Below are 57,671 nucleotides of genomic sequence, written 5' to 3'. Positions count from 1 at the left end.
CTTTACCAACCCAAATGATCGATCCATCCGTGAATTTGTCGGGTCAACCAACGTTGGCCACTGTCGTTTGGTGGTTGCACCGCTAGGTTGACTTGACGGAAATCTAAACGGACCTGTTTGCGAGCGGCGACTGCGCGCTGTTGCACCGTGCTCTGTGCCCAGCGATTATCAAATGGTGTGTAAAAATCCAAAAGCGGGTATTGCGATTGCCCAAACCAACCAATGATCTCTTGATTCTGGGCGACGTCTGGCACATACGGTGAGAGCAACACCAAAGCCTCGGGTTGGGGGAGCTCTCCGTCGGCGAATAACTTCATGGTACTGGCAGCGCTCAGCCCTTCGGCGACAATCATGGTTCTGCCTTTTAACCCCGCGGTTAACGCCAATGCCGCTTTGATTCGAGTCACCAGCTCCAACCGGTAGCTCAACCAGAATTTACTGTCTTGGGTATCAGGCCAACTGGGCGGCTCAATCAGCAAGGTATTCCAACCAAGGCTCGCCAGCGAACGGCGCAAATACATCATCTGGTAAGGCGACACCACTTGTTTGCCTGCCTCGGGGATTAACACCGCATTGCCAACCGTTCGCACTTCTTCGGAGTATCGAAGCAGCGCAGGCACCGGCGACTGGCCGCTGATTTGCAGCCACTTGATATCGCGCCGAGCTTCGATTGGCCAGTGCTCTGGCGCTTCGGGCTCAGTGGCTGCAAAGAGTGATGCGGCGAATAGCAGTAGCAATAATGAGCAGCAGCGCGTCATAACAGGGTGGAGCCAAAAAGGACTAGTGGAGAAACTCTAACGCCAGATTCGCAGGGCTGTCAAAACTCATCCGCTGCCCTGTGACTGGGTGGTCAAGTTGAAGGTGGCTGGCATGAAGCTGCAACCGAGGAGCTGCCTGTATTTGCCGCTCAGTCCCGTATAGTTGATCACCAAGAATGGTGTGGCCTAAATGCAGCATATGCACGCGCAACTGATGGGAGCGACCGGTGATCGGATGCAAGCTCACTAACGTCCGATTGGCGCGGCGTTCAGCCACTTGCCATAAGGTTTGGGCCGGCTTGCCCTGAGTCGTATCGATCATTTGTTTGGGCCGATTAGGCCAATCGCAAATGAGTGGCTGATCGATTAAACCGCCATCGCTGGCAATTGTGCCATCGACCCATGCAGAATAGGTTTTGCGTGGTCGCCGCTGTTGAAACTGGCGCGCTAAATGGCTCATCGCAGGGCGGTTTAGCGCCATCACCATAATGCCTGACGTGGCCATGTCGAGCCGGTGGATGACAATAGCCGTGGGCAGCGCCCGCTGGACCCGAAGCATCAAACTATCTTTATGCTCCGGCAAACGCCCCGGCACCGAGAGCAAGCCGCTGGGTTTATCTAACACCACCAGATCGTGGTCAAGATAGAGTACCTTGAGATAAGGCTCAGTCGGTGGTTGATAAATAAAATCAGACATATAGCGATGGCAGGTAGTGACTTTGCTGGCAATAATGCGAGCGCCCATTGTAGGGCAACTCGCATTCATTTTGCAGTCGCACGTTAAGCGTGATGGACGACAATCAGCTGAATGGATTCAAGTCTCACCTGAGCCTGCTCCAGCGCCTGCTGAGCGAGCACTGATTGCGATTGCAGGTGATCAATTTCATCATCGCGGACGTTGGGGTTAACCGCTTTTAGGGCTGATAGTCGATCAAGCTCCGCTCTAAAATAGTCGTCGGCCAGTTGATTGGCTTGCACCATAGCTTGCTCGGCTCGTTGCTGGGCCAATGATTCAGCAGTACGCAGCAATGGCGGTAATTGCTGGCGTAGGGCTGCCACCAATTTGGTCGCAGTGTGTTTGCCGATTGGACTGAGTTGCGGCGAGAGTTGATCGAAGTCGACTTTATCCGACAAGTCAGTGGCACGTTTGTCCAGCAACAGTCGAATTGGCTCGGCCGGTAAAAAGCGAGCGAGCTGCAAATGTCCCGGCGCCGGCGCGTGCAGGGTAAACACCACTTGCAGCATGTAGCTGCCTTCTGGCAGGGCTTTGTTTTTGAGCACCGCGACGTTAGTCGAGCCGGTTGTGGTCCCCAAAATGGCGTCGACTGCGCCTGCGACCATCGGGTGATCCCAACTTAAAAATTGCACATCCTCCCGACTCAATGCTGTTTTGCGATCAAACGTGACCGTGGCGCCTTCTTCGGAGAGCGTTGGTAAGTCGCCGCCCAACATGCCTTCACTTGGCATCAGGGCAATACATTGCTCGCCTTTTTCGTCTTGGTTGACGCCATAAACATCCCACAGCCGCAGCATAAATTGAGTCAGCGCAATGTCATCGTCTTGTTCGGCAATGGCATTAACCAATTGCTCGGCGCTGCCTTGACCACGAGAACTGATCTCCAGTAGCCGATCGCGACCGGATTCAAGCATGGCGATCAGCTCATCACGCCGTTGGCGGGTGTGGTTGAGTAATTGTTGCCAATGTTCGGCGTCTGTTTGCAAGCGCAGCCCCTCAAGGAGTGGTTGCTCAAACTCATCGTACAGTTGCTTGCCGATACTCAAGGTTGACTCAATGGCGTTGAGACCTTGGTGCAACCATTGCAGCAGGCGTAATTGTGCGGTTTCTGCAAACACCGGCAAATGAATTTGAATGTCGTGCTGCTGACCAATTCGATCCAAGCGTCCAATGCGTTGCTCCAGCAAATCTGGGTTCAACGGCAAATCAAACAGCACTAAATGATGGGCAAACTGGAAGTTACGGCCCTCAGAGCCAATTTCTGAACACAGCAATATTTGCGCGCCTTGCTCGTCGTCGGCAAAGTGGGCCGCAGCGCGATCGCGCTCGACAATGCTCATGTCTTCGTGGAATACGGCAACCTGCATGCCGGTTTTATTGCGCAGCGCTTCGGCTAGCTGCAACACGGTGCGTTTGAGCGAGCAAATCAGCAGTACTTTGGCTGGTTTAACGTCGGCCAAGGTGTCAATCAGCCAATCAAGGCGTGGATCAATGTTTAACCACGCATCGCTGTCGCCTTCGAGCTCGCAATAACTTTGCTCAGGTGACAAGGCTTGCAGTAATTGCTCTTGTGGATCAGATTTTCGGCTTAGTTTTAATGCCGTTTGGTAGGCACTCGGTAAGGCCAACTCCGAGATGTTTAAACAGCGTTTTGGGAAACCTTTAATTGCTGCTCGAGTATTACGGAACAGCACTCGGCTGGTGCCATGGCGATCAAGCAATTGCTGGAGTAATTCGCCGCGCGCTTGGTCGCGCAACTCCTCGGCAAGATTGCCGTCTTGTACGCATTTGAGCTGTGGTTCGATGTCGTTTTCGCTGATCAATTCGTTGAGCAATTGCAGTTGCGCTTCACTTAACTTTTGCTTGTCTAGTAAGGCATTGGCAGCATCGGCAACCTGTTGGTAACTTTGCTCTTCGGCAACAAATGATTGGTAATCATGGAAGCGATTTGGATCGAGCAGTCGCAAGCGGGCGAAGTGGCCCTCGTGGCCTAATTGGTCCGGCGTTGCGGTGAGCAACAACAAACCCGGTGTTTCTTCGGCAAGTTCGGCGACCTGTTGATAGGAGCGGCTTGGCTGGCCGTTGTCCCAGCTCAAGTGATGGGCCTCATCGACGATCAGTAAGTCCCAGCCGGCTTCAACGGCGGCCTCATGGTATTTTTTGTTGTTGAGCAAGCTTTGGGCACAAAGCACCACTTGTTCGGTCTCGAAAGGGTTCAGACCGTCAAGCATGGCTTCGGCAACCCGCTCTTTGTCGAACAGCGCTGCGGCAATATTGAAGCGGCGCAGCAACTCAACCAACCATTGGTGTAACAATGGTTCTGGCACCAAAATTAACACTCGTTGGGCGCGCTCAGTGAGCAATTGCTGATGCAAAATCAAACCGGCTTCAATGGTTTTGCCCAGCCCCACTTCATCGGCGAGCAACAACCGAGGTGCGTAGCGCTGGCCAGCTTCTTTGGCAATGTGCAGCTGATGCGGAATAAGGCCGATGCGAGCACCATTTAGGCCTCGTAGTTCTGAGCTTTGTAAACGCGCGCGCTGCTGTAAGCATTGGTAGCGCAGATTAAAATGCTCAAGGCGATCAACCTGACCGGCAAACAAGCGATCTTGCGGCTTGTTGACGATAATCGCCGGATGGATTTCTGTTTCTAGCAGGCCGGTTTTTTCGCCGGTTTCTGTATGGGTGCCAAAGTAAACCAGCACGCCATTCTTCTCTTCGATGCTGGTCACTTGCATTTGCCAGTCGTCCAAGTGACGAATTGCATCACCTTCGGCAAATGTTAAGCGAGTAATCGGCGCATCTTTTTTGTTGTACACGCGGCGATCACCCGTCGCTGGGAATGAGAGCGTTACTGTTCTGGCATCGAGGTCGCTAAGTAGACCAATACCAAGTTCAGATTCATTATCACTAAGCCAGCGTTGGCCAATAGCATGGGGCATAAATTCAGCCTGTAGGGTATTTTGAAAGGCGCGCATAGTAATGGATTTCGCGCCGACAATCACCCGAAAAATGTGGCAAAAATTGAGTGCCTTTTGACGTCAGTCAGGTCACTATTTTTATCTGGGGCTGTGGCGTTTTGTTGCCGACGTCGGCTTGTTCATAATTCTGACAACCAAGTGCAACAGACTCCAACAAATCACTTTCAATCTTGGATTACAGAGTTTAGTCTAGAACTTAGCAGGTAACCTCTGCATTGGTTCGTTACCAATCACGTTGCCGCTTATGGGCTGTTGAACTGAGCAAACAGCACAGCGCAGCAGCCTCTGAGACCATCCAATTGGCCAACAGTGGGAGTTGCCTATGGGTCAGGAAGACAAGAAAGTCTACATTCTCGATACCAACGTATTACTGCACGAACCCCTCGCTATCTATTCTTTCCAAGAGCACGATGTCATCATCCCGATGACGGTTTTAGAAGAACTTGACCACATCAAAGATCGTCGCAAAGACGTCAGCCGTGATGCGCGTATTGCCATTCGCGCCATTGATGATGCCTTGCGAGATGCCACCCCAGAAGAAATTGCTGAAGGAGTGCGGTTGGAAAAGCCGGGTGATGAGAACCTGTCCGGCCATTTGTCGATATACCCCGATCATGCCCTACCTGAAAAAAGCGGCTTCTTGCCAGCCGTAGAGAATGACAACCGAATTATCAACACCGCTCTATATCTGCAAAACGAGAAAGCGCCATTGATGGTGGTGTTGGTCACTAAAGACATCAACATGCGCTTGAAGGCCAAAGGCGCCGGCATGCAGCATGTGGAGGACTACCGAACTGACCAGTTGATTTCCGATGTTAGCTTGATGTCAAAAGGTTTCCGCCAACTCGACCATGGCTTTTGGGATGAAGTCGGCGAGTGTGAAAGCTTCCAAGAAGGTCGGGATACCTTTCATGTGGTTGATGAGTCTGTGTTACCTGATGCCTTTCCCAATGAATACATCATTGACACCAGCGAGCAGTTTGCTGCTCGGGTCGTGACCAAAGGCGATGGCAAAGTCACCCTGCATGACTTGGGCCGTGAGCGTATTATGGGGCGTCAAGCTTGGGGCGTGCAGCCGAAAAATGTCTATCAAGCGATGGCACTGGATGCGCTACTCGATCCAAGCTTGGATTTGGTGGTGCTAACTGGCCCCGCTGGCTGTGGTAAAACCCTATTGGCGTTGGCTGCAGCTCTAGAGTTGGTGGTTGAAAAAGGCATTTATTCGAAGGTGATTGTCACTCGAAATACGCCTGAAATTGCTGAATCAATTGGTTTCTTGCCGGGTACCGAAGAAGAAAAAATGGCGCCTTGGCTGGCTGCGGTGACCGATACTTTGGAAGTGCTGCATCGCCATGATGAATCGCCGGATGGCTCGATGGAGTACATCATGGATAAAGCCAATATCCAGTTTAAGTCGGTCAACTTTATGCGTGGTCGCAGCATTCAAAATGCATTGGTGTTGTTGGATGAGTGTCAGAACTTAACCGCCTCGCAGCTCAAGACCATCATTACTCGCTGTGGCGAGGGAACCAAAATTGTTTGCTCAGGTAACTTGGCGCAGATTGATAGCAACTACTTAACGCCGGTGACGTCCGGTTTGACCTATATTGCGGAGCGTTTTAAGAACTTTGAGGGCTCTGCCCACGTTTATCTCAATGGCGTGGTTCGTAGCCGCTTGGCTTCGTTTGCCGAAGAGCAACTTTAGTTCACTTCAGTGACTCATCTGGGCCTGTTCTGTTATGGAACAGGCATCAGCCGAAAAGCTTTTGCTTTGATTTCACGTTCTGATTGCGGGCTTGCTTTACCGACCGGAAAAATCCCAGGCCCGGCGACTTCCATCGGCAACCATCGGCTGCCATCACCATAAAACCAGTCACCTTGAACATCATAATTAAACTGCGCAGCCAATAGGGCATGCTCTTTAAGGTAAACCAAGGCTATTTTGCGTCGCGGATAAACGCCTCGAATAAGAGCGATTGCCAGAGCCGCCTTGGAGTCGCAGTCGCCCATGTTTTCGTTAATCACAGACGGTGGCGGTAGGTAGCCACCCGACAGGCGTTCTAAGTCGTTATAGGGAATTGCTTGCACGAAGCTGATGATCCGCTCGAGAGCGATGTGAGGCGGCAGTTGATGGACTTGTTTATAAAACGCGGTGATGAGCGGAGCGAGCGGCTGCAAACTGGCGCTGGCATAAAACAAGTGATTGGGAATGACGCCATGCTGGCCATAGCCGTCTTGCAGTTTTGCCAAGTTACGGTCATCAAGGTATTGCGCTTCTGCATCAGCAATCACTTGATTCAGCTGGGCTCTGGCCGCGGCGACATCGTCGTTATCACGTCCGGTTAAACGAACTGCATAGCTGTACCCGGAGTTACTCAGGCGCATATTCACTCCGGCGGGTAGGTCGGCCTCGGCACGACGAATGGCTTGTTCGAGGTAGGCGGACAAATGTCGCGGTTTAAACTGATAATGAACACGGCTGGAGTTCATCATTTGTTCGGTGTCGAGCGATGCTTTGACGTACTGTTGATTGCCTCGCGCATCTTTCCACACATAGCTGTATAGAGTCTGGTCGCCTTGCGGGATTTTATTGAACTCGATTTGCGGTGGCTCTTGGGGGGCGGCTTGGCACAGAGCGCTGAACGCTCCGACGAGTAGGAATAGGGAGAGCATCAATCGAAGGTTTATCTGATGTACTGACACGCGCATTCCTCCGACTCGTTGGGTTATTAAGCAGGTTAAGTCATTATCGGCAAACTATTCAGAATATTTATTAAAAAGCCGAAGTAGGGTGGGTTTTGTGAGCGTGATTTCGGTTGCAGAGGTCGCTATTTACCTCAAAGAAGTGACGCTCAAGTCCATCCATGGAGCGCTCCACAAAAAGCATCCATGCTTTTTGAGGCACTACTTTGAGGTAAACAACAACCTCTATTCGGTTGAACAATTGCGCTAGGCATTACAGAGGGAGTCGTTGCTTCTGGCGAGGACCTTCTGCAGCAGGGATGCTGCAGTAGAGCCATCATGGATGATTTCACGGCGTGTCCGAGCTAGAAGCAACGACTTCCTCTACTCAGAAAACCAATCATTTCAATGAACACATGATCAAAAAAAACCGGGCAGCGCCCGGTTTGTTAACGTTGTGCTTGTTCAGCAGGCTAGCGGCGCCAAGCTGGGATCTTAGCTTCGTATTCGCTGATGGCATCTTCAAATTGCAAGGTCCAGCCAATGCTGTCCAAGCCTTTGAGTAAGCACTCGCGATGGAAGTCGTTGAGATCAAAATCGTAAGTGCTGCCATCTGGCGCTGTGACAACCTTGGCTTCCAAATCGACCGTCATTTGTGCGCCCGGCTCAGCTAGCAGTTGCTTCATGATAACGTCAATGACTTGGTCACTCAGCTTCACTGGCAGCATGCCGTTGTTGATGGCGTTGCCATAGAAAATATCGGCAAAGCTTGGTGCCAGAATCACCTTATAGCCCATTTCTTTTAAGGCCCAAGGCGCGTGTTCACGTGATGAGCCACAGCCGAAGTTTTCCCGAGTGACCAGAATATTGGCGCTGGCATAGGTTGGCTGGTTAAGAATGAAGTCAGGGTTTATCTGAGTGCCAGCCTCATCGAGATAACGCCAGTCGTGGAAGCAGTGCTCACCAAAGCCGGTACGTTCAACTTTAGTCAGAAATTGCTTAGGAATGATCTGATCGGTATCGACGTTGGAGCGATCCAAAGGTGCTGCAACGCTGGTCAATGTTTGAATTCCAGCCATGGTTTTAAATCTCCCTTACGTCTGCGAAGTGGCCCGCAATTGCTGCTGCGGCAGCCATTGATGGGCTGACTAAATGGGTCCGACCGCCGCGGCCCTGACGACCTTCAAAGTTGCGGTTTGAGGTGGATGCACAACGTTGGCCTTCACCTAATTTGTCGTCGTTCATCGCCAAACACATAGAGCAGCCCGGCAGACGCCATTCAAAGCCAGCATCGGTCAGGATTTTATCCAAACCTTCCTCTTCGGCTTGTTTTTTCACTAAGCCAGAACCTGGAACGACAATGGCTTCAACGCCGTCGGCTACTTTCTTGCCTTTCGCCACTTCGGCAACAGCGCGAATATCTTCGATACGACCATTGGTACAAGAGCCAACGAATACAACATCAACTTTCAGATCAGACAGTTTCTGGCCAGCTTCGATGCCCATGTAGGCGCGAGCTTTAGCACAGGAGTCGGCTTCAACGGCGTCGGCAAAATCTTCTGGCGTTGGAATCACATCATTGACGCCAATCACCTGACCTGGGTTAGTACCCCAAGTGACCATAGGAGCGATGTCTTCAGCATTCAGTTCAACCACGGCGTCGAACTGTGCATCGTCATCCGACTTCAGGGTTGACCAGTACTCAACGGCTTCATCCCATGCTTCACCTTTGGGCGCGTATGGACGACCTTGGATGTAATCAATGGTGGTTTGATCTGGCGCGATCATGCCCACTTTGGCACCGATTTCGATGCTCATGTTACACAGCGTCATGCGGCCTTCCATGGTTAGCGCTTCAATCGCTGAGCCACAGAATTCGATGGCATAACCAGTACCGCCAGCTGAGCCTGTCACACCGGCAATCGCCAGAATTACATCTTTGGCGCTTAAGCGCGGGTCAAGAGTGCCGTTGACCTGTACCTTCATCGTTTTGAAGCGAGGTTGCTTCAAAGTCTGAGTGGCCATCACGTGCTCAACTTCAGAAGTACCAATACCAAATGAGATGGCACCAAAGGCTCCGTGAGTGGCTGTGTGAGAGTCACCGCAAACAATAGTGGTGCCCGGCAGGGTTAAGCCTTGCTCTGGGCCCATGACATGAACGATGCCCTGATTGATATGGCCAATGCCATACAGCTCGACGCCAAATTCTTCACAGTTAGCGCGCAGAGTCAGCATCTGAGTTTCAGATTGCGGGCCACATGCATCAATTGCCAACGATCGGGTTGATACGTTGTGATCCATGGTCGCCACGGTTTTGCTTGGCTGACGCAGTTTACGACCAGCAGCGCGCAGGCCAGAAAAGGCCTGTGGTGAGGTCACTTCGTGCGCCAATTGGCGATCGATATAAATGAGCGGGGTTTCGCCTGCGACTTCACGCACCACGTGGGCGTTGAAGACTTTCTCGTATAAGGTCTGGCCCATGAATTAAGACTCCTGAACTAATTTGGCGATGTAATCGCCCATCTCGGCTGTGGATTTGGCGTCTGCTTTTTTCTCTGCAGGTAGCAGTTCGCCGGTCAGGTAGCCATCGGCAAGCGCTTTGCTCACCGCCGCTTCAATGGCGTCGGCAGCCGCATCTTGGTTCAAGCTAAAACGCAGCATCAGTGCTGCGGATAAGATTTGTGCCACCGGGTTAGCAATGCCCTGGCCGGCAATATCTGGCGCTGAACCGCCTGCCGGTTCGTACATGCCAAAGCCGTCTTCATTCAAGCTAGCTGATGGCAACAAGCCCATAGAGCCGGTGATCATGGCACATTCATCCGACAGAATATCGCCCATCAGATTTGAGCAAAGCAGCACGTCAAACTGGCTTGGGTCTTTGACTAATTGCATGGTGGCGTTGTCGATGTAGATGTGTTCAAGCTCAACGTCTGGATAGTCTTTAGCAACGTCAATCACCACTTCGCGCCACAAGATGCTGGTGGCCAACACGTTGGCTTTATCGACAGAGGTGACTTTTTTGCTGCGCTTTTGCGCGGCTTGGAAAGCGATATGAGCAATGCGCTTAATCTCGCGGCGCGAGTAGCGCATAGTGTCGAAGCCATACTCCTCGTCACCGTCGCCTTCGCGGCCTTTTGGCTTGCCGAAGTAGATACCGCCAGTCAGTTCGCGTACCACCAGAATATCGAAACCACGCTCAGAGATATCAGCGCGCAATGGCGACAATGGCTCCAAACCTGTGTGGATTTTGCCGGGGCGGAAGTTACAGAACAGATCAAAGTGGCCACGCAAAGGCAGCAGTGAGCCGCGCTCTGGTTGCAGATCAGGTGGTAGGCCTTCCCATTTTGGCCCGCCGACGGAGCCAAACAAAATGGCGTCAGACTTCTGGCAAGCCGCCATGGTTGAGTCTGGTAGCGGCACACCATGGTTGTCGATGGCTGCGCCACCGACATCATGGGCATCGTAATTCAAAGTAAAGCCGAACTTTTGTTGCGCGACATCCAGCACTTTCAGTGCTTCTGCCATGACTTCCGGTCCGATTCCATCGCCCGCGAGGACGGCAATGTTGTACTGGCTCATACGGTTTCTTTCTCTTCCTTTAACTTCAATTTTTGTTCGGCGACGGCATCTGCGCGCTGCACGTGATTCATTACATGGATTAACGCCAGCGCTGATGATTCAACGATGTCCGTTGCAAGGCCCATGCCGTGGAAGCGGCGGCCGTTGTAGATAGCGACGATGTCAACTTGGCCCAAAGCGTCTTTGCCTTTGCCTTTCGAGCTGATGTGGTAATCGACGACTTCGATATCCAAGTTGGTGATGCGATTGATGGCTTGATAAACCGCGTCAACCGGACCGTTACCAGTGGCTGCTTCAATACGCATTTCGCCACCACAGTTTAACTTGACGCTGGCGGTGGACATGACCGAAGAGCCTGACTGCACGCTCAAATAGTCCAGACAGTAGAACTCGTCTTCTTCATGCATTCTGTTGAAGAACAACAAGGCTTCTAAGTCGTAGTCGAATACTTGGCCTTTCTTATCAGCCAATTCCAAGAAGCTGGCATACAGCTCATCCAAGTTGTAGTCGGCTTCGTTGTAGCCCATGGTCTCCATGCGATGCTTAATCACGTGGCGGCCCGAGCGTGATGTCAGGTTCAGCACATTTTGGCTTAAACCAATGCTCTCTGGGGTAATGATCTCATAAGTGTTTTTCGACTTCAGGACGCCATCTTGGTGAATTCCTGAAGAATGTGAGAAGGCGTTGGAGCCGACAATGGCCTTGTTTGGCTGGACCGGCATGTTGCACAAAGTGCTGACCAGCTGGCTGGTGCGGGCAATCTCTTTGTGGTTTATGTTAGTGCCAACACCCAACAAATCTTGGCGAGTGCTGATGATCATCGCCACTTCTTCCAAAGAACAGTTACCTGCACGCTCGCCAATCCCATTGACGGTACATTCAATCTGACGAGCACCCATTTGTACTGCGCTGATGGAGTTGGCTACTGACAAGCCTAAGTCATCGTGGCAGTGCACCGAGATAATTGCTTTGTCGATGTTGGGCACTCGATTGAACAAGGTTTGGATAATGCCACCGAACTGGCTTGGAATAGTGTAACCGACGGTGTCGGGAATATTGATGGTGGTTGCGCCCGCGGCAATCGCGGCTTCGACCATACGACATAAGTTGTCGATTGGCGTGCGACCGGCATCCTCACACGAGAACTCCACGTTGTCGGTGTAATTGCGGGCGCGCTTCACCGCATTGACGCCCATCGCCAAGACATCATCAAAACTACGGCGCAGCTTACTTTGAACGTGAATGTCGGAAGTGGAGATGAAGGTGTGAATACGGAAGTTATCTGAGACTTTTAACGCTTCGCCAGCGGCATCAATATCTTTGTCGACGGCACGGGCCAAGCCACACACGGTCGAGTTCTTGATATTGCGTGCAATGGTTTGCACCGACTCAAAATCACCTGGTGATGAAACTGGGAAGCCAACTTCCATCACGTCCACACCCAGTCGTTCGAGAGCCAGCGCAATCTGTAATTTTTCTTTTACTGTCAGACTTGCAGACAAGGCCTGCTCGCCATCGCGCAATGTGGTATCGAAGATAATGACCTGGTCACTCATGACGTGATCTCCCAGTTGGTGACGCTCGCCGTACCTGCGGCGTCGTTATAAAAAGCTATTGAGCCAAAAACGAAAAAACCCGCGCTTAGTGCGCGGGTTTTATGTGTGTTTGTTGAGGTTTACTCTGACACGACCTACCCGCGCTTCTCAGTTAAGAGAGCGAGAAGAAGTAGTAGAGTCAGACGAGAAAATACCATTCGTTTGTAATCCTCTTGCTGGACCGACGTATTTCAGTCCGCTGAATGGGGACACTATGGCGAACCACAGGGTATGTGTCAAGAGACATTTCCAATGGTCCGACATTGTTTTTCTGGCGGCGCTTGACAATGACTGGAGTTACTCAAGGTTACAGTGCCGCATACGACCGTTATACTTGCATTTGTGTTGGTCGATAAAAGCTGAATCGCAATGGATTTTCCTCTGTATTTGGGGCTGGGCTGTGTCGCTGGATTTCTTGCTGGGCTATTTGGGATCGGTGGGGGATTGATCATTGTGCCGGTGCTGATGTGGGCGTTTAGCCACCAAGGCATCGATATTAGTGTGGCGATGCACATGGCTTTGGCCACTTCTCTTGCCACCATTGTGGTGACTAGCCTTAATTCAGCCTATGCCCATCACAAGCAGCACCACGTTCATTGGCCAACCGTTCGCGCGTTGGTGTTGTTCTTGATGCTTGGCTCAGTGATTGGGGTGACAGTGGCCTACCAATTATCCGGCCAGTTACTGAGTAACATTTTCATGGGCTTCTTAGTGCTCATGTCGGTGTATATGTGGTTTAGCAAGGAGCCCAAGCAAGAAAAGTTTCGGGTCGCTAATTGGCGCTGGAAGTTGGCTTGCAGTGTGATGGGTTTTTTGTCGGCGATCTTAGGCATTGGCGGCGCCTTATTTATGGTGCCGTTTTTGAAGTCTAAACGTATGGCGATTCGCTATGCCATTGGCACCGCAGCATTTTGTGCGGCACCATTGGCGTTAACTGGCGCGACCAGCTACATGCTCGCTGGACATCAGGTCGAGCAATTGCCCGAAGCGACCATTGGTTATGTTCATATTTGGGCGTTTCTTGGCATTGTGCTGACGAGTTCAGTGTTTAGCCGCATTGGCGCCACTTTGGTGGCGAAATTGCCGCCGCAAACCATGCGACGGGCATTCTCGGTGTTCTTGTGGCTACTTGCTGGCAACCTGATTTGGAAGCTCTACGGCTAATGAGTAGGCTTAATACAACAAGCTGTAGAGTTTGCGCCGATAGCTAGCGGCGCTGGCGTCGCCGGCAGGTTGCGCTGCCAACAAATCCATAAAGCCCTTTTTCAGAGCACCATCAAGCGCGTTTAAATCCTTTTTCAGGACATTAAATAGAAGCTCCAAGCCTTCTTCCGCTCGACCCACTTCGTTCAGTTGAGCCGCCAGCTGTAGCTTGAGTTCGTGGTTATCGGGCTGCTGCTCGACCTGTTCAAACAAGGTGCGGATTTCCGGAGAGTCGGCTGCTTGCTGCTTGATCTCTAGCGCAGAGCACAATGCTTGGTAATCACTGTTTTGATCAGCCAAGCCAATGCTGTTGAGCAAGTCAGAGGCTAAGTCGAGACGCCCTGCCTGAATACTTGCATCGGCAAGCGCCAATTTGATTTCGGCAATTTCAGGTGCCAGCTCATGCGCTCTGGCAAGCAGTGGTAAGGCTTCGTTGAATTGACCCATGCCAAGCAATTGGCGAGCCTGACCCAATAGGGTTTCGTGTTCCTTGGGCAGGAATTTTTCAATCATTTCACGCAGCGCCGCTTCGGGTTGTGGCCCGACTAAGCCATCAACGCCCTGACCATCTTTAAATACCGCAACGGTGGGCAACGCTTGAACCCCAAACTGCATGGCAATTTGTTGCTCTACCGCGCAGTTGATCCGGGCTAGGGTAAAATGATCGGCATATTCCAAGGCAATTTTGTGAAGACTGGCTGCGACTTCAACGCAAGGTTCATGGCCTTCAGCCCAGAATTCGATCACAACAGGCTGTTGCTGGGAGCCCTCTAAAATAACTTGTTGGAAGTTCTGGACGTTAATATCAACGATATTGGCAGCTTGCATGGAATCTATTCACTATGTGGGTAATGTGTCTCAGCTTGTAACATGTGGTTCCGTTGATGAATTTTCAAGAACTAACTGGTACGGATTGATACAACCAATGCTCTAAAGCCAATTTTTTTTCAAGATTGTGGTGTTTACGTTGTGTTAAGCCTCCCTTCACCCGAAAAATCGCGGTAGTATCTGGCAGGTTAGCTATGACGAGGATTAAATTGCTGCAATGGATGCGCAACCGCAATTGCTGAACAGAACCACCATCGAACACCTCAAACTGCAAGTCGGTGCCGATATGCTGCCGGTAGTGATCGCGACATTCGTCCGCGAAGGCGAGGCTGCCATTGAGCTACTCGAGCACATTCAGACCGAACAAATTCAACATTATTGCCATACCCTCAAGAGCAGTGCCGCTGCGATTGGTGCTGACGCTCTCGCACAGCAAGCCAGTATGCTGGATCAACAACTAAAAGACTGTCCCCACAGTGCCGTTGATTTGGCTCCCTTGCAGCGCCTTTATCGCAATACTCTTATTGTCCTCAGAAGTTTATTGAATTAATGGAATTGACTGTAATGCAACGGAATCGCATGCATATTAAGACCGCTCAAAGCGCCCTCTCAGTGGCTCATTTGGCAGTGACAGAAGTGGTGACCTTACTCGCTGACGAAGCAGCCGATTTTATCGTGATTGCCGGCTCGCCTGCAGAGCATTTTAATCGCTGCGCGGAGCTGCTGCAGCAGCACTACCCGGAAGCGACGATTGTTGGTTGCAGTAGTTTTGGTGGCGTACTGTCTGATCAAGGTCACTGTGTGGCTGAATCTGGTGCGAGCTTTGCCGCATGGCTGTTAAATGACCCCAACGGTAGCTACGGTGTGGCACTGCAAACTTTTACCAACAGCGATCCCGAACAAGTGGCGAAACAGGCATTGGATGATGCATTGAATGCCGCAAATCGTTGCGGAGAGCTACCTGCGCTAATTTGGATGCACTCGACGCCGGGACATGAAGAACAGATCTTAGCCGCGTTAGAGCAAGAGCTTGGCGGATCGGTGCCGGTAATCGGTGGCGCGGCGGCGCCCAACTTGGGCAATGGCGCATTTAGCGTGTTTGGCGCCAGCCAAAGCTCATCGGCAGGGCTGGCATTGGCAGTATTGTTCCCGTCGGGCCGAATTGGCTATTCGTTCCATTCTGGCTGCGCGATGGAAAAACCGCTTGGCACGGTGACCAAAGCCGAAGGCCGGCTCGTTCAGGAAATTGACGGGCGACCGGCCCTGCAAGTTTATCAACATGCCGTTGGCTTGCCGATTCAACAAGCCATCGAACAGCAGTGCTGGACTCAAATTCCCGTGGGTCGAGTGATTGGTGAGCATCAAAATATGCCCGTGTTCTCGCTGGCGTTGCCTGTTCAAGTGATTGATCAAAGCATTGAGTTCCTGGCAACGTTTAGCACGGGTGAACCGATTTACTTGATGCGAGGCACCGAGCAAAGTTTGCGCGGGCGCAGCAAACGAGTGCTGGCCAGCGCCAAGCAAATGACGCCAGAAGGGCGCTTGGGCGGCCAGGCCGCTGGTGCGTTGGTGGTTTATTGCGCCTGCTGTAAGCAGGTGGTGGCAAGTGATTTAGACGAGGTTCACCGTTCGATGGCTGGTGAGCTTGGCAGTGACACGCCATTTATCACTTTATTTACCTATGGCGAGCAGGGCCCTTTGCTTGAGTCTAAGAATATTCATGGCAACCTGATGATTGCAGCCTTGGTGTTTTACACCGCGGGAGATTAGCTATGTTTTCTGATATCGATAATGAGCGATTACAAGAAAAACTGTTGGATTTGCTGCGCAACAACGAGCAAGTGCAACAGCGCGAAATGGATGCGGCGGTGTTGCTCGATATCATTCAAATTATCGGCTCCGCTCAGAGTCGACTGGAAGTCATCGAAAGTTTAATTCAAGGGTTGCAAGTCATTGTCGGCCATCAGGAAACCGTCGTGCTTGAGCGAGCCAAGCATGGCGCTTCATTGTGGGTGCCGAGTTATGCTTCAAACAATTTGTTGGCCACTTCGGTGTGGCGAACTGGTGATCTGTTCGAACGGGTAGCGGGTGGCGAAGTGACCGCCTTGTTCCGCCCTTTACAAGTGGCAGAATTCTCAGAACAAGAACCGGCCATTACCAACCTTGCTGGCTCGGCATTATTGTTTGGCCTCGAAAGCCAAACGGGGAATTGCCTAGTGGTGCTGCTGCATCAGCAGGAAAAGGTCTTTAGTCCTCATCAACGCGAATCGATTCGACGCTTGAAACCCATGGTCGAACAACGGTTGCAGAATTTAGAATTTGATTTAAAGCTTCGCGATGTCGTTGCCAAACGAACGGCTGAGTTAAGGGAATCGCAAAAACGTCTGTCTTCTTTTGCTCGCTCATCATCAGATTGGTTTTGGGAGGTCGATGCGGCGTTTCGATTCTCATATACCTCCAAGTTACAGGGCGATGAATTACCTGACTTAGGCAAGAATTTGTTTGGCCGCACCATCATGGAAGTGCGTACTGAAGCGGAAAGTCAAAAGCTCAATAAATGGTTTGCTGTAACCCGCACGTTTCAGGAACGTCAGCCGATTAGTGATTTCGAATTTGAACTCGCTTTACCAAAACGCAGTCCTTTGTGGGTTCGAATCAACGGCGAAGCGTTCTTCTCGGAACAAGGTGTCTTTCTTGGGTATCGCGGTACCGCCAAAAATATTTCCTTGCGCAAATATCAAGACCGGCAACTCAGTCAGCAGATCCAGCAAGTGTCGAGCCGAGCGCAACGTATTGAAGTGGAGTCGACCCAAACGGCAACAGCTGAAACCAATAGTGCGCCTCATGTGTTGTTGGTTGACGATTGTGAGTCAAGCCAGATGATCACGCAGTTGATGTTGGTCAATCTCGGGTTTCAGACCAGTGTTGTTGAGAGCGGTATTCAAGCCTTGTCGTGTGAGCACCTCGATGATGTCGATTTAGTGTTGATGGACTTGGAAATGCCCGACATGAATGGCGAAGAAGTTAGCCGTCGGCTGCGGGAGCGCGGACTGGCGGTGCCTATTTTGGCATTAACCGGCTGCAGTTATGGCGATCGTGGTAGTCAGGTTGAACAAGCAGGAATGAACGGCTTCATTGAAAAACCGGTCCGCCTCAACGTATTGCAAGAGCAGCTCAGTCATTTCTTTCAGTCCCATGCCCGCCCCTGATGACCATGGTATTTCAGCACCAGTAGCGAATCATTGATGAAACATTGATCACAAGTGTAAATGACTTGTGACAAGATTCTTTTAACTTTGCTCCCCGAATGCAGTAAAGTCGATACATTGGGCTCATTCCAAGTCTGCTGTAGGGCGTGCCTGTGCCAGTAGTCGTTGTTTGAGTGGTTGAAGTCAGGAGATAGTGAAGTGAACGAGTATCTATCGGCAAACGAATCGCAACAGTCTCTCGTTGTTAACAAAATTCAAGGTGATGTCAGTGTTCAGCTGGCCAGTGGTGAAGAGGTCGCGCTTGTCGCAGGGCAGCCAATTCCCGCAGATGCAGTGTTACTGATTGCGAAAGGAGCATCGGTCGAAGTTCAATCGGCAGATGGCCAAGTAACATCCCTAGTTGGGCCCGTATTACAGCCGATCAATGCGATTGTTCCGCCCTCGACTGACTCTGACGCTTCGCTACAAACTGCCGATGACGGCCAACCTTCCGATTTATCCAATTTAATCGCCGAGCAAAACGATGGCCTTGATGATATTGAAGCCATTCAACAAGCACTGCTTGATGGTGCCGATCCGACTGCCGATTTACCAGCTGCTGCTGCCGGTGTGAATGCTGGTGGTGGTTTGAATGCTCCTGCCAATGTTGACCGTACTGCTCAAGAACAAGATGTAAACAGAGGTTTGGACACTTCGATTGACCCACCAGTAACGGTGCAAGCGTTGAGTTTCGATAATGGCTTAATCGTTGAAGACGAAGCACCAACGCTAACGATAACTGACGCCGATTTAACTTACGTTAACCAAGACGGAGCAGGTGGTGATGATGATGCAACTTTAGTTGTTGCAGGTTCGGTCACCGATATTGCAGTAGGCAGCACCGTGACACTACTGATCACTGATGCAACCGGCGCAACCTTATCGGCTGATGGCATTGTTGCGGCCGACGGTACGTTTTCGTTAGCAGTCAGTGGCATTGCGGACTTAGCCGAAGGTGAACTCACCGCAACAGTGACTGGACAAGGCGCCGATGGCACCCCTGCAAGTGATAGTGCCGCTGCGACCTACGATCTATTGCCTGTGGTGACAATTGAACCGGTCAGCGGCGATGACTCTACGCCGACGCTAAGTGGCACTAGTGCCAACACGAGTGGCGATTTAACCCTAGACATTAACGGCCAGATCTTCAGTGTCACGCCAAATGCCGATGGTAGCTGGCAATTTACTGTGCCAGATGATGCTGAATTGGCAGATGGTACCTATACCGCGACCATTTCAGGCGTTGATGGGCAAGGCAATACTGCAACCGATACAACTGGCTTCGAACTGATCCCGACCATTGATGCGCCGGTGGTGACTATTACCGAAGACATCAATGACGATGGCCAAATTGATAGCAGTGAATTGTCTGGCACCGTAGGCGTCCGTGTTGAATTACCGGGCAATGCTCTGGCGGGCGATGTACTGAACGTCACCGATCAAGATCCCATCGTTTTGACACAAGCGCAAATTGATGCAGGCATTGTTGAATTCGAATTTCCGGTGCCGGCAAATGGAGAAACCATTAGTGTCTCTGCATCGGTAACTGTCACTGAGCGCTCGGCCAATGACTCGGCCGAGGGTTCGGACTCTGCACAATTGGCATTGGATGATGGTGAGCCGCCAGTGGATACCACGCCACCAAGTGCGCCAACAGTGACCATCACTGAAGATACCAACAACGATGGCACGATTAGCAATGCCGAATTAAACGGTACTGTCGGTGTGACTGTTGCGCTACCGGGGGACGCTGTGGCCGGTGATACCTTAAACGTCACCGGGCAAACGCCAATCGTCTTAAGCCAAACTCAAATTGATGCGGGCTCGATTGATTTTGAATACGCTGCGCCTGCCGATGGCGAAACCATTGAAGTGGGGGCGACTATTACCGACCAAGCCGGTAACGAATCGGCCGAGGGCTCTGATTCTGCGCAAATGGCATTGGATGATGGTGAGCCGCCGGTGGATACCACGCCACCAAGCGCGCCAACGGTCACCATCACTGAAGACACCAATAACGATGGCACGATTAGCAATGCCGAATTAAACGGTACCGTCGGCGTGACTGTTGCGCTATCAGGTGATGCCGTTGCGGGTGACACCCTCAATGTCACCGGCCAAGATGCGATTGTTTTGAGCCAAGCTCAGATCGATGCTGGCTCGATTGATTTTGAATATGCCGCCCCAGCCGATGGCGAGACCATTGAAGTAGTCGCGACCGTCACCGACCAAGCGGGTAACGAATCAGCGGAGGGCAGTGATTCAGCGGTCATTGGCGATACCACTGCGACCGGTGCGCCAACCGTGACCATCACCGAAGACACCAACAATGACGGTACCATCAGCAATACCGAGCTCAATGGTACTGTCGGTGTCACCGTCGCGCTGCCAGGTGATGCGGTTGCGGGCGACACCCTGAATGTGACCGGTCAAGATCCAATTGTCTTAAGCCAAACCCAGATTGATGCGGGCTCCATTGACTTTGAATACGCCGCGCCAGCCGATGGCGAAACCATTGAAGTGGTTGCGACGGTTACCGATCAAGCGGGTAACGAATCAGCCGAAGGTAGTGATTCCGCGGTCATTGGTGATACCACTGCGACGGGCGCACCAACAGTTACCATCACTGAAGACACCAACAATGATGGTACCATCAGCAGCAGCGAACTCAACGGCACCGTCGGTGTCACCGTCGCGCTGCCGGGTGACGCGGTTGCGGGTGATACCCTCAATGTGACCGGTCAAGCTCCAATAGTCTTAAGCCAGACCCAGATTGATGCGGGCTCAATTGACTTTGAATACGCCGCGCCTGCCGATGGCGAGACCATTGAAGTGGTGGCAACTGTTACCGACCAAGCCGGTAACGAATCGGTCGAGGGCTCGGACTCTGCTGTGATTGGCGATACCACTGCGACCGGTGCGCCAACCGTGACCATCACTGAAGATACCAACAACGATGGCACCATCAGCAACGCCGAGTTAAACGGTACTGTGGGTGTGACGGTAGCATTGCCAAGTGATGCGGTTGCGGGTGACACCCTGAATGTGACCGGTCAAGATCCAATCGTCTTAAGCCAAACCCAAATTGATGCGGGCTCGATTGATTTTGAATACGCCGCGCCTGCCGATGGCGAAACCATTGAAGTGGTCGCGACTATTACCGATCAAGCCGGTAACAAATCGGCCGAGGGCTCGGACTCTGCCGTGATTGGTGATACCACCGCAACGGGTGCACCAACCGTGACCATCACTGAAGACGCCAATAACGATGGCACCATTAGCAATACTGAGCTCAATGGCTCTGTCGATGTGACGGTAGCTCTACCAGGCGATGCCGTTGCCGGCGATACCTTAAACGTCACGGGTCAAGATCCAATTGTGCTGTCGCAAACCCAAATTGATACAGGCTCGATTGATTTTGAATACGCCGCCCCAGCGGATGGCGAAACCATTGAAGTGGTGGCGACTATTACCGATCAAGCCGGTAACGAATCGGCCGAGGGCTCAGATTCTGCACAAATGGCATTGGATGATGGTGAGCCGCCAGTGGATACCACGCCACCAAGCGCGCCAACCGTGACTATCACAGAAGACACCAACAATGATGGCACCATCAGCAGCAGCGAACTCAACGGCACCGTCGGTGTCACCGTCGCGCTGCCGGGTGATGCGGTTGCGGGTGACACCCTCAATGTTACCGGCCAAGATGCGATTGTTTTGAGCCAAGCTCAGATCGATGCGGGCTCGATTGATTTTGAATACGCCGCGCCTGCCGATGGCGAGACCATTGAAGTGGTGGCGACCGTCACCGATCAAGCGGGTAACGAATCGGCCGAGGGCTCGGATGCTGCGCAAATGGCATTGGATGATGGTGAGCCGCCGGCGGATACCACGCCACCAAGCGCGCCAACCGTGACTATCACTGAAGACACCAACAATGACGGCACCATTAGCAACACCGAGTTAAACGGTACTGTCGGTGTGACCGTCTCGCTGCCAAGTGACGCGGTTGCGGGCGATACCCTCAATGTCACCGGCCAAAATGCGATTGTTTTGAGCCAGACTCAGATTGATGCTGGCTCGATTGATTTTGAATACGCCGCGCCAGCCGATGGCGAGACCATTGAAGTAGTCGCGACCGTCACCGACCAAGCGGGTAACGAATCAGCGGAGGGCAGTGATGCAGCCGTGATTGGAGATACCACTGCGACACGTGCGCCAACAGTCACGATCACTGAAGACACCAATAACGATGGCACCATCAGCAATACCGAGCTCAATGGTACTGTCGGTGTCACCGTCGCGCTGCCAGGTGATGCGGTTGCGGGCGACACCCTGAATGTGACCGGTCAAGATCCAATTGTCTTGAGCCAAACCCAAATTGATGCGGGCTCCATCGACTTTGAATACGCTGCCCCAGCGGATGGCGAAACCATTGAAGTGGTGGCAACTGTTACCGACCAAGCGGGTAACGAATCAGCCGAGGGCTCTGACTCTGCCGTGATTGGCGATACCACTGCGACCGGTGCGCCAACCGTGACCATCACAGAAGACACCAACAACGATGGCACCATCAGTAATAGCGAGCTAAACGGTACCGTCGGAGTGACGGTGACTCTACCAAGCGATGCCGTTGCCGGCGATACTTTAAACGTCACCGGTCAGACGCCAATCGTGCTGTCGCAAACCCAAATTGATGCCGGCTCGATTGATTTTGAATATGCCGCTCCAGCCGATGGCGAGACCATTGAAGTGGTGGCGACTGTTACCGACCAAGCCGGGAATGAATCGGCTGAGGGCTCGGACTCTGCCGTGATTGGTGATACCACAGCGACCGGTGCGCCAACCGTGACCATCACCGAAGACACCAACAACGATGGTACCATCAGCAATGCCGAATTAAACGGTACTGTCGGAGTGACGGTGACCCTGCCAGCTGAAGCTGTTGCAGGTGATACCTTAAACGTCACCGGTCAGACGCCAATTGTCTTAAGCCAGACCCAAATTGATGCCGGCTCGATTGATTTTGAATACGCCGCGCCAGCCGATGGCGAAACCATTGAAGTGGTGGCAACCATTACCGATCAAGCCGGTAATGAATCAGCTGAGGGCATTGATTCAGCGGTGATTGGCGATACCACTGCCACTGGTGCGCCAACAGTCACCATCACGGAAGACACCAATAACGACGGCACCATTAGCAATGCGGAGTTAAACGGTACTGTCGGTGTGACGGTAGCTCTACCAAGCGGGGCCGTTGCCGGTGATACCTTAAACGTCACCGGTCAAGATGCGATTATTTTGAGCCAAGCTCAGATCGATGCGGGCTCGATTGATTTTGAATACGCCGCGCCTGCCGATGGCGAGAGCATTGAAGTGGTCGCGACCATTACCGATCAAGTCGGTAATGAATCAGCCGAGGGCAGTGATTCAGCCGTGATTGGCGATACCACCGCAACGGGTGCGCCAACCGTGACCATCACCGAAGACACCAATAACGATGGCACCATCAGCAACGCCGAGTTAAACGGTACTGTCGGTGTCACCGTGGCACTGCCAGCTGAGGCCGTTGCCGGCGATACCTTAAACGTCACCGGTCAGACGCCAATCGTGCTGTCGCAAACCCAAATTGATGCAGGCTCGATTGATTTTGAATATGCCGCGCCAGCCGATGGCGAGACCATTGAAGTGGTGGCAACCATTACCGATCAAGCGGGTAACGAATCAGCTGAGGGCAGTGATTCAGCGGTCATTGGTGATACCACCGCCACTGGTGCACCAACAGTCACCATCACTGAAGACGCCAATAACGATGGCACCATCAGCAACACCGAGTTAAACGGTACTGTCGGTGTGACCGTCTCGCTACCAAGCGGGGCCGTTGCCGGTGATACTTTAAACGTCACCGGTCAGACGCCAATCGTCTTAAGCCAAACCCAGATTGATGCCGGCTCGATTGATTTTGAATACGCTGCGCCTGCCGATGGCGAAACCATTGAAGTGGTGGCGACGGTTACCGATCAAGCCGGTAACGAATCGGCTGAGGGTAGTGACTCAGCCGTGATTGGCGATACCACTGCGACCGTTGCGCCAACCGTGACCATCACGGAAGATACCAATAACGATGGCACTATCAGTAATAGCGAGCTAAACGGTACTGTCGGTGTGACCGTCTCGCTACCAAGCGGGGCCGTTGTCGGAGATACTTTAAACGTCACCGGTCAGACGCCAATTGTCTTGAGCCAAACCCAAATTGATGCAGGCTCGATTGATTTTGAATACGCTGCGCCTGCCGATGGCGAAACCATTGAAGTGGTGGCGACGGTTACCGATCAAGCGGGTAACGAATCGGCTGAGGGTAGTGACTCAGCCGTGATTGGCGATACCACTGCGACCGGTGCGCCAACCGTGACCATCACAGAAGACACCAATAACGATGGCACTATCAGTAATAGCGAACTCAACGGCACCGTCGGAGTGACGGTGACCCTGCCAGCCGAAGCCGTCGCTGGTGATACCTTAAACGTCACCGGTCAGACGCCAATTGTCTTGAGCCAAACCCAGATTGATGCGGGCTCAATTGACTTTGAATACGCTGCGCCTGCCGATGGCGAGACCATTGAAGTGGTGGCGACGGTTACCGATCAAGCGGGTAACGAATCGGCTGAGGGTAGTGACTCAGCCGTGATTGGCGATACCACCGCGACCGGTGCGCCAACCGTGACCATCACAGAAGACACCAATAACGATGGCACTATCAGTAATAGCGAACTCAACGGCACCGTCGGAGTGACGGTGACCCTGCCAGCCGAAGCCGTCGCTGGTGATACCTTAAACGTCACCGGTCAGACGCCAATTGTCTTGAGCCAAACCCAGATTGATGCGGGCTCAATTGACTTTGAATACGCTGCGCCTGCCGATGGCGAGACCATTGAAGTGGTCGCGACCGTCACCGATCAAGCGGGTAACGAATCAGCCGAGGGGAGTGATTCTGCAACGGTGCAATTGGTTTCAGGATCTGCACCAACTGCGAATGCCGACACTGATGCAGTAGTGGAGACGGTTGCTTTAGGATGGTCGACCGCAACAAGTTGGAAAGCTGCTGTTCGAGAAGGGATTGTCAGTGTTGAATCTGGTATCGAAGGAGTCTCTGCAACAGCATATTTCAGTGGCGCTTCACTTGGGGTTCAAACTGAGGGTGATACTTATGGGGAAAGTGGCAATGAAGGCCAGCTGCAACATCGAAGCTCAAACTATGCAGATAGCAGTGAGGCTGGCACATCTGAGGCGATAGTCATCAAGCTAGATGGATTAACAACTGAAGCCAGCTTCAGGTATACCAACCTGTATCCTCAAGACAACAGCCAAAACTATGTGGAAACGGGTAAATGGATTGCTTTGCGCGATGGTAAAGTCGTTGCCGAAGATACGTTTTCAAGTAATAAACACTATGGCTCTGAGACTATTAACACAAATGGTATTTTGTTTGATGAAGTCAGATTTGAAGCCGTGGATTATTCAAACCGTCTCCTTAATGATGGCTCTGATTCTTCGGACTACTATTTGCAGAGCTTTGAGGCTGATGTTTACAAAGGCGATCTAATCACTGGCGAAAATGATGTACTAACCATTGCTTCGGATACGCTTCTTGCCAACGACACCGATCCCGATGGCGATAATCTTGCGATTGTTTCGGTTGCAGCGACAAGTAGCAGCGGCGCGACCAAAGGTAATGTGTCGTTTGATCCGGCGACAGGAAAAGTTAGCTATGATCCGGCTGATGCGTTTGATGATCTTGATGCTGGCGAAACAGCAACGGATACCTTCACCTATACCATCACCGATGGCAATGGTAATGAGCATTCTGCCGAAGTCACGGTGACTATTGTTGGGCAAACCGGCGTTGAGCCACAGGTTCGGGCATCACTATTTAATGAATTGCTTGAGCAGCCCAACGAGTTGGACGATTTACTGCCTGGCGGAGATGGCAATCAGGTTGGTAACAGCGGCGATGGTTCGCCGCAAGGCGAAATCAAAGCGCCAGAAGAAATTAAAGTAGACCTAGATCTGTAAGTTAACTTTTTGGGAATTTGGGAGTTTTCAATGAAACTTGCCCGTTGTAGCGCGGTGGGTACGCTGCTAATCGCAGCTTTGAGCCAAACAGTGGTGGCGCAGACTTTGCCACAAGCAGTGCGTCTTGCGGTTGAGACCCATCCGCAAATTGTTCAAAGCGAGCGCAAAGTTCGAGAAGGTGAACAAACGGTTCGTCAGGCCGAGGGTGGTTATTTGCCGTCAGTTGATGTAACCGCAGATTGGGGATTCCAAGTCGTTGACAACCCGTCGACTCGGGCTAATGGCACCGATGATGAAACTTGGAATAACGGCCGAGTTGGTTTTGAAGCGCGGCAAATGTTGTTCGATGGCTTTGCAACGCGCAATGATATTGATAGAACCGAAGCATTTACCCTAGCGCGAGAGCACGAGTTAAGTGCTATGTCAGAGTCCATTGCGTTGGCTGCTACTCGCGTCTATTTAGATGTGCAACGCTATCGCACTCAATATCAGCTGGCATTAGAAAACCTCGACAATCACAAGCGCATCTACAAGCAAATCAGTAGTCGCGTTGATCGTGGTGTTGGAACGATTGCCGACAAATCTCAAATCGAAAGTCGCCTGAATAATGCAGAATCGAATGTCATCGCGGCGCAGAATAATTTGCTCGATGCCGAATCCGCTTATATTCAGATTATTGGCGAGAGCGCCAAGCAGGATTTACAGCCTTTTAGCTTTAAAGAAAGCTGGCTGCCACAGAATAAGGCCGAGGCACAAGCTTTGGTAGGCAAGCACAACCCGGTGTTGCTAGCGGCAAAGGCCGATATCGAAGAAGCTGAAAGTCGTTACCAATATAGTAAATCAAGTAATTATCCTGAGCTCGATTTAGTGTTATTTGGCGATTACGGCGATGAACTCGAAGGCACGGATGGTTCAGACACCAACTACGGCGCCATGCTGCAAGTTCGCTGGAACCTGTTCCGCGGCGGCTCCGATAAGGCCAACCAAAAAGCATCGGCCTATGTCGTTGAGCAAGCACGGGCAATCAACATGAATGCGCACCGCGAAGCGAACCAGCGAGTTAGCTTAGCCTGGGCAGCATATGAAATGCTTGGTAAGCAACAAGTCTTCTTGCAACGCTACGTCACGGCATCAGAAAAGACCCGTGATGCCTATAAAAAAGAGTTTAATCTCGGCAAAAGAACTCTGCTGGACCTGCTCGATTCAGAAAACGAATTGTTCGGTGCTCGCAATCAATTTGTTGATGCCCAAACCGAGTATGAGCAAGCGAAAGCCCGAGTCTTGGAAGTGATTGGTAGCCTCAATCAATCATTGCGCTAACAAAAAAATAAAGGACTGACACAACATGAGCAAACCCGCCAAGCTACTAAGTATTGTGGCCTTGTCGATTTCGGCTGTTTTAAATTCTACATCTGTTCAAGCTGACGAAGGTTATCGTTATTACGTCGGTGGCCAGATAGGCCATGCTGAGATGGATTCTGCCCATCAGCATGAGTCTGGCGCATCGCTGCAACGAGGCCCGATGTTCGGTGGCCAATTTGGTATCCAGCCATTCTCCAATGACCATTGGGAACTTCGTTTTCGTGCCGATTACTCGGAGCTGGATGTCGAGGACATCAGTGATGACGAGTCAGCTTGGTGGTATGCCCTCGATGCCTTGTATTTTTTCAACGAAGACTACAACTATGTGTTTGCAGGCCCCCACTATGAAGATTTCGATAGTGATGAGCAGGCCGGCGCTCACATCGGGGTAGGTGCTCGTTACTACTTCACCGACAATTGGGCATTAACTGGTGAGGTGCAGGGCTTGTACGGATTCGATGAGAGTTCGACAGATTTTGTTGCTAGCATCGGCTTACTCTATTTCTTTGGCCAACAAGGTGCCGCAACGACGGCCGCCGACGATGATCGTGATGGCGTCAATAACAACCTCGATAAGTGCCCTGATACGCCGCTTGGCCATAGTGTTGATGCTCAAGGTTGTACCCGTTTCTATGAGCAGGCGATCGTGAAGCAAGTGACTATTCTGTTTGCCCACGATGACGCCACGGTGCCCGCTCGCTCTTACAACAATGTGGCTGAGATCGCCGAATTTATGGCGCAACACCCGCAGTTAGATATCGTCATTGAAGGCCACACTTCTCTGGTTGGCTCTGCAACCTATAACCAAAAGCTATCGGAACGTCGCGCCGATGCCGTCAAGCAACTGCTGATTGAGCGTTATCAAGTTGCTGAGCAGCGCATCAGTGCGCTTGGCTATGGTGAAACACGTCCTGCCGTTTCTCCTGAGCAGAACGCCGATGATGCCGCAGCTAATCGCCGGATCATGGTTGAAATGAACGCCAGTAAACGGACGGCGATCACCAACGACGGCCAATAAGGAATTCCAATGGCAGCCACGACAACGTGTTGGAGGTTATGCTGATGCGAGCCTGGTGGGGCTGGCTCGGCGCGATCTTGTTGTCGTGGTTGCTGTGGGCCTCCCCTCAGCTTGATTTCAATAAAATGATCCAAGCGCTTCAGCAGCGCTATGGTGACGATGCCGCAGAGCGCGGTAGGCAGTGGCAGGCGCTTGTTCTGGCCCATGTTGATGCCGATGAATTGACCCAATTGAAGCAAGTTAATGACTACTTCAATGGCTTTTTGTTTGCTAACGATGATGTGGTCTGGAAGCAAGAAGACTACTGGGCAACCCCTGTTGAGTTTATTGGCAGAGCGGCTGGTGATTGTGAAGACTTCACCATTGCCAAGTACTACACCTTGTTAGAAATGGGGTTTGACGCCAGTAAGCTGCGGCTGATGTATGTAAAAGCAGTTGCTTATAATCAGCATCATATGGTGCTGACTTACTACCGCAAGCGTGGTGCTATCCCACTGGTTTTAGACAATATTGATCCCGCCATCAAACCTGCAACTGAACGTGGCGATTTAATCCCTATCTACAGTTTTAATGCCGATTACTTGTGGCTCGCCAAGGCACGAGGCGATGGCAAGTTAGTCGGAGAATCGAACCGCCTGAGCCTGTGGCGCGACCTCCGTGAACGTCAATCCGAATTTCAACATCAGTCCGAATCAAAGGATTTACCATGACCTTATATCGCCAAGTGTTATTGCTTTTGTTACTACTGACTGTGGTATCACTGTCGGCAGTGCTGATGTTGAATATTAAAAACAGCTCCGAATCACTTAGGTTACAACAGCAGGTGTCGACCGAGAATGCGCTCACTTCGCTCGGCATGCGTTTAGCGCCGGTGTTACAGCCTTATGATCGTGCGTTTGCTGAATCGACTATGTTAGCGGCTTTTGATGGCTCGTTTTTTCGCAGCATTGAAGTGACAGTCTTCGCCAATGACGAAATCCTTAGAAAAGACAATCAAGCACAACCAGCAGGCGTTCCTGCTTGGTTTACTAATCTATTTGAGATTGCGCCAGTCGTTGCCGAGGCGCCGATCACCAATGGCTGGACTGAAGTGGCATCCATTCGAATAGAAGCGCACCCGGGCTTTGTTCAAGCGCAGCTTTGGCGCCTAAGTATGCACTTGCTAACCTTTTATGGCTCATTATTCGCGTTTGTCAGTTTGTTAATGATGTTGGTACTGAGAATTGTCATTAAACGTCCATTGGCGCAAATTGAAAGTCAGGTCAATGCCATTGAGCAGCGTGAGTTTGGTTACCGCATTCCTCTGCCACGAACCCGAGAATTGCGCCAAGTGGTCAAAGCGCTTAACCATTTGACGGGGATTTTAAGCGAGCAATTCAAAGCCAATGCCGCCCAATTGCTCACCATGAAGACTCGGCTGCAACAAGATCCTGAAACTCAAGTGGCGAACCGCCGTCATTTGATCAATGAATTACAATCGCGGATGTCGGATCAACAGCCGCAAGCTGTGGTGATCTTATCGCTGCATGATCGTGACAAGATCCGCAAGCATTACGGCTACAAGCAATGGTTAGATTTGCTGCAGCAGTCGGTCGAATCGCTACGGCAGGTATTTTCTGACCAACAAGTGATGATTGGTCGCCTGTCGGAGACTGACTTCGCGGTTTTGATTCCGGTATTGCCCGAACAAGACTTGTCAGAGCCGCTGGCTAAAGTGGCTCATCATATGGATCAGCTTCACCAGCAGGGGATTGCGCCACTGCCGTCATCCTGTGCCTTAGCTGGAGTGCCGGTGGCCGCAGATGACAGCGTCACCGATGTGTTCACCCGTCTCGATCAGGCTTTGCGTGATGCTGAGCAACAAGGACAAAATCCTTGGTTGTGGCGCAGCAATACCGAAGAGCAACCACTTCGTTCTGGTCAGCAATGGGTGAGCTTGCTGCGCCAGCGAATCGTGCAGCAAGAGCTACAACTGCGCAAACAACCGCTGGTTGCTGAGCTGAACGGCCCGCCGCTTCATCAGGAAGTCTATGCCGGGATTAAAGATGAGAATGGCACTCCTCTGAATGCCGCTATTTTTGTGCCGGTGCTCGAGCAATTCGATTTAGGCTGTGATTTGGACCGAGCGGTATTGGCCATGCTGCAACAGCAAGCGCCGTTTGATACGCCTCAGGTTGTCAATGTGTCGCTCTCATCGATTCGTGACACTCATTTTTTGCAGGCTTTGGCGGAAGTTCCCACCGCTGAGCGGAGCAATTTAGTGATTGAATTGGCCGAGGTTTATATGAGCCGCGACTATGTTGCGGTGCAGAGTTTTGTTGCTGTGCTGCGCTCGTTGGGCTATCGCTATGGTGTTGATAATATTGGCGTTGGTACTGGGTTTGATGCGGCCGATCTGAAATACCTCAAAGAGATCCGCCCTGACTATCTGAAACTGGCAGCCGCCTTATGCCGACAAGTGGATGAACAAAACTTGACCCTAGTTGCTGGCGTGGTGAATACGGCGCGAAATCTGGATATTCCCGTGTATGCCACTGCAGTTGAGCAAGAGGCGCAACTTGCGGCGCTACAAAGTTGCGGTATTCAAGGGTTCCAAGGCTACATTAATAATCGTGATGAGCGCTAAATCAGTGGATCGTCTTCCGCGCTAGCGATCAGGGTGCTGTCGGTACTGAGATCACTCAGGCGTGTTCGGATCTCTTTTCGCTCCAGCAGTTTTTGTTGTGCTGCGGTTGGTAGCTCGGTGAATTGAATCATGTTTTTCTTGATTAGCAATTGAATCAAGTCTTCCAGCACCCGAATTAACGGTGTATCAGAGCTTTGTAGCAAAGAGATGACGTCAGCACCGTCACCGTGCTGCTTGAGAAAAGTCAGTAGCTCTGGGCTGTCGCTACTGATGGCCTCGGAAAACTGCTCGTTTTGTTCACGGGCAATGGCGACAATATCACCGGAGGTGTTGCGGCTCACAAAAAACATGTCTGCAAAGCTTTCATTCTGTTCACATTTTGTAAATCATAATGACGGTAACTGAGGGCATCGGCAACTGCTAATTGGTATTCCAACCGCGCCGAGTCGTCAGCTTGTGAAACTATTCAAAGGAAGAGTCATGTCAGACCCAGATCAACAGGGCTGGAAAATAAAAGATCAGGAAAAAGCATTTCTCGATCCCTTACTTGATGCGCTGACTTATTTATCGAAGTGGCATGGTAATCCTGTTGCGCGGGATGAGCTGGTTGCCGGTTTGCCGCTACCAGATAATCGGTTAACGCCAGAGCTGTTTATCCGTGCTGCGAAGCGCGCAAATTTATCGGCCCGCCTACTGAAGGTGGCGCTCGGCGATATTCAACCGCAGCTACTCCCGGCCGTTTTAATGCTGAAACAGGGCAAAGCGGCTATTTTGAGCAAGATCAGCGGCGATGAGGCGGCGTTGGTCATGCTCGAAAGCGGCGAGGGTGAAGTGCTCATGTCGGTCACTGAATTGGCTGAGCTATTCACCGGCTACGCACTGTTTGTTAAACCCCAAGTTAAGTTTGATGAGCGCACGCCGCAGTCACTTGAACATCAATCCGAACATTGGTTTTGGGGCACTCTCAAAGATAATTGGCGGATCTACCGCGACGTATTAATTGCCTCATTTCTGATTAGCTTGTTTGCCTTGGCAAGCCCGTTGTTTGTCATGAATGTTTATGATCGGGTGGTGCCAAATCATGCCGTAGATACCTTGTGGGTCTTGGCCATCGGCGTGTGTCTGGTGTTTATCTTCGATTTCGTGCTGCGTTTGATGCGATCGCATTTTATCGACGTGGCGGGCAAGAAGTCCGAAATCCTCATCTCCGCTCGGATCCTAGAGCGTGTGATGGGGGTGAAGTTAGCGCAGCGGCCAGCTTCTGTTGGTGCCTTTGCCAGACACTTGCAAGATTTTGATTCAATTCGAGACTTTGTCACTTCGGCAACCATTACTGCGGTCATTGATGTGCCTTTCACCTTACTGTTCTTCTTGATTGTGGCTTATCTGGGCGGCTGGATGGTCGCGGTGCCGCTGGTCATGGCATTGGTGATCATTGGTTACAGCAGTTGGATTCAAAAGCCGATGCGGCAGGCCGTTGATGAATCGGGCCGGATGTCGAGCTTAAAAAATGCCACCTTAGTAGAGGCTTTATCTGGGCTTGAAACAATCAAACTGACTGGCGCCGAAGGTCAGATGCAGCACCGCTGGGAGCAGGCCAATGGCCATATTGCCCAGTGGAGCGCGGAAAGCCGTCGTCACGCAGCATCGGTATCGGGAGTCGCCACCTTATGCGTGCAGTTGACCACGGTATTTTTGATTATTGCTGGGGTCTATCAAATCACTGTGGGTGACTTGTCGATGGGCGGCTTGATTGCTTGTGTCATGCTCTCAGGCAGGGCGTTACAGCCGATGGCACAAGTTGCTCAGCTGGCCACACGATATAATCAAAGTCGCTCGGCTTTTACCATGCTCAACGAGATTATGTCATTGCCCGTTGAGCGGCCAGAAGACAAACGCTTTCTCTATCGCGAAACACTGGCTGGCAATATCGATTTGAAAGATGTCAGCTTTGCTTATCCAGAGCAGCAAAATCCGGCCTTAACTGGCGTCAATCTATCCATTAAAGCGGGCGAAAAGGTCGGCATTATTGGTCGTATCGGCTCGGGTAAATCGACCTTGGGTAAACTCATTACCGCCATGTACGAGCCGCAACAGGGCAGTTTATTGCTGGATGATGTCGATAGCCGTCAGCTAAGCCCCAACCATATTCGTCATGTGATGGGCGTGGTGCCACAAGATGTCACCATGTTTTACGGCACGCTACGGGAAAACTTAACCTTGGGGGTACCTTGGATCTCCGACGAGCAAGTGTTGCGCGCCGCTGAATTATCGGGCGTGGATGAATTTGCCGCCCGCCATCCGCAAGGACTCGATATGCGGATCGCCGAGCGCGGTAGCAATTTATCGGGCGGCCAACGCCAAGCGGTCAGTCTTGCTCGGGCATTGTTGCTCGATCCGCCGATATTGGTGCTCGATGAGCCGACCGCTTCAATGGACAACACCAGTGAAGTGCGATTGAAAGCAAAACTGCAACAGCTGCTGAGCGATAAGACCTTGATTTTGATTACCCACAAAGCCTCGATGTTGGCTTTAGTGGATCGCCTGATCGTCATCGAGCAAGGCCGCATTGTTGCCGATGGACCGAAACAAGCCGTGCAAGAAGCGTTACGCTCTGGCCGACTGCAAGTGGATAGAGAATCATGAGTAAGCAGCCCGTTTGTTCCGAATCACTTGATATGATGCCAGATCGTGCTGCCGCTGCGTTATTAGCGACACCAACTGGTGCGCGGCAAATGCTGTGGGCGATTGTTGCATTTGTGTTCGTTGCAATTATCTGGGCGGCACTCGCTGAAATTGATGAGGTGGCTGTTGGTACCGGCAAAGTCATTCCATCTCAGCATCTGCAGGTTATTCAGAATCTCGAGGGCGGTATTGTCGCGGAAATTTTTATTACCGAAGGGCAAGCGGTCACTGCTGGCGAGCCCTTGTTGCGACTCGACGATACCCAGTTTCGCGCCAACTTTCGTGAAAAAAACCAAGCCTATGACAATAATCGGGTGGTGATTGCTCGGCTCAAAGATGAGATTGCTTCGGCAGCGGTCATTGCCGATGGTTCGCTTGGTACCAGTGCAGCGACTCCGCTGACCGATCAGCATCTGAGCGAGCTGGCAACCGAACTACCAGAGCTGGTCGCGCGCGAGAAGGTCGTGTTGGCGGGGCGTCTCAACGGCATGGTCAGTGCGCTGGAAGTGCTGGACGAACAGTACGCTCAATCTGAAAGTGACTTGCTGGCGCTAGAAGGGAAGTTAGAAAGCCTGAAGTTAAGCTATCAGCTGTCGCAGCAGGAAGTGGCATTAATGCGACCGTTGGTCGAAGAGGGCGTGGTTTCGCAAATCGAGTTTTTGCAGAAACTGCGTGAAGAAAACAACCTCAAAGGCGATATGGACGCCGCGCGCTTGGCTATTCCAAAAGCTCAGAAAGCGATGAATGAATCGCTGGAAAAGCGCCAGGAACTGGCATCGAAATTCCGTTCTGAATCGCTGCGAGAGCTGAGTAAAACCGAAGCCGAGCTGCGCCAGTTGCAGGAAAGCCGAGTCGGATTGCAAGATAAAGTGGTGCGAACCTTGGTGCGCTCTCCGGTCAACGGCACCATTCAGACGCTCAATATTAATACCGTTGGTGGTGTTGTTCAGCCGGGCATGAATTTGGTCGAAATTGTCCCGATGGACGGTCGCCTGTTGGTCGAGGCGCGAATTAAACCTGAAGATATTGCCTTTATTCGCAATGGCTTAGATGCCATGGTCAAGTTCACTGCGTACGATTTCGCGATTTATGGTGGCTTGGCGGGCAAGGTCGTTCACGTCAGCCCTGATACCATGGTTGATGAAGAAGGCATTAGCTATTATCTCGTTCGGGTGGAGACAGAGCAAAGTTATCTCGGTCAAGAGCAGCAGCCTCTGCCGATTATTACCGGCATGATGACATCGGTGGATATTATGACCGGCAAGAAGTCGGTGCTCGATTATCTGATGAAGCCCATTACCCGAGCGCGGGAAAATGCTTTGCGGGAGCGATAAATCGGCACTAAAAAGCCCGCCTTGTCAGCGGGCTATTTGCTTTGCGGAAGCTTAGTGGCAGTTGCCGCAGCAGCCAGAATCATCAGAATCTTTGTGATTGCCGCAGCTGCCGTGGCTATGTACGTGACCATGACTTAATTCTTCGGCAGTGGCGTCGCGAACTTCGAGTACTTCAACGTCAAAGGTCAAATCCATGCCTGCAAGCGGGTGGTTGCCATCGACGATCACTTCATCATCAGTGATATCAAGCACGATGACCGATTGCTCGCCGTCGTCAGTGGTTGCACGAAACTGCATACCCGGCTTCACTTCAACATCGCCAAACATCTCCAGCGGTACCGCTTGCATGAGGTTTTCATGGCGCTGGCCATATGCTTTAGCCGCTTCTACTTCAACGCTGAATGTGTCGCCCGCGACATGGCCAATCAGTGCTGCCTCCAGTCCTTCAATCAGTTGCTGATGGCCGCAAATGATTCGCAATGGTTCGCCATCCAATGACGAATCCAGCAGCGTATCTTGGGCATGAACTGAATAGTGAATGACAACGACTTTATCTTGAGCCACTTGCATTGGCGGTTCCTCAGTGTTCTGTGTGATGCGGTTCGATCAGCGCGCTGTGCGAGCTGCTGCTATCAGCCAAGTCTACCTGTAACGGCAGCAATAATCACGGGTTGGCTGCGTCTAGTTGCTGGCTAATTTGCACCGTTTGCCTCGGAAAATCGGTGAACAGGCCGTCAACTTTCACCGTTGCGATAAATACCCTGAGCCATTGTTGGTAGGATTCGGCCCAGCTAGGTAACTGATCGGCGCGAAAAGTGTAGGGATGAACGATTAGTTGCTGGGCTTTGGCATGGCTTGCCAGCGCGCTGGGTTGTTGTTGATTATCCACTAATTGTGGCCACCAGGGGCCGATACCATCGGCGTAGCTGGCGACATCAGCCATGCCTTCGGGGGTTTTTAGCCAGTCATAATCGGTGGTCGATAATTGCCAGCTATTTTCGCCAAGCAACTGCACTAATTTCAGTTTACTGCCCAGTTGGTGGCGGATCCGGCGCAGTTCATTGGCGTCAAAACACTGCACAAAGACCTTATGATGACGCGCGTTGTAACCATATTGGTTAAGCACCGCTAACACCTGCTTGCTAATATCTTGGCCCTGCTCACGATGCCACTTCGGCGCTTTGATCTCGGGATAGATACCAACTGTGTGGCCAGTGCTATGGTTGAGCCCCTGAATCAGCTCAATGTGTTCGGCGAAGGTGGCAATCCGCAGGCCAAGGTGCTTGACCGGAAACCGCATCGGGTACTCCGGGTGTTTGCTTTGATGATCGACTCGCTCGTGCAGCTCGAGCGTTTTCAGTTCGGCTAAATCAAAGTCAATGGCGTAAAAGCGGCCATTGGCTCTGGCTCGGTTTGGATATTTGGTGGCGACATCGGTGGTGGTATCCAAATGAATATCATGAAGCACCACAGCAACACCATCGCGGCTCATCACCACATCCTGTTCAATATAGTCGGCCCCAGCAGCATGGGCGTAGGCGACCGCAACCAGTGAATGCTCCGGCAGCAAACCAGAAGCGCCGCGATGAGCAATCACATCAATGGCATGGACCATTGGCGCGCTTAACAACAATATCCAAGCGATATACTTAGCGGCTATTTTCATGTGGTTACCTTAGAGCCTGTTGATCTTTGCTGTGTGTTTTTGCAGTAATAAACGAATAAAATTCATACACCAAAGGTCAACAGGCTATAGATTTCTCTGTTGACAGGAGATTACTGTCATCAATACACGGTTCTAATATAAAGCACGACTGTGACTATTTGACGAAGGGCTGGGCTAAATCAACAGGCTATTTTGCGGAGAAAGTTGTGTGCCAGAGCCGATTTTTTCGCCGCACTCTGTTACCATGCCACGCTTTAAAGAAATCAGCAGCGGAGACATTATGGCTGAGTACAAAACTGACGAGCAAAAAGCCAGCTACGGCGTAGGTCGTCAAATGGGTGATCAATTGGCCCAGCAAGCATTTGATGGTGTAGATATTGAAGCAGTTCAACAAGGTTTAGCAGATTCTCTGCGCGGTGAAGAATTTGTCGTTCCTGCTGACGAAATCAACGCCGCATTCGCCGTTATTCAACAGCGCATGCAAGAGCAAGAACAAGCAAAATACGCTTCTGTGATCCAAGAAGGTGACGTATTCCTGAAAGACAACGCTGCCAAAGACGGTGTTGAAGTTACCGAATCAGGCCTGCAATACGAAGTGTTGGTCGCTGGCGAAGGTGCTAAGCCAACCGCTGCTGACAAAGTAAAAGTTCACTATCACGGCTCTTTGATTGACGGCACTGTATTTGATAGCTCTGTGAATCGTGGTGAGCCAATTTCTTTCCCTGTGACCGGCGTTATTCCGGGTTGGGTTGAAGCCCTGCAGCTGATGACTGTTGGTTCTAAGTGGCGTTTGACGATTCCACAAAATCTGGCCTACGGTGAGCGTGGCGCTGGAGCTGCGATTCCACCATATTCAGTATTGGTGTTTGAGGTTGAATTACTCGATATCGAGTAATTGCTAGCGCAGCGATTGATAAGCAGGGCCTTGATGGCCCTGTTTTTGTTGGTAAGCACAGCAACACGCTGAGCCGTGTTAGCTAGTTGATGGAGGATCGAAACGATGGAATTGAACTGTGTGGTTCGCCAGACTGCCGATGACTTTGATGCAGTCGTGATTTGGCTCCATGGCTTAGGCGCCAGTGGTGACGACTTTGTTCCCGCATTACCTTACTTAGAACTGCCAGCATCGGCAAAAATCCGCTTTGTCTTTCCCAATGCTCCGCGAATTCCGGTGACCATTAACGCCGGTTATGTCATGCCTGCTTGGTACGACATCATTAGTATGGGGGAGCAACGAGAGTTCAATGTACCGCAGCTATTGGCCTCAGCCGACATGCTCAAGCAGTTGATTGATCTGCATGTTGAAGCCGGCATCGACTCCCGCCGAATTATCATTGCCGGTTTTTCTCAAGGGGGCGCGGTGGCCTATCAAACGGTATTGAATTACCCCAAACCACTGGCTGGTTTGTTGGCCTTGTCGACCTATTTTCCGACAGCGGAGCGGGCAATTTTAGGCTCGGCTAATCAAGCGATTGATATTGCTTTGCATCATGGCCATCACGACGAGGTGGTGACGCCACCAATGGCAAAAGCTGCGCTCAACGACTTAGTCAGGTTGGGTGCTAAAGTGAATACTCACTTTTATCCGATGAGGCATGAGGTTTGCTTGCCGCAGTTAAAAGATATTGGTGCCTTTATTAGTCGGCAACTGATGTTGTGATAGCCGGTGACTTGGCTGGCTAGGCTCTGTTGATATCGGGATCTGCGTCAGCGTGATACTGACAGCAGATCCCAAAATTGTTTCACAATTAGTTTTTACCAGCCCAAACAACCACGGCCGTATCACCGCCTTTGGTGCGTTTAAAGGCATACGGCGCATCGCTGATCTTGCTGTGCTGGCCAGCTCCGATAGCAACATGGCGATTACGGAACTGCGCCACTTTTTGCCAGTGTGCCAGCAAGTCGGCTCGCTCGCCGGTAATGCCAGCCCAGTTCATGTCTGAGCGCGTGCCTTGGTGCGGATCAGTCCCGGTAGGACCGAATGGCCGTGCCGTTTCATCGCCGTAGTAAACCTGCACGGCGCCAGGTAACAGTAAAAACGGCGCTGCAATGTCCCGTTGCTGCTCAAGGGTGCGACTATCCGTACCAAAGAACAAGCGAGTATCGTGGGATGAAATGTAACTCAGCACATTAAAACTTGAGTCGGAGTTAATCGCCTTGGCGTAGTCACTGAAAATCTGCTCAGCGTCGGCCATGCAATCCATCACTTTCTTGGCGTCATTGGCTTGGAAATCGAAGTTAATTACCGAGTCAAAACCGGCATCGAAGTAACCACTGCGATTCACGCCATGAGCCCAAACTTCACCCGTCATCCAAAATGGCTGGTCATCCAATGCTTTGTCAGGGTTGCTTTTCTTCCAAGTTGCAAGGGCTTGCTCTGCCCGTACTTTCAAGGCTTGCCATGATTCAAACTCGACATGCTTGGCGGTATCGGCACGGAAACCATCGATACCATAATCTTCGACCCACTGCGCTAGCCAGTGAACGAGGTAGTCGCGCACTGTGTAACCTTCGATTGCAACCGCGTTTGTGTCAGGCTTGTTGCGATAGAAAATCGGCAAGTCGACCACTTCATCGGACTCGGTTTTAAAGTCAGGCAAATAGGCTAATGACTTGGTACGCTCGTTGTAACCTGGGTTGTCGTACTCGGCAATGTCGGTGCGGATCCACTGCTTGCCCCACCAGTTCATCCAATTGGCATGGGTAAAGTCGATGTTGTGGTTAAAGTCGTGCCAGCTTTGATGCGACTTAGGTTGCCAGTTGGTCCACTGATCGGTACCCAATAGCTCCTCAACACTTTGGTTTTTATCGTAGAAACCACCAAAGTCATATTGCTGCATATCGGCCAGAGTGGCGTAGCCGGTATGGTTCATGACCACATCAAGCACGACCCGAATGCCTCGCTTATGAGCTTCATCTACAAAGGTACGCATGTCATCTTCGGTACCCATGTTGGCGTCAACCTTGGTGTAATCCATGACGTAGTAACCATGGTAGGCGTAGTGCTTGAAGTCGCCGCCGTTACCGCCGCCAACCCAGCCATGGATTTGTTCGTAAGGCGCCGTGATCCAGATGGCATTCATGCCGAGATCGGCAATGTAATCGAGCTTTTCGGTTAATCCTTTGAGATCGCCGCCGTGGAAGGTGCCGATTTCTTTATCGCCATCTTTCATTCGGCCATAGCTGTTGTCATTAGTCGGATCGCCATTGTAGAAACGGTCGGTCATGACAAAGTACACCGAGGCATTATCCCAACTGAACTCAGTGGGTTGGTGATCGGCTTTTTCGAGCAATAATAAGCCGCCACTTTTTGGTGCTGGTGCCAGAGTGACTTTACCGTTGCTCACGGTGGTGGTTTGATCGGAGTAGAAGTCACGTACTTTGGTGCCATCGGCAAAGGCGCTGGCAACATTGACTGTGACTTCGCCGCCGTCCCAACTTGGGCATACTTTGGCAACGCCGGGTTTAGGCACGGCCTTTTTCTTCGGTGTTAAGCCAATGCGCAATTGCGCCGGTTGCTGATTGGTGTCTAATGAGATGCGATAGGAAGTCTGGCGAAAGACCTTCAAATCAAACGCGGCATCTTCTGCGCATTCATTAGCGGCATAATCGCGATTCAATTTGACACGATCTTGGCTGACCGCACCGAAGCGCAAACCACAGGTGTTGGCAGAATCGGCAATTTGAAACTGGTGTTCGCCTTTCGGGAGGACGACATCAACTTGATAAACGCCGTCATCAAAGGAAAGCGGTTGACTGGTTCCCCAGTCGTTCATTGAGCCTTTTAAATAGAGCGCATCTGATGGTTGCGAAACGGAACAAGAGGCCGTTACCGTTGCTGCCAATATGAGCCCTAGCAAACGTGAACTTTGCATGATGGTTCTCGTGAATTATGTGATTGATTTATGGTTGATCGCCTAGCCTTGCGACCTATCAAAACTAGCATATGGCGGGTGGATTTAGAGACTTTGTGACCGGTTCTGTGAGCTGGTTTCAGAAGTAACCGGTCCCAGCGAATAGTCCGAAACTTTGTCAAATGTTCGAGGTGCCCGATAGAGGCTTATTCAAGCTGAGGTGAGATAAATATTGCCTTGGATTGGTATTATTCAGATTGTTGAGTTGATTTGAGCCAAAAGACTGGCACACTAGGTAGATGTTAACGAACAACAATGCTGACGTTGTTGTTCGAACAAAGCCAAAAGGAGTGGCTTAATGACTCAAATAGGGCTTCATGTTCGGCGGCTATTCTCGACTTTCATCTTGTTTGTTGGCTGTTCGGCGTTGGCTCAAGCCGCACAAGTTCTGAATATCCTTACCTGGGAAGAATACCTCTCTCCTGAAGTCAAAGCGTCGTTTGAGCAACAAACGGGTATCGAAGTTCGGCTAGCCTACTTTGATTCCGACGAAATGCGAGATCAAATCTTGTCCTCCCAAGCTGGGCGATACATCGACATTGCCCTGATGGATTCCCAGCAAATTGGCCTGTATGCCAAGCAGAGCCGGCTCGCGGCGTTACCCCCTCAACAACTGCCCAACTTAAAGCACATTGACCCAGCCATTCATCAAGCCTGTAACGCCGGGCCAGAATTATTCGGTGTGGCCTATTCTTGGGGAACGTTAGGTGTGGTGTATCGCGCCGATCTGGTGAAGCCAGAGGACATTGATACTTGGTCAAAATTTCTCGATCCGCCGACCTATTTAAGAGGCCACATTGCCGGTCATGTCGATCTGTTCGATTCACTGATCCCTGCATTGATCAGTCTTGATTACCCCATTAACACCAATAAGGTTACTCACCTGCGCGAAGCATTTGAGTTGACCAAATTGTGGCTACCCAATGTCCGTACTTTGGAGTACATCATTACCGCGGCTCAAAGCTATCCAGACTTCAATCAGCTATTCGCGGCGCTGGCTTACTCAGGTGATCAAAAAATTCTTAATGACTTGTCGGGCCATGAGCATTGGCAATACTTGCTGCCATCCGACGGCAGCTTGCTGTGGACTGATTGCTTTGCAGTGATTGCGCAATCGGAAAATCAAGCGGCGGCAAGCCAGTTTCTCAATTTCATCCAGCAACCCGAAAACGCGGCGCTAAATGCTGAATATACCCACACGGCGACGCCAAATATGGCGGCATTGCCGCTGACGTCAGAGGCGTATCGACAAGACCCGATTGTTCACCTGCCAGAGGCGCAGAAAAAACGACTGCAGCCCTATGCCCCGGTGACTATCGACGCGATTAATTTAAGAAGCCGGATATTAAGTGCTCTGGAGAAAATTCATGCCACTCAATAGACGCGCACTGCTGGCATTGTTTCCGCCTTTGCTAACGGCGTTTATCGGCATTGCTTATTTGTTTTATCAGCAGCGAACCGATGCGATTCAAAAGCTGGAAAGTTCGCGCGCGGAGTTTGCCCTAGCGAACGTGCACGCCAATATTCAGATGTCCCGTGACTATTTAATGGGAGTGCAGCAAGCGCTTTTGCAAGCTCCTGTTTTTGTGTCTTTTTTGCAGCAAAGTGGCGATCGTTTCTGGTCGCTGGCGAGCCAGCGTTCGAGCGAACAAATTGTTCGTTCCCTGTCGAATCATGCCGATTTATATTACGCCTTGGTGGTGCTCGACAAAGAGCACAATTCCACCGTCATGGTGGAAACGTCATTAGATCCGTTCGTTGAACACCTCAGCGAAGAGCGAATGTTGTTCAAGCGATTTGCCGACTCTCAGCTGATCCGCGATGTGCTGCTTTATCGCACCGGCGATGAATACCGCATGCTATTGATGAGTCGTGTCGATCCGCTGTCGTTGCATCCGCCGCTACCATCACAATTGCAAGACAGTACTGTCATTGCCCAAGTGCTCTCTGGTTATGCTTTAAATGACAGTATTGCCAATGTGTTGGCGCGATATGGCGAAGGCTCAATCTCATTTAATCGCGAACCCAAATTGGCCAAAACTGAACCCGGACTGGTGTTGAGTCAGCCGGTGCTTGATGGCCACACCATTAATCTGTTGGTGCCGTTTTCGTTGTTAGACGGCGAAACGGTTAAAGTCCTCAAACAAGTTCTGGTGCTGTTTGTCACCGTAATGCTGCTGACTTTGGCACTGATGGCATTGCTGGTTCGCTTAACCCTCGTTAGACCGATTCAAGATTTAGAAAAATCAATTAAAGCCAATGAAATAGATTCGATCGCGCCTGATTTAAAGCGCGACGTCAAAGAGCTGTATTCACTGAAACAAGCTTTCTTAAAGCTATACCGAAAGCTCAAACAAGCTCGGGATGAAAGTCATCAACTTGCTCTGACGGACAATTTGACTGGTCTTCCGAATCGTTTGGCCTTTACTCAACAAGTGAACGATAGCATCGAACAATGTCGCCAAAAGCAGCTGACGGCGAGTTTGTTATTTATTGATTTAGATAACTTTAAGTTCGTCAACGACAGTTTTGGCCACAAAGTGGGTGATGAACTGCTGATTCACTTTGCGCAACAGCTATCGCATAAGGCAGAGCTGTATCAACAGCAAATTCAAGCTCCCGGCAGCATTCGAGTGGCGCGTTTAGCAGGTGATGAGTTCGCCATATTGATTATTGCCGAGCACCAACATGAGCAAAGTGAACAGGTCGCAGGGGAAATCATCGAGCTGTTCCGCTCGGGCTTTGAGCTTGGTCAGCTGCTATTGCCGGTTCGAGCTAGTATTGGCATTGCCAGCTATCCACAAGATGCGCTCGATTCAGGGGCGCTGTTGTCGAATGCTGATGCGGCCATGTATCAGGCGAAGCAACACGGCAAGAATCAATACCGTCTATTTTCTCAGGAAATGGCAGAGCGTCTGCAGCGGCGAAAAGAAATTGAAGAGTCGTTGCGCAGTGCTGATTTATCCAACGAGTTAAGCCTTGCCTATATGCCGATTTTCAGTGGCGAAGATATCAGCCGAGTGATTGGCGCTGAAGTCTTGCTGCGCTGGGATTCGCCGAAGCTAGGCCGAGTGACGCCCACTGACTTTATTCCGATTGCTGAGGCTTGTGGCGTGTTTCGCGCCATTGATCATTGGGTGGTTGAGAAAGCATTAACGGCGCTACCTGAGCTGGAGGCCCAGTTTGGCAGCGAATTCAAACTGAGCATTAACATTTCTGCCGCCGAACTGAAGGATCATCAATTTTCTGATTTTCTCCGACCTTTGTTGGAGCAGCATCGGCAATACCTAAAAAACATCGAGCTAGAAATCACCGAGACGGTCCAAATGGAGTGGAGCGAAATATCCAGCCAAGTCATGCGCGAGTGGGCCGATTTTGGTATTTCGCTGGCGATTGATGACTTTGGCACCGGCTATACCTCCATCAAACAATTAAGTTCGTTTCCGATAAACACCTTAAAAGTTGATAAGAGCTTTACCGATGAAGTGGAGCTACCGACGGTACGAATTTTGATGGAAAGTTTAATCCGCGCAGCCGAAGCATTGAATTTGCAAGTGACCATTGAAGGGGTCGAAACCGAGCGACAACTTGAGATAGTGCAACAATTCGGCAAGCACTCGCTGCAAGGGCATTTATTTTGTGCTCCTATTTCGCTTGAACAGCTATTGTTAAGCTATCATCGCTCAATGGTCGGGCAAGCTGCTGAAACTGAGGATACCGACAGCCAATGAGCAATATCGAGGAGTAAATGAACGACTTGCAATTTTTTCGCGATGGTCAGTGTGGCTATCACTAATACGTGGTTGGCTAGAGAGGAACTTTAGCGATGATCGCCATTCGGAGGATTTGGATTGTGGTGGTGGCTGGCGTCATGATGGCCTTGCTCTACACCCTGTTGTTACTAATCCCCAATAGCCGAGCAGATGATGACAAACTGTCGCAGCAACTCGATCTCATCAGTCAGTTGTTGGCTCGCGATATTGAGCTCGTTCGAGCTGGCTTAGAATCGGACTTTTATGCTGGCCCCAAGCGCCCGAGTGATGCTTGGCTGGAGCAACTCATCAAGCAACCAAACCAAGCTGACCTGAAGCTCAACGGGTTAATGCACCGTGTCAACGGTAAAGTGTGGAACGTCTCCGCAGGCTTTGACCGAGCCGACCAAATCCCTCGCAAGTTAGAAACCAAACATTGGCTGTGCCAGCCTTCTTGTCGTCTGTTATTGCGCATTTCTCGCGGTAGCGACGAATTGATTGCTGATGTCGATTTACCACAGTGGCTCAGCGTGCAGGGCAGCAGGTTGGGCTTAAATCTGAGTGTGGCTGGAGCGACACGGGCATCACTGCAAAAACTAGCAGCCAGTAGCGTGGAACAAGATATTGGTTTGTATTTTTCCAGTCGCCAGAGTGACGATTGGAAAAGCGCCTCTGGCCCCGTGCTCGACGGGGTGCCAATGATACTCAGTGGTCAGCGAAGTGATCCGCCTGCAATTGCTGTGCATTGGTACGTATTGCTGTTGTTGTTGGTGTTGACTCTCTCGGGAATGGCATTGCTGACTCACTTGTATGGGAAGAGGCAGCAAGGCTGGCGGCAACTGTTCCGACAGCTTGAGAAAACCCTGAGTGCGATCGAATCTGGCAACTTTGAAGTGGTCCAGAAACGCCTTGTTGGCAGTATGCAACACGCTCCCGAACTGGCCCGCAACTTTGTCCGCAAGCTAGCCATTTATGGCTTGCAAGATGAGGCAACCAAAGCAACCCTAGCGCAGATCAGCAATGATAAAGACTGGCTGACCCAACACGATGGGATGACTGGACTAGCCAACCGCGAAAGCTTTCATCAGCTGCTGCAGCAAACCATTCATGATGCCGACTCCTCGGCGCTACTACTCATTGATATTGATGATTTTAAAGAGATTAACGATGCCAGTGGCCATCAGTTAGGTAACGACATGCTGATCAAGCTGGCATCGATTCTCGCTGAGCATGTCCAGTTGCCATATCGGGCTGCTCGCATCGCTGGCGATGAATTTGCCGTTTGGATGCCGGGCTCAACGCTTGAGCAGGGTGAGCAGTTGGCCGCTAAATTGTTGGAAGCGAGCCGGCAAATTATGCTGGCTGGTGACAACATGCTGCACCGTTTGAGTTTGTCGATTGGTGTGGTGGTCGCGCCTGAGCATGGCAATGAGTTTGATGTCTTGATGACGCGCGCCGACATCGCGTTAAATTACTCCAAAGCTCAGGGCAAAGGTCGTTATGCATCGTTGCGCGATCCTGATCTGGAAGGCTACTTATTAAAGCAGCGCTTTATGTACTCAAGAGTTCATTCGGCGATTCGGGATCAGCGTTTGGCATTAGCTTATCAGCCCATCGTGAGAGTGAATGACGGCAGCATTTCTCATTACGAGGTGCTGTTGCGGATTGAGGACGAAGTCGGTAGTTATGTCTCGGCATACCCGCTGATCCAAGCGGCAGAGCGGCAACGGGACGTTGGCGTGCTCGATAAGTGGGTGCTCAACCAAGTGTTGACCTTGTTGATGCAAATGCGCCGAAACAACCAAAGACACCGCTTGGCCGTGAACATTTCGGGACTGTCGATGTCGGATGCGCAGTTGACAGAGACACTTCTGCAACGCATTGAGTTCAGTGGTTGCGGTCCAGCGCTGGTGGTTGAAATTACCGAAAGTGCGGCGCTGGAGAATATTAGCTTAACCCAGCGTAATATTGAGCGGCTGCAGGCGCTTGGCTGCCAAGTTGCTCTGGATGACTTTGGGGTTGGCTATTCTTCGGTGAACAATTTACTCAGTTTGCCGTTTGATTACGTTAAGGTAGATGGCTGCTTTATCCGCAAGTTGAGCACTGACGATGCGGTCATCCCACTGCTGGAATTCTTAGTGACCATTTCAAAATTAAGGGGTTTCCAGCTGGTGGCTGAATTTGTTGAAAATGACAAGGTCGCTCAACAATTGGAGCAAATTGGTGTTCAATTTGCCCAAGGCTACCATTATGGAAAGCCGGAATTAGGCCGCTTGAGTCTGGAGCATGATGACGACCAGACAAGCCAAACCGGACAGGTATAACCATCGCCAGGCTCAACCGCTGAGCTTGGCCAATAGGTAAGTTAAACTATGAAAGTAAAGACTAACTATCGAACCCTAATTGGAAGCTGCGGCATGGTCTTGATGGTGGCGGCGTGCCAATCTCAACCCCAGCCAGAGCAATTACCAAAAGGCTTCACCAAGTGCCCTGAGCCTCGCCCAGAAATCTGCACCATGCAATACGAGCCAGCAGATGGTTTGCTTGCCGATGGCACCACAAAATCTTACGGCAATGCTTGTAGTGCCTGCGGCGATCCCGAAGTGATTGCCGTTAAAAAAGTGAATCCCACAGAATGAGAGCGACGTTATTGCTAATCACAGCGCTGGCGAGTGTTTTGCTCTCCGGTTGTGGTAACGATTTGTTGGTGGTGCAACGGCTGCAATCGCTGAAGCCCGAGCCGCAGCAACCGTTCGATGACCAAACACCTGCTTACCAAGATTGGCAGGGGCAATTCGAATATGCCGAAGCGCTGCTCCAGCAAGGGCGTCCGTTAACGGCAATTTACTGGTATTCAAAATGTGCTAACGGCGGACATCTACCTTGTATTCGCCAGTTGGGTTATGCCTACATGCAAGGCGGCGCGACTGGCCATGATCCCTACCTTGGTTTGGAGTTACTGACACGTAGCTTAGATCCAACCGATGCCGGCATGTTGAATGATATGGCTTGGTTTTTAGCAACCAGCAAAATCACAGCGCTGCGCGATCCGGAGCAGGCCAATGATTACATTCAGCAATTGCAAAGCGTGGCCGAGCTGGATGCCATGTCAACGGACACCCTAGCGGCCGTCGCGGCTGCTCTGGGGAATTTCACCGAGGCGGCAAAAGTGCAGCAGAAGGCGATCACCATGTTGCTCAAAGAAGGTGATCTCGGTGACGACATGCTTTCTGATTATCGCCAGCGTTTGCAGCTTTATCGCAACAATAGGATGTACACCGAATGACCTCCATTTCTGCTCCGTCTCGCTGGCGTGTCATCGTTTGGGTTGCTGGCATTATTCTGCTGATTTGGGCACTTGTTCTGGCGCTATTGTTCCGACAGCCGGGGCTTTCTGAACAGAGTAAAATTTGGCTGGCGAAAACGGCGCAGCAGACTGCAACGGATGCGGAAAATGCGTCCTTTTATCTGATGCTGGGTTTTGATGCGCCCAGTGATTCCTCGCCACAGGCTTACGGTGAGCAACGTTGGCGCTTGCATATTGAGCCAGCCGAAGACGATATGAAGTTAGCTGAAGCATCGACCTGGCGTTTTGGCTTGCCTTGTTATGTGTCGATGCGTGAATGTTTACCGGTCATCGATGCCAATATGGCGCGTATTGACGAGGTTCTGGCCGAGCAAAAAGCTTGGCTGGTGCGGTTAGAATTGCTGTTGGCTGCAGCTGCTCCGAAAGCGCCCGAAACCCATATGATGGACAAGGTGCCGTTTCCTAAACAGCAACTGTCATCGGCATTTGAGCTGAATTTAGCGGCGGTGATAAGCGCCATGGACGATGATCCTGAACAAGCCTTTGCTGACTTAAATGAACACCTCGAGCATTTGTTAAGCCACCTTCGCCAGACCAACATCACCGCATATCGCTCGTTATTGCAGCGGGCATTAAAAGTAGAGCTTGGCTGGCTGGTCGCTTTTTTACAGCAACGTCCCGAGTTGCTGGCCAGCGCCGCCAAGCAATTGACCGTATTGCAGCAGCAGCCTGAGTTGGCGGCATCGCTAGAGCCGATTTTGAATCGCAGTTTTGCCCTCGCCGTGACGACCTTTGATCGGATTGATCGCGATGGTGTCAGCGATGCGCTGGATTGGGATCTGCAAGTCTCAGAATTGTTACAGCGGATTATTTGGCAGCGTCATGCCACGGTGAATGCACTGGCTGACAGTTACACAACCGCGATGAGCTTGATGACCGGCAGCGACGGCATTGAGTCGCTGGTCGATGCGGCCAACAGCTGGCCTGATCTGGGGGCTAATTGGTCCGATCAAAATTTGATCGGATCTGCGCTGGTGCAAGAAAAACTGGAGCAACTGTCACGGCTACTAAAAAGGTCGCTGATGACCGAGGCCTATTATCGCATCGCAGTGGCTTGGTTATTGGCTGAAGGCGATGAAAGCCAATTGCCAAGCCAAGTCACCTTGTTTGGCGTCGAAGTGCCATTGCAGAAACGGCAGTTGGAGCAACGCTTGTGTTTGGATATCCCCTTGCTCGAGTCGCTCGACGATTTTTGTTTACGGTTATATCAGCCTAGACAATTGGCGGAGCTAGAGCCGATTGTTGGGAGTCAAATGTGAGTGATGGGCTCAGTCGGCGCTGAGCCGACTATCGCGCATTAATCCCTCTTGAGCGGTCGATGCGACGAGCTCGCCTTGCTGGTTAAAGAATTGCCCTTGGACATAACCACGAGCACCAGAAGCACTGGTACTGTTGACCACATAGAGTAACCAATCATCGGCTTTAAAGGGCCGATGAAACCACATTGAATGGTCGATGGTGGCCATTTTTATCTTGCGATCAAATAAGCTGATGCCATGCGGTTGGCCTGCAGTTGGCAGGAAATTAAAGTCTGACGCATACGCCAGCAAATAGCGATGAACCCGCGCATCATCCGGTAGGCTGCCGTTGGCGCGAAACCAAGTGATGCGCTGGGGCGATGTCGGCGATGGTTGCAGCGGGTTGTACAAGGACACCGGCCGCATCTCAATTGCGGTTTCACAGGTAAATATTTCACGGATCCCAGCTGGAATTTGGTCGGCGTGAGCACGAGCAAATTCCAGCTCCGACATCAAGCCGCCTGGGCCTGGGACGTCGGGCATGGTGGCCTGATGCTGGTGGCCGGGCTCATCAACTTGAAACGAGCCGGTTAGGTAAAAAATCACTTCGCCGTGTTGTTTGGCACTCACTCGGCGGGTCGAAAAGCTGCGGCCATCTCGGATCACCTCAACTTCATAAACAATCGGGTTCTTGGCATCTCCCGGGCGCAGAAAGTAGCTGTGAAATGAGTGCACGGCGCGTTCTTTATCGACTGTTAACTTGGCCGCCGACAGCGCCTGACCAATCACCTGACCGCCAAAGACCTGTGGAAATCCTAAATCTTGACTGCGGCCACGGTAAATACCCTGTTCGATGGTTTCTAGCGATAAAAGATCCAGTAGCTCTGCTAACACTGCACTCATGGGGACTCTCTTAATTATTGCTGTCGAGTAAGCCGGTAACCGCTGAAACTAGGCCGTCACTCAGGCCTAAATGTTGAGTCAGCTCGATGTCGACATCGGGATATTGCTGCCGAGCCTGCTCGACAATTGCTGGCACATCATCTTTGACATGACGGCCTGCGGCCAGAAAATACGGCACCACGGTAATGTGGTGGTGTCCTGCGGCCACGCAGGTTGCGATGGCTTGCTCGATTGATGGCGGGCTGAGCTCTAAGAACGCAGGCTCCACCTGGGCAAATTGCGAGGTTAATTGGTCTCCTAACTTAGCTGCGAGTTGCGTTACTTCTTCATTTGAGCTTTTCAGACGGCTACCATGGGCGGCTAAGATCATCGCGTTGGATTTCATTGGCTTATCTTATTTAATCAGTTTGTAGTTCCAATACGGCTTGCTCGGGAGATAGATCATGTCCCTCGGCAACGAGCTGCTTGGTAACGAGCCCCGCGATTGGCGCAAACAAGGGAATCGAGCAACTGGCATTTTGTAGCTCAGCAATAGGCTGCTCGGCGGTGACTTGGTCGCCAGTTTGGACCAGCCATTTGAATAAGGCTAATGGTTCATCGCTAGTAACCACTGGTGCGTGCACCAGCGTTAACGGTAAATCGGCATTGGCCGCATCTTGCAGCATGTTCAAACCGCGCAGGCGCAAGGCCGAAGGCTCGCTAAAATAAATATCTGCGGGGTGCTGCGATTGCTTGATTAGCAATTGACTTGCTGACAGCTTGGGTTGCTCGGGTAGTTGCGCTGCTAGAGCCGAAGTGAGCTGCACTTGCGTCGATTGACCGCGCTGCAACAGACTTGGCTGACCGCCAAAGCGTTCGCCGATAAAGGCGCCATCGAGCTGCTCAAAGGCTTGTTCAGCAAAACTCTGTTGCAGTGTCACGAACTGTTTAATTCGTGGTTGCAACTGGCCTCGAATGGCTGCCGCTTTGCTGCGGATCAGCCCCTCGCGCTCTTGGTGTTTGTCGCGCCGTACTGTCAGTCGGTCAAACCATCCTTCCATGGTTCTTGGCTCGGGCAACTCATCGTCGCCCAAGGCGTACTGGCTGTCGAGTTCGCGGCAACGCTGTTGAATATGGGCCAATACCGATTGCTGCCGCGACAATAAATAAATCAACAGACAAAACGCTGCAGAGGCAGCCGCCAGTAAAATCGAGATGGTGAGCTTGGTAAGGGGCAGCCACCAGAATCCGGAAATCAACACCAAACACAACGCGCCAGCAACCGAGCTGCCGGCAATGCTGAGTTTTTTGCCACTCAAGGTATCTTTATAGCGGAGCTGCTGTTTGTTGATGTCTTGGCTGATTCGCTGTTGTTGCTGGGCTTGTCGATCCGCTTGCTGCTCAAGTTGACTGGCCTGTTCGTCCATATTAGTGAGCTGACCTGCCAGTAATTGCAACAGCGTGACTTGCTGACGAATGCTATCTTGGCCGATCGCCAGCAAATTCCATATTGATTTGGCCATGAGGTCATGGGGCTCGTTATCGCTCAATTGGGTGGCGACGATCAATTCCCACTCGGCGCATTGATCCAACAGCCGTTGCTCGTGTTGGCGAATTTGTTTTAGCGCGGCAAGTACCACTTGCTTGACACCCAGCATGACAATTTCCAGCTTTTCTTTCGACGTTTTCAAGAGCAACTGGCGAAATGATAACTGGAATCCCTCTAAGCTTTCGGTGAGCATAGCCAGAAAGCAATTTTTCGCGGTCAGTAAGGCTGGATCGAGGCGCTCTGGCGTGATTTCTTGTTGTGATAGCAGCTGCAGGGCGCGCAGCGCGGTTTGATGTTGCCAAGCGACACTGTGGCGGAAGTTCAGCGAAGCACGCATGGATTCGAGCGCTTGTTCAAAGCGCTTCTGACCAACATGGCCGAGGGCCTGAAAGTAATGACATTGCGCTTGTAGCTCTGCGGCGCCTTCTTTTTGCTGGAAATGTTTCAGCAGTAATTGCCCGCGCCGGATCAACTCGTTGAATTCCGCTTCTTTGGTGGCTTGTTCTGCCAATAATCGACAGCGCCAATAGTTGGCCATCAAATCACTGTCATTCAATGCTAAGCAATGTTGAAAGCTCTGGCCTGCACCAACGGCATTGCCGAGCTGCAGGCTTGCTACGCCCCAATGTCGGTGTTGTTGCAAATCGGCCAGTGCGGGGCTGCCATTGGCGGGCTCTGGCGCTTGCCCGTAAAGCTGTGCCAGTAGTTCCTGATTCGGGTGCTGTTGCCAACTGGCGTTATCGAGCGTGGTGCCATCAATACCGTAATCTTGTGTCAGTATTTGCAACGATAATGGTTCGCTGTTGCCCAACAATTCGACTTCGAGTTGATTAAAAATTGCCGTTGTCAGATCGCTTGATTCGAGCACTTGCACGGCAAGGCCATGTTGTTCAAGCTGGCGACTCATTTGCGCCGGCAATTCGGGCTGCTGCTCGCTAAGCAACACGACATGGGTGCCCGCTTCAGGAATGGCATAGCTGAGTTCGGTGTTGAGCATATGCTGGCGCGAGCCATGGCCAGGTTGCTGTTCAAGCAGTGCCACGAACAGGCTGGCTTGTTGGCACTGTTGGGTTACTGTCAAGCCATCGGGGACGCCAAAATCGACCACAGTGCGAGGCGAAAATTGCACTTTGAAACCAAGCTCGCTCAAGCGCGATTGGTTGAATGCCCGCAATAAGTCTTGTTTTAGCTGACGGCGTTGAAATCCATCAAAAGAAAAATAAATGGTGGGGAACAGTTGGCCCATGCTTTTACCCGCATCCAATGCTCGGAATATCAAACCTTAAATGTAACGATAAAGTAGCAATTCGAGCAAGAGCTGGCAGGGCTTTGGCGCTATTTATCTGCTGACTTCATGACCTATCAACAACCTTAGCTGCTCAGTGGCGGATAATGATTTTGTCCTTGGCTGGTCGGCGACGATTGGCGTTGTTGAATTCTTGTGTCAGGTCAATTTGTCAATAGGTTATCGCTAAATTGATTGGCGCGGACTGTAAAAATCAGTTGACTTTTGCCCCCCGAAACCATGAAGATAGGCGCTCATTTTTACTGAGCGATTTGTAGTTTCATGTCTTTGCAGCAACACAACAACATGATTACCGAGACCATTATTACCCGCACCGAGAGGTTGCAGGGCTAGAGTCGCGCGTCAATTCGTCAGTAACTTAGCCCGGAACCAGAAGGTCCGGGTTTTTTCGTATATAGGGCTCAGATTTAGAGCAACAGAAAACGAGGTCAAAGGATGCGAGTACTGAAGTTTGGAGGCTCATCACTGGCCGATGCAGAACGCTTTAACAGAGCCGCCAGCATCATCATCAACAAAGCGTCTGTTGGGCGTGTCGCGGTGGTTTTATCGGCCCCTGGCGGTGTCACCAACAGCCTTGTCAGTGCGATTGAAAAAACCGTCAATGGCGTTGATGCGTTGCCAGCTGTTTCGAACATTGAAAATACCTTTCGGAACATGATTAGCAGCCTCAAGGCTGACTATCCAAGTCTTGACGATGAGCGCCTGACTCAGTTGTTGGACACCGAGCTGAGCGACTTACGCCAGCTGCTTCATGGGGTGACCTTGTTGCGCCAGTGTCCAGCAGATATTCAGGCTCGGCTATTGGTCAAAGGCGAGCGCGTTAACATCGCTTTGATGTCGGCGCTACTTGATGCCCGTGGCCATCACACTAATGTTCTTGATCCAGTGGCTTTGTTTGCCGGTTATGGCGATTACCTCGAGTCGCTGGTCGATATCTCTGCCAGTAAGCCACGCTTTGCCAACTTGCAACTTAGTGCCGATGACATTCAGTTGATGCCCGGTTTTACCGCAGGTAATGAGCAAGGTGAAATCGTCACCCTGGGGCGCAATGGCTCGGATTATTCTGCCGCAGTGCTAGCCGCTTGTCTCGATGCCGAATGTTGTGAGATATGGACTGACGTGGATGGCGTTTACAACTGCGATCCGCGCTTGGTTGAAGATGCCCACTTAGTTGATGAGTTGAGCTACAAAGAGGCGATGGAGCTGTCTTACTTTGGTGCCAAGGTACTGCATCCAAAAACAGTGTCGCCAATCGCCCAATTCCACATTCCATGCTTGATCAAAAACAGCTTTAACCCTGATGGCGCCGGTACCTTGGTTTCTGGTAACACCAACACCAAAGACGCGGTCAAAGGCATTAGCTCGCTCGAAGGAATGAGCATGATGAGCGTGTCAGGCCCAGGCATGAAAGGCATGGTGGGCATGGCCAGCCGGATCTTTGCTTGTATTTCACGCGCCGGCATTTCCGTTGCGCTCATCACCCAATCGAGCAGCGAATACTCGATCAGCTTCTGTCTCAGCAGCAGCGACGCCAGCGCCGCTCGTTCGGCGCTTAGCGACGAATTCGAACTTGAACTCGCCAACCAATTACTCGACCCAATTGAGGTCTTAGGTCAGCTGTCCATCGTTACTCTAGTTGGTGATGGAATGCGAGAAAATCGCGGGGTCTCGGCTCGTTTCTTCCAAGCTCTGGCCCAAGCCGATGTCAACGTCGTTGCCATTGCCCAAGGTTCATCAGAGCGCTCGGTATCAGCGGTTGTGCCTGAACATCGGGTGCGCTACGCGATTGGCGCTTGTCACGCAGCATTCTTCAGCCACATGCAACGGATTGACGCCTTTATTGTTGGTGTTGGTGTGGTTGGTGGTGAATTGCTGGGGCAAATCAAACGTCAACAGCAAGCCCTAAAAGAACAGCACATTGACTTGCGCGTTTGCGGGATTGCTAACTCAAAAGGCATGGAGTTAGCAGCCAACGGCATTGATCTGGAAAGCTTCGAAGAAGCCGAGCTGGCTCAATGCAAACAAAAATTCTCATTGGAAGTGGTCAGCGATTTTGCTCGTGTTCACGCCTTGATTAATCCTGTGCTGGTCGATAACACCTCGTCTGATTGGATGGCCAAGCAATATCTGGATTTCCTCAGCGCTGGCTTCCATATTGTGACGCCGAATAAGAAAGCCAATACCGAATCGTACGCATACTACAAAGCGTTGCGTGAAACTGCATTGCGCAAGCGCCGTCAGTTCCTGTACGACACCAATGTCGGCGCTGGCCTGCCAGTGATTGATAACTTGCAGTCATTGCTCAATGCCGGCGATCAGCTGAAGACTTTCTCAGGTATTTTGTCTGGCTCGCTGTCATACATCTTTGGCAAGCTTGATGATGGCATGGCGTTTTCTGAGGTGACCGCGCAAGCTCGCAGCAATGGTTTTACCGAGCCGGATCCGCGTGACGATCTATCGGGTATGGACGTTGCACGTAAGTTGCTCATTCTGGCTCGTGAAGCGGGCATGAAGTTGGAACTAGAAGATGTTGAAGTCGAACCGGCGTTACCGCCTGGTTTTGACCAGTCAGGCTCGGTCGACGAATTCATGGCGCGCTTGCCACAAGCCGATGGTTTTTTCGCCGATTGGCTGAATCAGCTCAAAGCGGATGGCCAAGTGCTGCGCTATACCGGTGCCATTATCGATGGCAAATGCAAAGTGTCGATCGAAGCGGTTGGCCCTGAACATCCGCTATTTGCGGTCAAAGACGGAGAGAACGCGTTGGCGTTCCATTCGCGCTACTATGACCCAATTCCATACGTACTTCGTGGTTATGGCGCCGGTGCTGCGGTAACCGCGGCAGGTGTGTTTGCCGATATACTTCGGACCTTGCCATGGAAGCAGGAGGTTTAACATGGCTGTTGCAGTATATGCGCCCGCATCCATAGGTAATTTAGGCGTTGGCTTTGATGTGCTCGGTGCTGCCTTGAAGCCTATCGATGGCTCTTTGCTGGGTGATGTGGTGGAAGTGGATGACAGTGGCTCTGGCGAGTTCGAACTCACAGCGTCGGGCCGCTTTAGCCATAAGCTTCCTGGTGATCCGAAGCAAAATATTCTGTATGACTGCTACTTAGGGGTGCAAAAGCACCTGGCGGAGCAGGGCATCCAAGTAGGGCCGGTGCGAATGCACTTGCACAAGAACTTGCCGATTGGCTCTGGCTTGGGCTCTAGCGCGTCAAGCATCGTCGCTGCTGTGGCGGCGCTCAACCAATTTTTCGGCTCGCCGCTAAACGACGATCAGCAACTGCGCTTGATGGGGGAGCTGGAAGGCCAGATCTCCGGCTCTATCCATTACGATAACGTCGCCCCTTGCTTTGTTGGCGGCATCCAGCTGATGACGGAGCAAGAGGACTTGTTGTGCTCGACCTTGCCCGCTCCTGAAAGTTGGTATTGGTGCTCCGCTTATCCGGGGATCACCGTGTCCACGGCGCAGGCCCGAGCAATTTTGCCTGAACATTACAGCAAATCTGACATCATTACTCATGGTCGCTTGCTGGCTAATTTTGTCCATGCATTGCATGCCGGTAATGACAAGCTTGCTGCTAGCGTTATGATCGACGTGATTGCCGAGCCATACCGCAAAGTATTGCTGCCAGGCTTTGAAGCGGCTCGTCAGGAGCTGCTCAAGCTGGGGGCTTACGCGGTTGGTATTAGTGGCTCTGGGCCGACCTTGTTTGCGGTTTGCGATGATCTGAATGTTGCCAAACAATGCGATGCATATTTAGCCAAACACTATTTACAAAACGATGATGGCTTTAGTCATGTCTGCCGAATTGACGAGCAAGGCGTGGCCAATGTAGCCCTGGTCGAACTGAACTGAGTGGAGAGAACTCGAACATGAAGTTGTACAACATCAAAGAACACGAACAGCAGGTTAACTTTGAAGAAGCTGTTCGCACTGGTTTAGGACGCAATCAGGGGTTGTTCTTTCCTCAAGAGTTACCGCGTTTTGATGATATTGATGCGCTACTGGAGATGGATCTGGTATCCCGATCCACGGAAATTCTATCGGCTTTAATTGGTGATGAAATTGCCAAGCCGCGCCTTAAAGAAATGGTAGCCTCCGCCTTCGATTTCGCTGCGCCTGTGGTTGCTGTGAATGACAACATCTCGGCGTTGGAGCTGTTTCACGGGCCAACATTGGCGTTCAAAGACTTTGGTGGTCGCTTCATGGCGCAATGCCTGAAGGAGCTGTCAGATGGCGAAAAAATCACGATTCTGACCGCCACTTCTGGTGATACCGGTGCTGCTGTCGCTCATGCGTTTGCTGGCATCGACAATATCGACGTTGTGGTGATGTATCCGAAGGGCAAGATCAGCCATCTGCAGGAGCAATTGTTCTGCACTTTGGGTGGCAACATTCACACCCTTGCCGTCGAAGGGACGTTCGATGATTGTCAGGCGATGGTAAAGCATGCGTTTGACCAGTCAGAGCTACGTCAAACCGTTGGTTTGAACTCCGCAAACTCCATCAATATCAGTCGTCTGATGGCGCAAATTTGCTATTACTTTGAAGCGGTTGCGCAATTGCCTAAAGAGCAACGTGAGCAACTCGTGGTGAGTGTACCAAGTGGTAACTTCGGTAATCTGACAGCCGGTTTGTTGGCCCGTTCGATGGGCTTGCCAATCAAACGCTTTGTCGCAGCCACCAATGCTAATGACACGGTACCGCGCTACTTGGAAAGCGGTGAGTGGGCCCCAAACCCAACCATTCCGACTATCTCCAATGCCATGGATGTCAGTGCCCCGAACAACTGGCCTCGGGTGGAAGAGCTGGTTCGTCGTGACGAATTCAGTTGGGATTTGCTCAGCTCAGATCGAGTCACAGACGAGCAAACAGCGGAAACACTAAAAGCGATGCATCAGCAAGGCTATGTTTGTGAACCCCATGGTGCCATTGCTTATCGCGTGCTGGAGCAGACGCTGCAGCCTGGTGAGCATGGCTTGTTCTTGTGTACTGCTCATCCAGCTAAGTTCATTGAGAGCGTTGAGGAAATCTTGTCGATTAAATTGGATTTGCCAAAAGCGCTGGCTGATGTTGCTGATAAAGAAAACCTCAGCGACGTGATTGCCGCCGATTTTGCAAAGGTTGAAGCGAAGTTACGCAGCCTGTAAAGCAACTGCTGTAATAGGTACAAAAAAGGCCGCGAAAGCCTGTCTTTCATACACAAATCCCTCGATGCAGATCGGGGGATTTTTTTTGAACTCATATTGCTTTTGCTGATCACAATAATTCACTCTATGCCA

At 51.4% G+C, this 57,671-nt stretch carries 39 protein-coding genes; 23 read left to right on the top strand and 16 right to left on the bottom strand.

What is annotated here, in order from left to right:
* Nucleotides 1–2: 2 nt before the first annotated feature.
* The 3 genes from IC617_RS14420 to rapA form a co-directional block, all read right to left on the bottom strand.
* Nucleotides 3–758, bottom strand: coding sequence for a DUF3530 family protein (locus IC617_RS14420; RefSeq protein WP_191145692.1), 756 nt, complete (start codon nt 756–758; stop codon nt 3–5).
* 22 nt (nt 759–780) lie between these two features.
* Nucleotides 781–1,455, bottom strand: coding sequence for a pseudouridine synthase (locus IC617_RS14415; protein WP_191145726.1), 675 nt, complete (start codon nt 1,453–1,455; stop codon nt 781–783).
* 83 nt (nt 1,456–1,538) lie between these two features.
* Complete coding sequence (gene rapA / locus IC617_RS14410; RefSeq protein ID WP_191145725.1) at nt 1,539–4,436, bottom strand: RNA polymerase-associated protein RapA; 2,898 nt, start codon at nt 4,434–4,436, stop codon at nt 1,539–1,541.
* Nucleotides 4,437–4,797: 361 nt separating this feature from the next.
* Here rapA and IC617_RS14405 point away from each other — a divergent pair, with 361 nt between their 5' ends.
* Nucleotides 4,798–6,180: a PhoH family protein gene (locus tag IC617_RS14405; protein ID WP_191145691.1), complete on the top strand. Its 1,383-nt coding sequence runs from the start codon at nt 4,798–4,800 to the stop codon at nt 6,178–6,180.
* Between the two features lie 32 nt (nt 6,181–6,212).
* Here the strand turns inward: IC617_RS14405 and IC617_RS14400 are convergent, their stop codons facing one another.
* The 5 genes from IC617_RS14400 to leuA form a co-directional block, all read right to left on the bottom strand.
* Nucleotides 6,213–7,178, bottom strand: a complete 966-nt coding sequence (locus IC617_RS14400; protein WP_191145690.1) for a hypothetical protein — start codon at nt 7,176–7,178, stop codon at nt 6,213–6,215.
* A gap of 452 nt (nt 7,179–7,630) precedes the next feature.
* On the bottom strand, nt 7,631–8,236 hold the full coding sequence (leuD, locus tag IC617_RS14395; protein WP_191145689.1) for a 3-isopropylmalate dehydratase small subunit: 606 nt from the start codon (nt 8,234–8,236) through the stop codon (nt 7,631–7,633).
* Nucleotides 8,237–8,240: 4 nt separating this feature from the next.
* Nucleotides 8,241–9,638, bottom strand: coding sequence for a 3-isopropylmalate dehydratase large subunit (leuC, locus tag IC617_RS14390; RefSeq protein WP_087507124.1), 1,398 nt, complete (start codon nt 9,636–9,638; stop codon nt 8,241–8,243).
* Between the two features lie 3 nt (nt 9,639–9,641).
* Nucleotides 9,642–10,736: a 3-isopropylmalate dehydrogenase gene (gene leuB / locus IC617_RS14385; RefSeq protein ID WP_191145688.1), complete on the bottom strand. Its 1,095-nt coding sequence runs from the start codon at nt 10,734–10,736 to the stop codon at nt 9,642–9,644.
* The gene (gene leuA / locus IC617_RS14380; RefSeq protein WP_191145687.1) at nt 10,733–12,292 is read right to left on the bottom strand and encodes a 2-isopropylmalate synthase; all 1,560 of its coding nucleotides are present in this window, start codon (nt 12,290–12,292) and stop codon (nt 10,733–10,735) included. The genes leuB and leuA overlap by 4 nt, the downstream gene beginning before the upstream one ends.
* A gap of 408 nt (nt 12,293–12,700) precedes the next feature.
* Between leuA and IC617_RS14375 the strand changes: the two genes are divergently transcribed.
* A complete protein-coding gene (locus IC617_RS14375) occupies nt 12,701–13,495 on the top strand; it encodes a sulfite exporter TauE/SafE family protein (protein WP_191145686.1) in 795 nt (264 codons plus the stop codon).
* Between the two features lie 9 nt (nt 13,496–13,504).
* On the opposite strand, the gene IC617_RS14370 is transcribed toward IC617_RS14375, so the two are convergent.
* Complete coding sequence (locus IC617_RS14370; protein ID WP_191145685.1) at nt 13,505–14,362, bottom strand: thioredoxin family protein; 858 nt, start codon at nt 14,360–14,362, stop codon at nt 13,505–13,507.
* Between the two features lie 217 nt (nt 14,363–14,579).
* On the opposite strand from IC617_RS14370, the gene IC617_RS14365 reads away from it, so the two are divergent.
* The 8 genes from IC617_RS14365 (at nt 14,580) to IC617_RS14330 (ending at nt 30,689) form a co-directional block, all read left to right on the top strand.
* On the top strand, nt 14,580–14,912 hold the full coding sequence (locus IC617_RS14365) for an Hpt domain-containing protein (RefSeq protein ID WP_191145684.1): 333 nt from the start codon (nt 14,580–14,582) through the stop codon (nt 14,910–14,912).
* Nucleotides 14,913–14,926: 14 nt separating this feature from the next.
* The gene (locus IC617_RS14360) at nt 14,927–16,132 is read left to right on the top strand and encodes an FIST signal transduction protein (RefSeq protein WP_191145683.1); all 1,206 of its coding nucleotides are present in this window, start codon (nt 14,927–14,929) and stop codon (nt 16,130–16,132) included.
* A 2-nt stretch (nt 16,133–16,134) separates the two neighbouring features.
* On the top strand, nt 16,135–17,571 hold the full coding sequence (locus IC617_RS14355; protein WP_191145682.1) for a response regulator: 1,437 nt from the start codon (nt 16,135–16,137) through the stop codon (nt 17,569–17,571).
* Nucleotides 17,572–17,769: 198 nt separating this feature from the next.
* Nucleotides 17,770–25,683, top strand: coding sequence for an Ig-like domain-containing protein (locus IC617_RS14350; RefSeq protein WP_191145681.1), 7,914 nt, complete (start codon nt 17,770–17,772; stop codon nt 25,681–25,683).
* A gap of 30 nt (nt 25,684–25,713) precedes the next feature.
* Nucleotides 25,714–27,003 carry a TolC family outer membrane protein gene (locus IC617_RS14345; protein WP_191145680.1) on the top strand — a complete coding sequence of 430 codons (1,290 nt, stop codon included), beginning with the start codon at nt 25,714–25,716 and terminating at the stop codon, nt 27,001–27,003.
* A gap of 25 nt (nt 27,004–27,028) precedes the next feature.
* Nucleotides 27,029–28,063, top strand: coding sequence for an OmpA family protein (locus tag IC617_RS14340; RefSeq protein WP_191145679.1), 1,035 nt, complete (start codon nt 27,029–27,031; stop codon nt 28,061–28,063).
* A gap of 44 nt (nt 28,064–28,107) precedes the next feature.
* Nucleotides 28,108–28,773 carry a transglutaminase-like cysteine peptidase gene (locus IC617_RS14335; RefSeq protein WP_224746029.1) on the top strand — a complete coding sequence of 222 codons (666 nt, stop codon included), beginning with the start codon at nt 28,108–28,110 and terminating at the stop codon, nt 28,771–28,773.
* Complete coding sequence (locus IC617_RS14330) at nt 28,770–30,689, top strand: bifunctional diguanylate cyclase/phosphodiesterase (protein ID WP_191145677.1); 1,920 nt, start codon at nt 28,770–28,772, stop codon at nt 30,687–30,689. Before IC617_RS14335 ends, IC617_RS14330 begins: the two co-directional genes overlap by 4 nt.
* On the opposite strand, the gene IC617_RS14325 is transcribed toward IC617_RS14330, so the two are convergent.
* Nucleotides 30,686–31,039: a tryptophan synthase subunit beta like protein gene (locus IC617_RS14325; protein WP_191145676.1), complete on the bottom strand. Its 354-nt coding sequence runs from the start codon at nt 31,037–31,039 to the stop codon at nt 30,686–30,688. The genes IC617_RS14330 and IC617_RS14325 overlap by 4 nt on opposite strands.
* Nucleotides 31,040–31,169: 130 nt before the next feature.
* Between IC617_RS14325 and IC617_RS14320 the strand changes: the two genes are divergently transcribed.
* Together IC617_RS14320 and IC617_RS14315 are read left to right on the top strand one after the other, a co-directional pair.
* Nucleotides 31,170–33,335: a type I secretion system permease/ATPase gene (locus IC617_RS14320; protein ID WP_191145675.1), complete on the top strand. Its 2,166-nt coding sequence runs from the start codon at nt 31,170–31,172 to the stop codon at nt 33,333–33,335.
* A complete protein-coding gene (locus IC617_RS14315; protein ID WP_191145674.1) occupies nt 33,332–34,708 on the top strand; it encodes an HlyD family type I secretion periplasmic adaptor subunit in 1,377 nt (458 codons plus the stop codon). The genes IC617_RS14320 and IC617_RS14315 overlap by 4 nt, the downstream gene beginning before the upstream one ends.
* A gap of 51 nt (nt 34,709–34,759) precedes the next feature.
* On the opposite strand, the gene IC617_RS14310 is transcribed toward IC617_RS14315, so the two are convergent.
* Both IC617_RS14310 and glpQ read right to left on the bottom strand, forming a co-directional pair.
* A complete protein-coding gene (locus IC617_RS14310) occupies nt 34,760–35,278 on the bottom strand; it encodes an FKBP-type peptidyl-prolyl cis-trans isomerase (RefSeq protein WP_191145673.1) in 519 nt (172 codons plus the stop codon).
* Between the two features lie 94 nt (nt 35,279–35,372).
* Nucleotides 35,373–36,374, bottom strand: a complete 1,002-nt coding sequence (gene glpQ, locus IC617_RS14305; protein ID WP_191145672.1) for a glycerophosphodiester phosphodiesterase — start codon at nt 36,372–36,374, stop codon at nt 35,373–35,375.
* Nucleotides 36,375–36,654: 280 nt separating this feature from the next.
* Here glpQ and bamJ point away from each other — a divergent pair, with 280 nt between their 5' ends.
* A complete protein-coding gene (gene bamJ, locus IC617_RS14300; RefSeq protein ID WP_191145671.1) occupies nt 36,655–37,269 on the top strand; it encodes a BamJ family beta-barrel-assembly machinery protein in 615 nt (204 codons plus the stop codon).
* Nucleotides 37,270–37,374: 105 nt separating this feature from the next.
* A complete protein-coding gene (locus tag IC617_RS14295) occupies nt 37,375–38,034 on the top strand; it encodes an alpha/beta hydrolase (RefSeq protein WP_191145670.1) in 660 nt (219 codons plus the stop codon).
* Between the two features lie 88 nt (nt 38,035–38,122).
* Here the strand turns inward: IC617_RS14295 and IC617_RS14290 are convergent, their stop codons facing one another.
* Nucleotides 38,123–40,249, bottom strand: coding sequence for an alpha-amylase (locus tag IC617_RS14290; protein WP_224746028.1), 2,127 nt, complete (start codon nt 40,247–40,249; stop codon nt 38,123–38,125).
* 337 nt (nt 40,250–40,586) lie between these two features.
* On the opposite strand from IC617_RS14290, the gene IC617_RS14285 reads away from it, so the two are divergent.
* The 6 genes from IC617_RS14285 (at nt 40,587) to IC617_RS14260 (ending at nt 48,666) form a co-directional block, all read left to right on the top strand.
* Nucleotides 40,587–41,669, top strand: coding sequence for a polyamine ABC transporter substrate-binding protein (locus IC617_RS14285; protein ID WP_191145669.1), 1,083 nt, complete (start codon nt 40,587–40,589; stop codon nt 41,667–41,669).
* Nucleotides 41,656–44,019: a putative bifunctional diguanylate cyclase/phosphodiesterase gene (locus tag IC617_RS14280; RefSeq protein WP_191145668.1), complete on the top strand. Its 2,364-nt coding sequence runs from the start codon at nt 41,656–41,658 to the stop codon at nt 44,017–44,019. The genes IC617_RS14285 and IC617_RS14280 overlap by 14 nt, the downstream gene beginning before the upstream one ends.
* Before the next feature lie 95 nt (nt 44,020–44,114).
* A complete protein-coding gene (locus IC617_RS14275; protein WP_191145667.1) occupies nt 44,115–46,364 on the top strand; it encodes a putative bifunctional diguanylate cyclase/phosphodiesterase in 2,250 nt (749 codons plus the stop codon).
* 48 nt (nt 46,365–46,412) lie between these two features.
* Nucleotides 46,413–46,679 (top strand): hypothetical protein, encoded by a 267-nt coding sequence (locus IC617_RS14270; protein ID WP_191145666.1) that lies wholly within the window; start codon nt 46,413–46,415, stop codon nt 46,677–46,679.
* Nucleotides 46,676–47,326, top strand: coding sequence for an SEL1-like repeat protein (locus tag IC617_RS14265; RefSeq protein WP_191145665.1), 651 nt, complete (start codon nt 46,676–46,678; stop codon nt 47,324–47,326). Before IC617_RS14270 ends, IC617_RS14265 begins: the two co-directional genes overlap by 4 nt.
* Nucleotides 47,323–48,666, top strand: a complete 1,344-nt coding sequence (locus IC617_RS14260) for a hypothetical protein (RefSeq protein ID WP_191145664.1) — start codon at nt 47,323–47,325, stop codon at nt 48,664–48,666. Before IC617_RS14265 ends, IC617_RS14260 begins: the two co-directional genes overlap by 4 nt.
* Nucleotides 48,667–48,675: 9 nt before the next feature.
* Here IC617_RS14260 and tesB read toward each other — a convergent pair whose 3' ends face one another.
* From tesB to IC617_RS14245, 3 genes are read right to left on the bottom strand one after another with little or no spacing between them, the layout of a single operon-like run.
* Nucleotides 48,676–49,548 carry an acyl-CoA thioesterase II gene (gene tesB, locus IC617_RS14255; protein WP_191145663.1) on the bottom strand — a complete coding sequence of 291 codons (873 nt, stop codon included), beginning with the start codon at nt 49,546–49,548 and terminating at the stop codon, nt 48,676–48,678.
* Between the two features lie 10 nt (nt 49,549–49,558).
* Entirely contained in the window at nt 49,559–49,933 is a 375-nt protein-coding gene (locus IC617_RS14250; protein ID WP_224746027.1) for a sirohydrochlorin chelatase, read from the bottom strand.
* Between the two features lie 13 nt (nt 49,934–49,946).
* Complete coding sequence (locus tag IC617_RS14245) at nt 49,947–52,322, bottom strand: lipoyl domain-containing protein (RefSeq protein WP_191145662.1); 2,376 nt, start codon at nt 52,320–52,322, stop codon at nt 49,947–49,949.
* Between the two features lie 495 nt (nt 52,323–52,817).
* Here IC617_RS14245 and thrA point away from each other — a divergent pair, with 495 nt between their 5' ends.
* From thrA to thrC, 3 genes are read left to right on the top strand one after another with little or no spacing between them, the layout of a single operon-like run.
* Entirely contained in the window at nt 52,818–55,277 is a 2,460-nt protein-coding gene (gene thrA / locus IC617_RS14240) for a bifunctional aspartate kinase/homoserine dehydrogenase I (RefSeq protein ID WP_191145661.1), read from the top strand.
* A gap of 1 nt (nt 55,278) precedes the next feature.
* The gene (gene thrB / locus IC617_RS14235) at nt 55,279–56,244 is read left to right on the top strand and encodes a homoserine kinase (RefSeq protein WP_191145660.1); all 966 of its coding nucleotides are present in this window, start codon (nt 55,279–55,281) and stop codon (nt 56,242–56,244) included.
* A 17-nt stretch (nt 56,245–56,261) separates the two neighbouring features.
* The gene (thrC, locus tag IC617_RS14230; protein ID WP_191145659.1) at nt 56,262–57,539 is read left to right on the top strand and encodes a threonine synthase; all 1,278 of its coding nucleotides are present in this window, start codon (nt 56,262–56,264) and stop codon (nt 57,537–57,539) included.
* Nucleotides 57,540–57,671: the final 132 nt, after the last annotated feature.

It is taken from the genome of Neiella litorisoli, from assembly GCF_014773395.1.
Taxonomy (GTDB): Bacteria; Pseudomonadota; Gammaproteobacteria; order Enterobacterales; family Neiellaceae; genus Neiella; species Neiella litorisoli.
Note: the sequence above shows the minus strand (reverse complement) of the source record. Positions and strands in the feature narration are given on the sequence as shown.

Coding starts and splice junctions, on each gene's coding strand:
- IC617_RS14420 (WP_191145692.1), bottom strand. CDS start 758: ATGACGCGCTGCTGCTCATTATTGCTACTGCTATTCGCCGCATCACTC.
- IC617_RS14415 (WP_191145726.1), bottom strand. CDS start 1,455: ATGTCTGATTTTATTTATCAACCACCGACTGAGCCTTATCTCAAGGTA.
- rapA (WP_191145725.1), bottom strand. CDS start 4,436: ATGCCCCATGCTATTGGCCAACGCTGGCTTAGTGATAATGAATCTGAA.
- IC617_RS14405 (WP_191145691.1), top strand. CDS start 4,798: ATGGGTCAGGAAGACAAGAAAGTCTACATTCTCGATACCAACGTATTA.
- leuD (WP_191145689.1), bottom strand. CDS start 8,236: ATGGCTGGAATTCAAACATTGACCAGCGTTGCAGCACCTTTGGATCGC.
- leuC (WP_087507124.1), bottom strand. CDS start 9,638: ATGGGCCAGACCTTATACGAGAAAGTCTTCAACGCCCACGTGGTGCGT.
- leuB (WP_191145688.1), bottom strand. CDS start 10,736: ATGAGCCAGTACAACATTGCCGTCCTCGCGGGCGATGGAATCGGACCG.
- leuA (WP_191145687.1), bottom strand. CDS start 12,292: ATGAGTGACCAGGTCATTATCTTCGATACCACATTGCGCGATGGCGAG.
- IC617_RS14375 (WP_191145686.1), top strand. CDS start 12,701: ATGGATTTTCCTCTGTATTTGGGGCTGGGCTGTGTCGCTGGATTTCTT.
- IC617_RS14370 (WP_191145685.1), bottom strand. CDS start 14,362: ATGCAAGCTGCCAATATCGTTGATATTAACGTCCAGAACTTCCAACAA.
- IC617_RS14365 (WP_191145684.1), top strand. CDS start 14,580: ATGGATGCGCAACCGCAATTGCTGAACAGAACCACCATCGAACACCTC.
- IC617_RS14360 (WP_191145683.1), top strand. CDS start 14,927: ATGCAACGGAATCGCATGCATATTAAGACCGCTCAAAGCGCCCTCTCA.
- IC617_RS14355 (WP_191145682.1), top strand. CDS start 16,135: ATGTTTTCTGATATCGATAATGAGCGATTACAAGAAAAACTGTTGGAT.
- IC617_RS14345 (WP_191145680.1), top strand. CDS start 25,714: ATGAAACTTGCCCGTTGTAGCGCGGTGGGTACGCTGCTAATCGCAGCT.
- IC617_RS14340 (WP_191145679.1), top strand. CDS start 27,029: ATGAGCAAACCCGCCAAGCTACTAAGTATTGTGGCCTTGTCGATTTCG.
- IC617_RS14335 (WP_224746029.1), top strand. CDS start 28,108: ATGCGAGCCTGGTGGGGCTGGCTCGGCGCGATCTTGTTGTCGTGGTTG.
- IC617_RS14330 (WP_191145677.1), top strand. CDS start 28,770: ATGACCTTATATCGCCAAGTGTTATTGCTTTTGTTACTACTGACTGTG.
- IC617_RS14325 (WP_191145676.1), bottom strand. CDS start 31,039: ATGTTTTTTGTGAGCCGCAACACCTCCGGTGATATTGTCGCCATTGCC.
- IC617_RS14320 (WP_191145675.1), top strand. CDS start 31,170: ATGTCAGACCCAGATCAACAGGGCTGGAAAATAAAAGATCAGGAAAAA.
- IC617_RS14315 (WP_191145674.1), top strand. CDS start 33,332: ATGAGTAAGCAGCCCGTTTGTTCCGAATCACTTGATATGATGCCAGAT.
- IC617_RS14310 (WP_191145673.1), bottom strand. CDS start 35,278: ATGCAAGTGGCTCAAGATAAAGTCGTTGTCATTCACTATTCAGTTCAT.
- glpQ (WP_191145672.1), bottom strand. CDS start 36,374: ATGAAAATAGCCGCTAAGTATATCGCTTGGATATTGTTGTTAAGCGCG.
- bamJ (WP_191145671.1), top strand. CDS start 36,655: ATGGCTGAGTACAAAACTGACGAGCAAAAAGCCAGCTACGGCGTAGGT.
- IC617_RS14295 (WP_191145670.1), top strand. CDS start 37,375: ATGGAATTGAACTGTGTGGTTCGCCAGACTGCCGATGACTTTGATGCA.
- IC617_RS14290 (WP_224746028.1), bottom strand. CDS start 40,249: ATGCAAAGTTCACGTTTGCTAGGGCTCATATTGGCAGCAACGGTAACG.
- IC617_RS14285 (WP_191145669.1), top strand. CDS start 40,587: ATGACTCAAATAGGGCTTCATGTTCGGCGGCTATTCTCGACTTTCATC.
- IC617_RS14280 (WP_191145668.1), top strand. CDS start 41,656: ATGCCACTCAATAGACGCGCACTGCTGGCATTGTTTCCGCCTTTGCTA.
- IC617_RS14275 (WP_191145667.1), top strand. CDS start 44,115: ATGATCGCCATTCGGAGGATTTGGATTGTGGTGGTGGCTGGCGTCATG.
- IC617_RS14270 (WP_191145666.1), top strand. CDS start 46,413: ATGAAAGTAAAGACTAACTATCGAACCCTAATTGGAAGCTGCGGCATG.
- IC617_RS14265 (WP_191145665.1), top strand. CDS start 46,676: ATGAGAGCGACGTTATTGCTAATCACAGCGCTGGCGAGTGTTTTGCTC.
- IC617_RS14260 (WP_191145664.1), top strand. CDS start 47,323: ATGACCTCCATTTCTGCTCCGTCTCGCTGGCGTGTCATCGTTTGGGTT.
- tesB (WP_191145663.1), bottom strand. CDS start 49,548: ATGAGTGCAGTGTTAGCAGAGCTACTGGATCTTTTATCGCTAGAAACC.
- IC617_RS14250 (WP_224746027.1), bottom strand. CDS start 49,933: ATGAAATCCAACGCGATGATCTTAGCCGCCCATGGTAGCCGTCTGAAA.
- IC617_RS14245 (WP_191145662.1), bottom strand. CDS start 52,322: ATGGGCCAACTGTTCCCCACCATTTATTTTTCTTTTGATGGATTTCAA.
- thrA (WP_191145661.1), top strand. CDS start 52,818: ATGCGAGTACTGAAGTTTGGAGGCTCATCACTGGCCGATGCAGAACGC.
- thrB (WP_191145660.1), top strand. CDS start 55,279: ATGGCTGTTGCAGTATATGCGCCCGCATCCATAGGTAATTTAGGCGTT.
- thrC (WP_191145659.1), top strand. CDS start 56,262: ATGAAGTTGTACAACATCAAAGAACACGAACAGCAGGTTAACTTTGAA.